This is a genomic window from Flavobacterium notoginsengisoli (genome assembly GCF_042686225.1).
GTDB classification, from domain to species: Bacteria; Bacteroidota; Bacteroidia; order Flavobacteriales; family Flavobacteriaceae; genus Flavobacterium; species Flavobacterium notoginsengisoli.
The window spans coordinates 208760-266430 of record NZ_JBHUOT010000007.1 but is presented as its reverse complement, the minus strand read 5'-3'; the positions used below and the strand labels follow the sequence as shown (position 1 = coordinate 266430).

The window sequence follows — 57671 nt, the reverse complement described above, 5'->3', positions numbered from 1 at the left end:
TCAAGCCTTCTTTAGCATAAGTTCTTCCTATTGTATAATCAGAACTAAAAGTACTGGTTGGTTGTGTAAACAATACATAACGTAAATCATTAGTGTCAAATGAATTTATTAATTCATTACTTAATGATAAAATTTGCGGTGCATATGTTAACGAAGAATATCCGTTCCACTTTGATAAAATTAATTCTCTATCCAGTCTTCTGGTTGGAAAAGCGCTAAACTCGTAATCTTCCAGATTGTTTAATGTACTTTGAATTGCTAATGACTTTTCTGCATTTTCTAAAGCCAAAGGATAATTACGCATATACAGATACGTTCTTGCTAAAAGTGCATAAGCCGACGCTCTCGAAGGAAACGCAACATTGTTCCCCGAATTAATTGGTTTTAACCCTGAATTTACAGCATCGTTTAAATCACTTAAAATAATATCATATGCATTCTGAACAGTACTTCTTCTGATGTTGTCTGAAACTGTTGGAGTTGTAAAAAGTACGATTCCAAGATCTGTTGCAGAAGTTGTGGCATCATAAGCTTTTCCAAAAGCATTTACCAAAGTTAAAAAGATAAAAGCGCGATGTACTTGTGCTTCACCTTTAATGGCTAGTTTTTGAGCTTCTGTTCCTTCCTTACTTTGCATTACTTCATTGATCACGATATTAGCATTGTACAAAGCACTATACATGCTATTCATATTATAATCTAATTCACCATCAAAATAAATTTGATCTGCCCACTTGTATTGATTCACAAAAGGACGATTGTAATCTGAAGCACTTAATGCAGTCGTCTGAGCTTCATTTTGAAAACTTATATCATCTGATGCTACATCTAAAGCTCCATAATTTATGTCAAATGCATATGTATTATTTAATAGATATCTGTAGTTTTCAGTTTCTTCGGGTATTAATCTACCCTCGGTTTTGATATCAACGTAATTATCACAGCTCAAAACAACTGCTCCTAAAGCTATTATCGTGATGTATTTTAAATATTTTTTCATCTTTAAAAAATTAAAAATTAACATTAAAACCAATTGAATACATGGCCATTGCCGGCAATTTCATGTTAGTTCCCGTGTAAGGTAAAAAGTCAGGATCTAAACCGTCTTTGTTTTTTCTCCAGAAGAAACCAAGATTTCTAGCTGTAAAAGTTACCGAAGCACCTGTTATAGAACCTCTGTTGATTAAATCATTTAAATCGTATTTTAGCGAAAGCTCTCTAAAACGAATATGGTCTCCTTCCATAATACGGTTATCTGAAGACAAATACCTCACAAGACTAGTACCAGATGAACCCACAATTCCCGGAACTGATGTAGTAGCCTCATCACCTGGATTTCTCCATCTTAGGTCAATATCCGTATTCAAATCGTATCTGCTAAATCTTCCTGATCTGTCTACATAACCTCCATAAGTTGGTTTAAACATTACGTAATCAAATTTGTAAGTTGCCAAAATGTATAATGACAATTTTTTATACGTGAAGGTGTGACTAAAACTTCCATAATATGAAGGAATATTTGTTCCCATATATTTCAAATCCTCAATGTCTTTTAGAGAAGTAAAAGAGTTGACAATATTACCAGACTTATCGTATACCTGGGTTCTACCGGTTGCATCTAACCCTGCTGATCTAAAAGCAAATATACTGTTCAATGGATAGCCTTCAACTGGTGGTGTTGTCCCTGATCCGTTCAAATACTGACTGTAATTTTGAAAACGGGAATCGGTTACTTCTGTAGTATTATAAGTAACCACAAGACCTGAATTCCAAGAAAAATCTTTTGCTTTAAGAATAGTTGCGTTCAAACTTAAATCAACTCCATTTCCAGATAATGTCGCTGCATTTTGTGTTAACGAGTTATTTTGAACTCCGTAAAATGGAGAAATTGGAAATTCTACGATCAAATCTTTACTATTCTTTTTATAATATTCTACAGTACCGCTCAATCTATTGTTCAAGATAGAGAAATCTACTCCTAAGTTTAAGATTGCCGTTTTTTCCCAACGTAAATTAGGATTTGCCGGCTTACTTATTGAAGCATAAGGTAACTGTGAAAAACTGTCTAAATTATTTAAAGTTATATTTGTAAAAGGAAAGACCTCTAAATTGATATTTCCATTATAACCATAACTGGCTCTTAAACTTAAACTGTTAAATAAGTTACTGTCTTTTAGAAAAGATTCTTCTTTAATATTCCATTTTGCTCCTGTTGACCATAGCGGCGTTCTTCTTAGTTTTTTATCTACTCCAAAATTGTTGTAGTCATCTAAACGCGCACTTCCTGTAAGTGTATATTTATTTTTATAAGTATACCCTGCGTTGGCATAATACGATAAAAATCTTCTTCGAACATCTTTATGATCGTTACCATACCCTAGCGTATAGTTATATCCGTTTACATCAACATAATTTAGCGATGGAAGATCGACAGAAGTTTGCGTTTTTGGATTATATCCAAACAATGTTCTACTATCTCTACTTTCTCTAGTTTCTCTGGCTTCAATACCTGCCATTGCGTTAATCAAATGATCCTGGCCAATAATACCATCGTAATTTAATTGCCCTCTCATCGTGTAACTGCTCGTTCCAAATTCGTTATTTTGATAAATCCCTCCTAATGGAATTGCATTTACTAAATCGCCATTACTGTTTATAGAAGTTGCTGAGTTAATTCTATCACGTGCAAAATAGGTCTTTTCGTTGTACATATTATCATTTGATGTACGAGCATTTTCTATAGAGTATGTACCTACTGCATCTAAACCTTTTAACAAAGGAGCTGTAGCCGAAATGGTAGCACCAACATTTAGTTCGTTTGAAGACTGATCCAAATTATTTAATTCATCAATATAATTGTAAGTCCATGGTAAATATCCAGCTTGCTCCAATGCAATAGTTTGTGCGCTGTAATAACGATGATAATAATTTACTGAATTTCCGTCGTCCCCAACAATTTGATTGTAAGGCAATAACGTATTGGAATCAATCCCTAATGGTCTAAGTCCTAAAGCATTGTCATTATATTTAAAAATCGAACCTCTCAAGCTTGTATTCATTTTTAAATAATTAAAAAGCTTAAAATCCTGATTTGATAACAAAGTAAAACGTTCTCCACTATTTCCTTTTGACTGAGTTTCTTCTTTAGAATAAGATCCCGACATGAAATAAGAATAATCATTTTGTGCACCACTAAACGATAAATTATAATTTTGAGTAGATGAAGCCTGTAGTAAATATTGTTCTGCCTGTCCATAAGTATTACGATTACGCAATACATCCAGACCAGCATTTCTCTGAGCTTCAGAGATAGTACCTCGTTTGTATTGAAACATCAAATCCATTCCCTGACTAATAGGAGGAGCTAGCATATACGTTATACTTGCCGGATCTGTAACCAAATTTTTGTCTACAAATTCTTGCTCTAAATTTAAAACCTGAGCAGAATTCATCAATGGAAGTTTTGATAAAGAAGGCTTATTAGAAAAACCATAATTTTGTGAAAAATTAATTCTAGTTTGCCCTTGTTTACCTTTTTTAGTATCAATTACCATTACTCCGTTTGCCGCTCTTGCTCCATAAATAGAAGCTGAAGCCGCATCTTTTAAGAAAGTGATTTTCTCAATATCATTCGGATTTATAGTTCTAATATCCAACTCAGTAGGCGTACCGTCAAGTACAATTAACGGCATTGCATTAGACCCGGCATTTTCAAAAGTAGATGTTCCTCTAATGGAGGCTTTATAGCTTCCATTTCCCTGAACTGATCCATACGTATTTTTATAAACAAAAGTGTTGTCAGATTCCTCAATATTTAATTGCAAACCAGCAACCTGACCTTCTAATCTGTGAAGTACATTATTTACTGGAACTTTTTCTAAATCTTTGGCTGTAATTGCAACATAAGATCCTGTAGATCGCTCTCTATCAATTTTTTGGTATCCTGTAGAAACGATCTTTACTTCATCAAGCTTACTAACATCTTCCAATAAAACTGGATTGATAATCAAGCTATCCGCAACAGTAATCTCTGTTTTTTTGTATCCTAAATACTCAAAAACAAGAACATCGCCTTTTTTAGCCATGATTTCATAAGAACCATCAAAGTTGGTAATAGCACCATCTTTTGTACCTTTTATCCAGACAGTTGCTCCAATTAAAAATTCTTTTTTTGAATTGGTAACAACTCCTTTAATCTTTATTTTTTCTTCTAATACAGAAGTTTGGTTTGTTTTTACTTTTGGATTTAATGCAATAACAATCAATTTGTTATTCACAAATTCTGCTTTATAATCGTTACCAATTAATTCTTTGATAACAGCCATGACATCGGCTTTATTTGCAGAAATATTTACTCTTCTCTGTGCATCAAAAACATCATCGCTGTAGAAAAATTCAACATTGGTTTTGCGTGTGATAGTCTTTAAAACGGCAGATACAGATTGATTTCTTGCATTTATAGTTACTTTTTGCGCATAGGCAAAAGCGACTATATTAAAAAGAAATATCGATAATATTAGGGATTTCTTCATAAGGTCAAGAAATTTATCCCAAAGCGCGGATTTTACCCCACAATCTTTTGCGGATAGTTTTTTTTTCATACTTTTAAATGTTTTGGTTGGTTAATGGATTTCGAACTCTTTTTTTCGACTGAACAAATACTTGCCGGGAAATGCTGCAACATTTTCCGGTTTTCTTTTTTACTTACTTACGGTTACTTCATACGTCTGGTTTACTTTGGTTATTTTATATTTAACATTGGATGATTTACTTATGATGTCCAGAAAATGATCTACCGGTTCGTCTTTTAAAACAATTCCCGTAAACTTAATCTGCTCTAATGCCTTTTGTTCGAACTTCACATTAAAGTTGTACCATCTTGCCATTTTGGTCAAAATGTTTTTTAGGTTTTCATTTTCAAAATAAAACTTACCGTCTTTCCACGCGGTATACGCCAGAGGATCGACTTCTACAACTCTCAAAGCTTCGTTTTTAACACGTGCCTGTTGTCCTGGTCTCAAAACAACTTCTTCTGTTTGTTTCGATTTACTGATTTCTGAAACTTTTACTTTTCCTTCTGCAAGCGTCGTTTCAAAGTTTTTATCTTCATCATAAGCGCTTACATTAAAATGCGTTCCTAAAACCGTAACATTTCCAGATTTGGTTTTTACTGTAAATGGACTATGCGGATCTTTACTTACTTCAAAGTAAGCTTCTCCTTCAAGGGTTACCGTTCTTTTGTTTCCGCTAAATTCTACAGGATATTTTAAAGAGGATTTGGAGTTCAACCAAACTTTTGTTCCGTCTGAAAGACTTACAGCATAAATACCTCCCACAGGAACAATCAACGTATTGTCTCCAGTCGACGTAACTCCTTTTAGATCTTTGGCATCATAAACCAAAACTTTGTTTACATTGGAAATAACGCCATTTTTAGAAACGATTTTCTCTTTTTTTGGTTCTAAAGAAACCACAGTACCATCAGCCAAAACTAAAGTAGGATTGTTGTATTTTGGTTCAATACTTTTTACCACCACTTTCTGATTCTTTGCGCCTTCTTCATTATTCATATAAAAGAAAACAGAAGTGATTCCCGCAAGAAACACCAAAATAGCGGCATATTGCCATAATCTTTTATAATTGAAAAGAGAAATTACAGGAGCATCTTCAAAACCTAACTTTTCTTTAATTCTCTCGAATGCCGCATCAGTATCGATAGCTTTATAAAATCTTTCTTTTGACTTTAAAGTTTCTAAATCAATAACTTTCTGATAATATTCCAGATTTTCGGGTACAGAAAGCCACTCTTGCAAAAAAGCCTTTTCTTCAATCGATAATTCTCCCGTAAGCAGTTCTTTTCTTATGAGAGTAGCGATTATGATTTCTTTCTTTCCTTGGGACATATTTTTTGATATTAAGTGTCGGTTATTAACAGTTTAAGTAAATGTTATATAACTAAGAGTACGAAATATCAAAAATGGGTGGAAAGATTTTTGATTTTTTTTAAAGAAAAAGCAAAATAAATAAAAGTTCGGAGTGATTTTTAAGTTTTTCCTTCAATAATTCTATGGCGCGGGCGCGTTGCGACTTCACAGTATTCACAGAAATATTAAGCTGATCGGCGATATCTTTGTATTTCATTCCTTCTAAACAGGAAAGTTCAAAAACTTCTTTACATTTTTCCGGCAGCGAATTTAAGGCGTCAATTAAAGTGGAATATAATTCTTCTTCCAGAATATTAAAGTCGAATTCTGCAGTTTCGTCTGAAAGTTTATGGTCTAATTCAACAACTTTTTGTTCTTTTTTTAAAGCCAGTAAAGAACCATTGCGAACCATTGTATATAGATACGATTTGACATCGACTATTTTTTCAAACTTAATACGGTTTTCCCAAAGCTGGAGCATTACGTTTTCTACAACTTCTTCGGCGAGAAAATTGTCTTTTACAAAAGTGAAACTATAGCTCACAAGACGTGGATACAAAGAATAAAATAGTTCTTTGTAATACGCTTCATCAATTCTGATATTTTCTTGTTCCGGGCTAATTTTTGTCTTCCTTTCTTTGCGCAAATATAAATTTTATATCAACAAATCATCATTTTTACTTAATAATTATCACCAAAACCCTTAAAGCACTGCAAAAAAGTAAGAATAAAATGCTGATTTGTATTTTTTATCATTTGCTGTTTAATCATTTCCTCCTAAATAAAATGTATAAACTCATTTACGTAAAAACATATTTTTTAAGTTTTAAGAAAAAAGATAATCTTATTATCACTAGTTTATCTAACTAAAATATTTTTTAGTTTCGAGATAAAAACTAAAATATAAGCTAAAATTGCAAAAGCCAGTAAAACAAACAATCCGTTGGTAATGGCTGTTGGAAACCCCAGTTTTACTGCGTCAATAAAAGGGTAAGGATAAAAATCGGTATAAATACCATGCAGTAACGTATAAATCACATAAATTATGGGATAAACTAACCAGACTATTATAGTTTTAAACGAAATTTTTTCCAGATTGATATAAAAAAGCCAGTATAGAAAAAAAAGTATGGGCACAACAGTATGGAAAATTTCACTAACAACTCTATGGAGTCCTTTTAAATCAACAACCGAACGAAGCAATAAATTAAAAACAAGGCCAACAATTATAATGTAAACTGTTATCGCTGTTATGGTTGTCGTTTTTCTGAAAAAAGTACTTATTTCAAATCTTCCTCCAAACAAAATCAAGGCACTACAGATAAAAACAATAGAATTAGTAAGTATTGTAAAAAAACTAAAAAACCGAACTATCGCACTAAAAAGTGTAAATTCGGATTGATTTATTAATAAATAAAACTGTGTTGGTAATGCATAAAGTTCAAGGGCTAATATAATACCCAGCAGAACTTCATTTCCTATTTTTGTGGTATTTTGCTTTTCCATAATTTACTTTATGTCAGAATACTAAAATAGGAATTTCAATCGAAACTTTTACAGAACTCTCTTTTGATTTTCGCTTTCTTTTATTGTTTTTTCGAGACGCGATTGTCTGGTCTTTTCCTGCTTTGCGCTCATAATCCAATGAATCATTACTTTTTTGTATGAAGGTGCTTGTTTTTGGAAAAATTCCCAAGCCGTTTTGTTGTTTTTAAATTCTTTCTCATAAGTCGGATCGAGAGGAACAGGTTCTTTTTCGTGGGAATAAATTTTGGATTTACTTTCGGTTCTAAAACTAAAGGCTTTTAAACCAGCATCGGTCATTAAACCCGCTTTTGTCAAATCTTCTATCTTCTGAATATTAATCGCACTCCAAATACTAGATGCCTTTCTTGGAGTAAAACGAATCGTATAACTATCCTTGTCAATAGATTTTCTGACACCATCAATCCAGCCAAAACAAAGCGCCTGATCTACAGATTCCGGCCAGGTTATAGAAGGCTTTCCGCTTGTAACTTTATAAAAACCTACCAAAAGTTCTTTTTCGTCTTTGTGGTTTTTCTCAAGCCATTTTCTAAATTCGGATTGATCTGCAAAGAAAGTTGGTGTCATCTATATCTATTTTATTTAATAAACTCTTATAATAATTTTTCTGTTTTAGCTAAGAAATCTTCTGTAACGGTTTCAATATTGATATTCATTCTTTCAGCTAAAACCGTCAGCCACCAAATTGATTCTCCTATTTTATGCTTTAATTCTTCTTCTGTATTTGCTTTTGGCCATCTCCCTTGCTGTGACATTACGTGACGGCCAACCAAACCTGCATCGGTTAGAAAAGCCAAGGCATCTTCTTCAATCGTCCATTCGCTTCCGTGATGTGCTACTTCTAGTTCATGATAACGCTTTCTTATCTCTCCAGAACGTTGTTTTAATTCTTCAAAATTTAATGATGCCATAATTTAGTTTTTAGTAAATAATTCTTTAAATGCAATCGGACTTACATTTGTTTTCTTTTTAAAAAGTTTATTGAACGACTGCGGATGCTCAAAACCTAATTTATAGGCAATTTCAGAGACTGAAAGAGTTCCTTTTGCAATATATTCTTTAGCCTTTTCGATTAATTTGTCATGAATAAACTGCTGAGTATTTTGTCCTGAAATACTGCGCAGTAAATCGCTCAAATATCGGGGTGACAACTGCATTTCATTGGCTACAAATTGTACGGTTAGCAAACCGTTTTCTTCTGGTTTTTCGCTATTAAAATAATCTTCTAATAGTTTTTCCAGTTTAGAAAGCACATCATTATTAACCGCTTTTCTGGTTATAAACTGACGGTTGTAAAAACGATTGCTGTAATTAAGCAAAAGTTCTATCTGCGAAATAATAACATCCTGGCTGAAATTGTCTATTCGTTCATTGAGTTCCTGCTGAATGTTTGTGAAAACACCCAAAATGGTCTCTTTTTCTTTCTCAGAAAGATATAAAGCTTCGGCAGCAGAATAAGAGAAAAACCCATATTTTTTGATAGTAGCATTCAAGGAATAAGGGCGAAAAAAATCGGGGTGAATATTTAATGACATTCCGCTGTAATCCGCTTCTTCATCCTGCATTTTCAGAACTTGTCCCGGAGATACAAACGACATGCCACCTTCTTCAAAATCATAGAATCCATGTCCGTATCTCAGTTTTCCCGTGAAATTAGTTTTGAAAGATATTTTATAAAAATCCAAAACAATTCCGTTTTCAAAGTCTTTGGGATCAAATACAGCTTCTCCATAATTCAGAATACTAATCAGCGGATGCATTGGTTTAGGCTGTCCCATAGCTTTATGCAGCTCTGAAACAGACTGGAATATTCTGGGTTGATTTTTCATTTTTTATGAATTAAATTTTGACTTAAAATGCTCCGCTTTTTACAAATTTACAAAATGTTCAACTGGTGCAATATTCCAGCTCACAGTACTTTGATCAATCATATCGTGTACAGGAGAATCACTAAGTTCTGTCATTAATTTATGCATTGCTTCAGTTCCTTCTTCTACACTGTCCCAAACGAGCATATCATAAACAACGTCTTTTTTCAATTCAAAAATTGTTCGGGAACGAAATCCTTTTTGGCGTTTCAAAAAAGCATCAATTTCAGTATTTGCTTCAATAAATTGTTTGGTTGTAAAACCTTTGAGCTTAAAGGTAGTCAATTCTATAGCTTGATTTTTCATCTGATTTGTAAATTAAAAAGTAAACATTGATTTGATGTTCTGAATCTGAGTTTCAGCTCCCAAACATAATCGTTCGTTATACAATGCATTCGCATCTTTTCCTGCTACATATCGCAGTTGACTTTTATTATCTGTAGCAGCTTCAAAAATGATTTGGGCAACATCTTCAGCATTTGTATAATTGTCCATTTGTTCTGCGCTGTAACCTTTGCTTACTTCTGTAGTTAATTCTTCGTACGCTTCGTGTTGTGCAACTTCCATAGATCGTATGGCAAAATCTGTTTTCATTCCGCCTGGCGCCACTACTTTTACCTGTATCCCAAACTGAATTAATTCTGATGCGAGACTTTCCGAAAATCCGTCTACCGCAAATTTTGTTGCGCTGTAAATAGAGCAAGTTGGAAAACCCATTAATCCGAAAGTAGACGTTATATTAATAAAAGTACCGCTTTTTTTCTCACGGAAATGAGATACAAATGCCTTTGAAACCCTAATCACACCAAATAAATTAGTCACGATCTGGCGTTCAATTTGATGGTTTTCCAGAGATTCCAAAGCGCCTATTAATCCGTAACCTGCATTATTCAGAACCACATCGATAGAATATTTCTCCAAAACACTTTTAATCGTTGAATCAATCTGTTCTGGATTTGTAACATCTAACGAAAGTACAATGACGTTTTCCAGCTGGTTTAATTCTGTTTCTTTTTCAGGATTTCGCATTGTGGCAATGACCTGCCATCCTTTACTTTGAAATAATTTTGCTGTAGATTTTCCTAATCCCGTTGAAGCTCCTGTAATAAAAATTGTCTTTTGCATTTTTAATTGTTTTAAAATTATAATGCAAAGATCAATCGAAGCCTAAGTCTGTTTGTAGTCTATTTGGAAGATGTTGTAGCCAAAATGACGCATACAAAAAAACTCCATTATTGCTAATGGAGTTTTCTAAGTTTTATATTTTTTAATTCACTTTAATTTCAACTGAAGAAACAGGAATTCCATTTCCAGTTTTCGCCTTCAACTGAATATCCTCTTTCTTTCCATTCGACTGAATAATCGCAACACATTTTCCATTAAACAATTTACAGGAATTGGCTTTAAACGATTCCAAATTGGCCTGATAACCATTATCAAGACCAACTAATTTTCCACCGCCAGAAACTTCAAAATTGATTAAATCCATTGCGGTTGGCAATAAGTTTCCGTCTTTATCAACCATTGAAACGGTTACATAAACCAAATCGTAAGTGTCGTTTTTAATAGTAGTTTTTTCTGCATTTAAATCAATTTTAGAAGCATCTCCAGCGGTATGAATTGCTGTCTCTAAAACTACCTTCCCACTCTTTCTTGAAACTGCTTTTAAAGTCCCAGGCTCAAATTTTACACGCCATGAAATATGCAAATCATCATTTTGTTTTGCTTTTTTTCCGAGAGATTTTCCGTTTAAGAATAATTCTACTTCATCGGCATTGTTGTAATATGCCCAAACTTCTACTTCCTGATCTTTTTTCCAGTTCCAATGTGGTAAAATATGCAGAATTGTTTTATTCGACCATTCGCTTTGATACATATAATACACATCTTTTGGAAGTCCCGCTAAATCAACGATTCCGAAATACGAACTTCTTGCAGGAAACGGATACGGATCAGGTTCTCCGATATAATCAAAACCTGTCCAGATAAAAGTTCCTGCCATAAAATCCTGACTTTTAATTGTTTTCCAATTTTCTTCGTGCGTAGCTCCCCAATACGATTTTACCTGATCGTATGCTGAAACAGTCCAATCGGCATTTCCGTCAAACGCAGCGCCGTGTTTTGTTGGCCAAGCTTTAATTCCGTCTGGAAAATCATAATGTCCACGAGTTTCTAAAGCCGAAACACTTTCTGAAGCTAATATTTTCTGCCCTTTAAATTTCGTTGGAAAATCTTTATAATCTTCGTGTTTATAATTGAATCCCAAAAGATCCAAAGCTCCTGACTGATAAATAAAGTTTTTCTCAATTACATTTTCGGTCAAAGCCGAAGTTACTGGACGTGTTGTGTCTAACGATTTTACAATTTTAGCCAATTCTCTGGTAATCGCAATTCCTGTCGAATCAAACTGTTCTCTAATTTCATTACCAATACTCCACATCATAACCGATGGATGATTACGGTCTCTTTTAATAAAATCCTCTAAATCCTGTTTGTGCCAGGCATCCCAATCTTTGTGATAATCATTGGTTACTTTTTTCTTTTTCCAAACGTCAAAAGCTTCATCCTGCACGATAAATCCCATTTCGTCGCACAATTGCATCATTTCCAAAGAATGCGGATTATGTGACATTCTAATAGCGTTGGCTCCCATTTCTTTCATCAAAGTCAGTTTTCGTCTAACAGCATGAATATTTTCAACCGCCCCCAAAGCACCATTATCGTGATGCAGACAAACGCCGTAAATTTTAGTTGGAACACCATTTAAAGAAAATCCTTTTTCTGAATCAAAATTGAAAAATCTAAATCCTAGAGGCGTTTCATAATTATCAACCAATTTCGATTTCTCGTAGACCTTTGTAATAACTTTATACAAATACGGATTCTCTGTACTCCATAATTTCGGCTGATTCAAAACCAAATCATGAATCTTTTTTTCTGATGTTTTAGCACCAATTTTTTCTGTAGAAGAATAATTAACAACTTCTTTATTTTCAGAATTTACGACCGAACTAACCAGTTTAAATTCTTTCATCGAAGCATTATCATTATCAATAGTAACTTCTATATGTATTTTTGATTTTTCTGATGAAACTTCTGGCGTTGTTACGAAAGTTCCCCATTTTCCAACGTGCAGTTTTTCACTGGCAACCAAACGTACATTCCTATAAATCCCCGAACCCGTGTACCATCTTGAATTCGGCTGAGAATCGTTATCAACTTTTACCGCAATCGTATTTGATTTTCCAAAGTTTAAATATTGCGTCAAGTCATATCCAAAAGAAATATACCCATTTGGACGAACTCCTAATGATTTTCCATTTATGAAAACTTCACTGTTTTTAAAAACACCATCAAATTCAATCGAAACTGTTTTGTTTTTCCAATTTGCAGGAATAGTAAACGCTTTGCGATACCAGCCTTTTCCTGCTGGTAAAAACCCCTGTGCTTGCTTCGTTTTGCTGTCTTTGTCAAAAGCGCCTTCAATACTCCAATCGTGCGGTAATTGAAGTGTTCTCCAATCAGAAGCATTGAAATTGGCATTTATTGCTTCGGGATAATCTCCTAATTTGAAGTTCCAGTTTTTATTGAAATCTTCGACAATTCTGGCTTGTTTTTGTGCAAAAACTGATACTGAAAACAATAAGGCAATTGTAATTTTTTTTAAAATCATATTCTTTAGTTTTCTCTCGCAATCCCGATAGCTATCGGGAGCAAAAATGCAAAGTTTTTTTCTGAACCATATAAGTAATGTAAGTTCATTTAAAGCAAAACTTAAATTATTTTATATTGCTTACATGGTTTAATTTTCTTTGCGACTCTGCGTCTTTGCGAGATTAATTTTCTATTTTATTGAAACTCGAAATTATCCAACATTAATCCCTTCAAATCATCACCTTCCAATGTAATTTTATACGTTCCTGCATTAATATAACCACCAGAAGTCGTATTCAAAATCTTCCATTTTTCTGTCGAAGAAGGAAACTCAATCATATCATTTCGCATTAAAATTCCGTATGCATCTTCCATTTTGAATTTCACTTTCATCGGAGTTTCATTTCTATTCATAAAACGGAAACGCATTAAATAAATTCCTGCAACTCCCGGTTTTACTTCAAACTCGATGCTGTTATTGGTCTTTTTAGTGAATTCAATAAAATCGGCTTTTTTGAAATTTCCTTTTTCGATTCCAGTTCCCGTTGTTTTTGTTTTTTCAGCTTCAATAATTACAACTGGTCTAGAATCGTCTTTTTCACCCATGTCGTAAGTTGGAACTACTGCAATTGTGTTTATGTTTTCTGAATTATCAAAAAGAATCTTCTCGCCTTTCTTTATTTTTTTAGTGAAAACATCAAATGAAATTCCATTGCTGTTTTTCGATTTTTCTTCTAATTTTTTATATTCAGAAAATCGCTCTAAATTCAATTTTTTATTATCTATAAAAAAATATAATTCCGAATCTTCTTTAGCAGTAAACGAACCTTTATTTTTAGAATTAACTGAAAACTGTAAATAATCTGCACCAAAAACTTCCGAAGGCAATTCAGTAAAAACAACATCAGAATCTGAATATTGTTTTGAATTAATATCCAGCCATGAAGCTATTCTGTTGATTTTATCATAAGAATCTAAAACCAAATTCTGAATGTTTTTTGAAGATTCTGAAGCTGGTCTTGCATGAATATCTTTTGTCGCAATCGCAATCGCAGAAATAATCGCCTGCGAAGCTTTTACATTCGGGAATGAAATCACAATTTTTCCGTTTGTGCTTTTTACTTTGAATGTTTTCTTCAAAGCGTTATCATGACCGGCTTCTGCCCAAATATCAAAATCTTTTAAAACTACATTATCATTAATTGCTACATCAAACAAACGCCAGCCTTTGCAGTCTAAGCCTCCGCCAGTTCCATACCATGGTTCTGTGAAATATAATTCTACTAAATATTCGCCGTCTGGAGCTGGAAATTCATAGCGTAGTTTATCAACGCCGTATCTAAAACTTTGAAATAACTCAGAATCTTTTGTTCCGTTTATTGGATCGAAAGTAGTTCTTTGACTGGCAAAAAAATCAGGGAGTTTTTCAAAATTATCTGTCCACGATAACGAACCCCAAGTATTTTGTCCGTTTTTATGTGTATCGGTAAACCAAGTATTTCCATCAGAATCTGTTAGTTCTGAACCTCCGCAATTTACTCTGTAAATATAATTGTAACCGGTTTTGGCTTTTGTAATATCTGCTTTATTGGTGGCTAAAGCATCGAAATTAGATGCTTTTGGAAAATTATTTAAGACAATATAATCTTTCGCAACCGCTTTCCCATTTACATAACCAACGGCATATAAAACATTGTATTTAATATTGACATTATTAAACTGAAAATGCTGTCCGATTCCTGGATTTTTTAGTTTTCCAAGTGAAGCTTTATTGACATCATTAAACAATTCTACTTCATCACAATTCGAATAAATATCAATTCCGTTTTTGATTCCCGGCTTTTCCCAACGACTTGGCCAAGTATGCGAAACGATATACACCATTGGATTGGTTTTGTTCGAAACATAATTCGCTCGGTACATATAAAATGCATCCAAAGGTTCGCCCCAAATGGTAAAAAGTCCTTTGTAATTGACTGGTCCGACTTTATCAATATCTCTAAACCCTTCACCATTTTGTACTCTTCCCGGATTCTCGTGTGAAGCAAAAAGCCAGTTAAATTGTCCCGCAATTTTATCTCTTACCGATTCGGCTTCTCTAACTTTAATTTCCATTAATTGAGAGAATCTGTTTTCGCTTAAAGTTCCTTTCTGGTCAAACTCGCCTTCGGTATGTAAATCGGCAGAACGCCATGCGCCGTATTCTCCGTTTAATAACTGAGTGGTCATTTCCAGATGGTATTTTAACGGATCTCCGCCATATGTTCCCGACCAGTTTTGTACGACATTCCAATCTGTTCCTTCTCCACCGTTACAAGTTGTTACGATTCTTTGAGAAGCTGATAACGGATCCATTTCACGGATAATCTGCGTGCATTCTTCAGCAAATTCTTTCGGAATCGTGCTTTCATTCTGCAATCCCCACATTACTACAGATGGACTGTTTCTTCGTTCCTTTATCCATTCTCGTAATAAGGTTTTGAAGTTTTCCTTAAATTCTGGCGTATCGTACCAAATATGTGCCGAAAACTGACTCCAAAACAGAATTCCGTTTTCGTCCAGTTCTTTTTGATATAATAAGTTATGAGGCTGATGCGCTTCTCTAAAAGCGTTAAATCCGCCTGCTTTGATTTGTTCGATTCGGGAATGAATCATTTCGTCTGAAAACGAATGACTTTTTCCAATCAAATGTTCGTATTCGCAAACACCGTTTATAAAAACCGGTTCATCATTGATGAAAAAACGATTGTCTTTTCCGTCACGACTTACCGGCCAGCTTACCCAGCGAATTCCATATGGTGTTGTTAACTGATCGACTATTTTTCCGTTTTCATAAACTGAAGTAACCAATTTATACAAATACGGATTGGATGGCGACCATAATTTCGGATTCTGAATCTCAGGAAGCGTTTGTGCTATTTCTTTTGTTTCTCCCGAATTGATTTTATTATCGCTTTTATTGATAGCAACTTTCTTTCCTGAAGCATCCAGAAGAATATTTTCGATAGTTAAATTTCGTTGTGAAGTGCCGTAATTCTTGATTTCAGTTGTAGTCTGAAGGATCGCTTTTTGCTTAGAAACCGATTTATCATTCCAAACATGAACACCAAACGGCTGAATTCTAACATTGTTTGTAATTACCAAAGAAACTGGCCTAAAAATTCCCATTGGCTGAGAACCTTCAGAAAATCCCCATTCTCCTGAACAGCCTCCGCAAACCCAAGGAAGATCTGCAATAAAAGAAGGATGTGATGCTTTTACTAAAATGATATTTTCTTTGTCGAAAGAAACCGCTTTGGAAATGTCTAAAGTAAAAGTGGTTCTTCCGCCTTTGTGCTCTCCTACTTTTTTACCATTTACCCAAACAGTCGCATACGAACTTACGCCTTCGAAATAAAGAAAATGCTGTTTTGAACTGTCTTTTTTATCCAGTTTAAGCGTTTTTTTGTACCAAGCAGTACCATGCAAATTTCCATGTTTTGTTCTTCTGAAACCATAATACTGATCCCAATTGTGAGGCACACTAACCTTCTGCCAATTGGAACCAGTTTCTGGATGGTCTACAAACCTCTCTTCTTGTGCGGGAAGATTATCCAAGATTACGGTTTCCCAAGATGAATTCAGCGAAATTTCTTTACGAAACTTCCCCGAATCTTTGCTCTGACTCCAAACAAAGCAAAGACTTGAAAAAAAACAAAAAATAAAAAAAACTATTCTATTCATATTTTATAAACCATATAAGTGATTATAAGGTTGTTTTTAAGTTATCTTGATAACAGACCTAACAGGTTTTTAAAACCTGTTAGGTCTAATCACGTTTACTTCGAGCAAACCTGACGGGTTTTTAAAACCCGTCAGGTTTAAACGTTTGCTTGCGTGAGGGATGGCAGTGGAGCTCTTTTTTGAGGCGATTTTTCTTCGCCTCAAAAAAAGCGGGAACGTACAGCCCGACCCGAAGGGACACGCCCAAATTATTCTTTTAATTTTAAACTTTATTATATACCTATAAGGTTTCGAAAACCTTCCAGGAAAGTAGATTAATAAAACAACCAGTCAATAGCTGCTTTTTCCCCTGCATCTATATATCCAACATCACGTGGTGTTATAGTCTGGTCTGCGTCTATAAAGCCTAAAATCAATACTTTTCCTTTTCCTAAATCTAATTTATTCTCGCCCGGCTGGAAAGTATAGGTATGAATGTTTACACGAGGCAACTCTTTTAAATTCATCGCACTTGCCAGAATTACTTCGGCCTGACCGTGCGCATTTCCTGCTGCATCTGTTTCTAAACTTGGCGGTAATAAAAATCGCTTCTGATCTGAATTGAAATAACCAACTACTAATTTAACCGCTTTTGTGTTTCTAAACTTCAAATGTGTTCCTTTTTCGTTTTGATCGTTTTCTACGAATGAGAATCCTTTAAGGTTTTGAAGCTCTGGAGCAATTTTAGTTAACTCAGAAATATCTGTTCCGTAAACTTTTGTTCCGGTTTTTACTAAATAACTTCCTGGTTTTTCGTCAATGAAAGTTACTTCTGCAGATTTCCAAGGTTTTCCTTCTTTGGTTTCAATTTTACCATCTTTTGATGCTTTTAGCTTTTCTAAATTTCTTTTAAAATTAGCCAATTCACGTTCGTAATGTGGTAACAATTCAGCCCAAGTTTTGTTGTTTCCGTCGTCTCCTCCAATTGGGATTCGGCGTTGAGCAGTTTGCATACTGTTGGCATAGAAATATGTATCTTTTGTCAGTTTTACCAATAATTCATAGTACTCGATGCTTTTCTCTAAATGAGGCATTGCTTTGTCTAAATCGGTAATATCGTTTGAATAACTGTATCTTAAAACCAATAAAGCGGCTTTTACTTTTTCTGAAAAGAAATCGGCGAAAGCCTTATAAGCATGAATATCATTTTTAAGACGTTCAAATTCTTCTTTGTCTTTGGTTACACTGGCTTCGGCTTTGTCGATGGCTTCAACGGCTAATCTTCCGTGTTCTGTAATTTCAGCAATAATCTGAGTTGGAAGTTCACCAGAATGCGGTTCTTTATTCCACTCTTTTTTAGCATATTCCAAAAGTAATTCGCCCGCAGGCCCGCAAGATTCATGGAATCCCGGATATACTCTCCATTTTGACGGATTAACCAATTGGCTTTCAAACATTCCTAATAATAAAGTCTGACGGTTTCCTTCTGTAATTCCGAAACGTCTTAATGTTTTTGGAGCAATTTCTCCCGTTTCTTCGTAGGCTTTTAAAATGTTGTTTGCAGCTTCTTGACTCGTTCCGAATTTCGTTGCTAAATCATTATCCCAGAATTTAACTTCTTCGCTACGGTCTCTTTTGCTGTCCCAAGCATATCTTGCCCAAGCTTTGTACCAAATCCAGTCACGATCCATTTCTAATAAACGCTCGCCACTTTTTGTTTTATCTGCCGAATAGGGCCAATCCCAATAAGAAGCCTGCGGATATAAATGTAGCGCATTTGCACCATGAACGCTATGCATCGCTTTTACCGTTTTCTGGATAAAGTCTGGCGAACCATATCTGAAAGGTTCTAGATTTGCCAAAATATGAACGTTCTCAATATGAATTGATTTTAAAGCGCTTAATTGTTTGTGCGTTTCTCCCCAAGGACCTCCCGGCGTATAAGTCGTCAACGATTCTCCTGTATATTTACTTTCTGTATATAAGTTTTTATATAACGGAAGTGATTTTTCCATTACCAAAGGTCCGTCTGTATCGTGAGAACGAAGAATAATTGGCGGTTCTTCTGTTTTTCCTAATGCCTGTAAACCATCACGAACACCTGGGATAATCGTTTTGGTAAACCATTCGACATCATCATCAACGGTATTGATTGCTTCTCCCAAGCAAACCATTAAGCCAACGTTTGGATATTTTTCGATAAAAGCCGCAATAGATTTTCGCGTATAATCAGATAACAAAGGCGTAATAGGTCTTGAACGATCTTGTGTTTTAATGTTGTAATGCTCTGCAAAAGGCTTAGAAACAATAATATTGTAAAACATCTGAATTACCCAGATTCCACGTTTATTCGCTTCAACGGTTAAGAACTTATAAATTTCTTCATTTTTCTTGAAATCTTCATCGCTGACTTCTACTGCAAACGGATATTCTTTTAATTTTACTAAAGAAGCAAACGGATGACCGTTCCATAAATACAAAGAATTCATACGGTTTTCTACCAGCATGTCTAAATATTTCACCCATAAAGCTTTATCATAAAACCAAGGGAAAGTTTCTGGAGTGTATGGATATTCGTAAACGTCACGTCCTGGAAGATAAACTGGTTTCTGCATTCCAATGCAGGCTCCTCGCAAAACCATTTCGGGACTGTCATCAATATTAATTTCTGAAGGAAGTTTTCCTAAAGCTTTAATTTTATCTGTTAATTCTAAAGCGCCATACAAAGCTCCTGAAGCATCTGTTCCTTCAATATAAATGACATTATTTTGAGTTCGAATCTGAAAACCCTCTTTTTTCGATAATTTGCTGTCGTCGATTTTAGCGCTTTTAGCATTTTGTTTCCAGAAATCGGTTCCTTTTTCTCCAATTACAATTACTTTATCTTTTGATTTTTTGAATTTAGCTGAAGATGTTACGCTGAATCCTTTTGCTGAAAGAGTTTCTGATAATTTATCTGCTCCAAATTTTGCTCTCGGCGAATTGGCATCACTAACAACTGTAATGTTCTGCGCAGTTGCGAAAGAGACGTAAAGACCTAAAAAAAGTAATTGTAAATATTTCATTATGTTTTATTTTTTGACCACAAATTGCACAAATTTTCGCAAATTATAATCGTGATTTATCTGCTGAATCTGCAAAATCTGCGAGCAAAATTTCTCACGCAGATTTAGCAGATTAGGCAGATTTTTATTTTTTTTACTCCCGATAGCTATCGGGATAAAAGATTTCCACAGATTTAAAAAATCATTTTAATCCTTTTAATCTGTGGCTATAAATTAATTTTGGAAAATCTTTTTCAAATAAGCCACATTTGCTCCGTAATTGGCTTTTACATTGTGAACTTGAGTTACATCACGAGAACGTTCTACAATAAGCCATCCACTCCATTTCATTTCGTCCAAAGTTTGTTTGATTTTTGGCATGTCGATCGCTTTGTCATTTTCTAACCAAAACTGATCGGTATTTGAAGCGTGAATTTGCGCTACATATTTCTTTCCTAAGATTTTCAATTCGGATGAAATGTCTCTGCCATTATCAACTGCATTGGCAAAATTGAAAGAACTTTTAATGTATTTTGAACCGACTTCGTCCAAAAGTTTTTTCTCCTCTGTCGCATCCAAAGAGGTTTCAATTGCAATTACTCCACCTATTTTACCAACTTCTTTTCCTGCCCATTGAAGTCTTTTAATTACTTCTGGACGTAACTCCGGATTTTTAACTAAATCCGTTTGTGTTCCTAATGGAAGATAAGCCACTTTTACTTTCATGTTTTTCATGGCCTGAATGCAATCCGTAATCATGGGTGTGATTTCTCTTGTAGCAAAAGACTGTGCATAAAATCCAGACATCGCAATCGAACTTATTCCGACACCAGTTTCTTTCGATTTATCTAAGAATTTTTGTCTTTCTACAGGATCGCCTAGTTTGCTGTCAAAAGTCGGTCTATTTCCTAAACCTCCCATGTCCAGTTCGATTCCGTCAGCTTTTATTTCAGCTGCTAAAGCAAAAGCACCTAATTTTTGTCTTTTTAAAATCATCCAGTCGCAAACCGCAACTTTATATTTTTGCTTTTTGTTTGAAGACTGAGCCGTTGCACAGCTGTTGAATGTTGCTGACATCACAACAAGCATTGCTATAAATAAATTTCTTTTAGATTTCATGCTTATATATTTTTTGTCACAGATTAAAAGGATTAAAAAGGATTAAAATGATTTTTTCTAATTAATCTCCAAAATCTGCCAAATCTGCGAGAGTATTTTTTTTCACGCAGATTTAGCGAATCTAGCAGATTTTTCAATCCTCTCCAATCCTTTTAATCTGTGGCTAAATCTTTATTATTCTTCCTCTGCTTTTACTGCCGTTACCACTTTTCCTTCCTCTCCTGGCCAGACTCCGTTTTTGATTGGAAGTGCTACCAATTTACTTGGGTCGATTTTCACATATTTCAGTTTTTCTCTTCTCCAAGTATATACAATATGCACCATTCCGTCTGAACTTTGAATCATCGAAGGATAAGAATATTGACTGATTTTTGAATCTTCTAAAACCAAAGCAGCATTCCAATTGATTCCGTCTTTTGAAACGGAAACGTTTAAAGGTGTTCTTGGTCCTTTTGCTTCTGTTCCCGGAGGTAAAACGTGGTTGTAAACCAATAAATGTCTTCCGTCTTTAAGTGTTACGGCATCAGTTCCTGAGTTGTTATTTGGAAGTCCAATTAACTCAACATCCGACCAAGTTTTTCCGTTATCCTTTGAGAATGTGCTGAAAATCGCTCTGTTTCTGGTTCTTCCGATAGCCTGAATACTTCCGTCTTTATGAAATAAAATACTTGGCTGAATCGCATTGATTTTTTGTTTTCCTCTTGGAAGTGTGTCGCCCATTACCCAAGTTTTCCCGAAATCTGGAGTAGATTCCATACGAAGTCTCCAACCGTCGCCTTCGATACTTGACGGACATAATAATGTTCCGTTACTTAATAATACAGGTTTGTTTTTGATTGGTCCTAAGAAACCATCTGGCATTTTTTGAGCCTCAGACCAAGTTTTTCCCCCATCAGATGAAGTTCTGATTACGCCCCACCATTCAGATGGTTTTGGCCCAATTTTGTAGAAAAGCATTAAATCGCCACCTGGGATTTGATATAAAACCGGATTCCAAGTTGGTAATCTCGGTCCGTCTTTCATTACACCATCGGCAACTTTTACACCTTCGTTCCAAGTGTCGCTTCCTTTTGGTTTAATGGCTACGTAGATACAAACATCAGGATTTCTTTCGTGAGTTCCGCCAAACCAAGAAGCAACTAAATCACCATTTGTAGCTTCGACGATTGTAATCGCATGACAAGACGGATAAGGCGCTTTATCGTAAACAAATTGATCTACTAAAATTCCTTCTTTCCAAGTCTTTTTCTCTAAAGCCGATTTACAACTTCCTAAAAGGAAAAGTCCAAACAAGACAAATGCTAATTTTGTTATCTTCATTCTTAATTAAATTATGAATTATTTTTTCTGACTATAAATACATACCCAACATTTTTTTAGGTAAAAATATTTAATAAGTGTAAAAATAACACCAAAAAATTAACAATGTATCCTGTACTGTCCCGAATTATTAAAAATGCAAATTATTTAACGTTTATCGTATAATTTCCTGACGAAAGTGTCACAACTGTTTGATTTTTTTCTAGTGAATGAGCATAAGAAGTTTTATCCAACTTTTGTTTATTAATCGAGATTGCAGAAACATCAATAGCAGGAAGATATACTACAGCCGTTGTATTAGCAGGAATAGTAATATTCCAAACCAAAGCTTTTTTATCCTTTTTCCAGTCACTTTTAATCATTCCGTAAATTGATTCGTAAGCCGCATTTACATAAGTCAATCCCGCATTAAAATCTGGTTTCATAATAATTTGTTTGAAACCTGGAGTTTCAGGATTGCTTTTGATTCCGGCCATATTTTCGTAATACCAAATCAATAAATCACCTAATAGCATCACGTGGTTCTGCGAATTCATTGCAGGATCCGCCGTGTTTCCGTTCCAAAGTTCCCAGATTGTTGTAGCGCCATTTTCGACCATATAACCCCAGCTTGGATAGGTTTTATTTGATGCCAGTTTGAAAGCCAAATCACCACGACCAAAATTGGTTAATGTTCGCATTAAAAATTGTGTTCCGATAACTCCAGTGCTTACGTGACCGTTTTTTGTCACTTCCACTTCATGTACCAGATTTTCAAATACTTTTTGCTGTAATTCTTCCTGAACCATTCCGAAAGTTAAAGGCAGTAAATTGGCTGTTACGGTGTTATTGGCGTAGCTGTTCTTTTCTTTATTGAAATATTTAGCGTTGAATGCTTTTTTAATTCTTGAAGCCAATTCGTCATAATGTTTTATATCATTTTGTGCATTGGCAATCACAGCAAACTTTTTCATGATATTTAAAAGCTGATAATAAAACGCACTTGAGATTAATTCGCCATCTGTTAAACGAGAAGGGTCTTTCGAACGAATTAATTCTAAAGATTCTGGCGGAACACACCAATCACCGTATTTATCTTTGGTCATAATATCGTCAACCAAATAGTTTTCTTCCATATAATCCATCCATTTTTTCATGTATGGATATTGTTTTTCTACCACTTTTGTATCTCCAAATTGCTGATACAGCATATCGGCAACCGTGATATAAGTTCCAGGCCAGGTCACATTATCTCCGTAATAACGCCAGAAAGCTGGTGCTACATCCGGAATTCCACCATCGATAGTCTGTGAGTTTTTAATATCATCTAACCATTTTGCGTACAAAGTCTGATTGTCGAATAAAAAGCTTTCTCCGTAAGCTCCCGTTGTTCTATCTCCCAACCAAGGCTGACGCTCGTTTCTTTGCGGACAATCAATCGGCATTCCTTTATAATTACCGCTGATTCCCCACCAGGCATTCTTAAAAATCTGATTCATAATTTGGTTCGAAGAATCGAAAGTTCCCGTAGTCTGAATATCATCATAAACCACTTTTCCAACAAAATTTTCTAAAGCTGGCTTGGTTTTAAATCCTGAAATCTCTACAAATCGAAATCCGTGATAAACAAAACGTGGCTCCCAAACTTCTTCGCCCTCGCCTTTCAATGTATAAATATCAGTCGTTTTCGCATCACGGAGATTCGCAATGTATAAAGAACCATCTGATTGTAATGATTCGGCAAACTTCATCGTGATTTTATCGCCTGCATTTCCTTTCACTTTCAGCTGAAGCCAGCCCACCATATTTTGTCCCATATCCAAGATATAAGTTCCTTTTGATGTTAATTTGATTGAAATTGGTTTCACTTCACGTTTTACCTTCATATTCGCCGACATCTGTCCTTCGTAGAATCCGCCCGGCTCCTGAACGTATCTCGCATTTACCCAGTTTTTATCGTCAAAATTAACCGTGTTCCAGCCTTTCATTTCTTTGCGGGCATCGTATTCTTCGCCGTCGTATTCGTTGTTGGCCAAAATCGGGCCGTCGGTCGTTAGTTTCCAAGTGTCGTCAGTTCGGATAACGTCCTTGCTTCCGTCTGTATATTCTACAAACAACTGCAGAGCCATTTTTGGCAAACCAAATGACTTGATTTTATAGGGTTTATAATCCTGACGCATAGCAAAAAAACGTCCGTTTCCTAAAATCGTTCCCAGCATATTTTTACCTTCTTTCAATTGAGAAGTGACGTCAAAAACATTGTATTTTATATTTTTGGTATAGTCCGTAGGGACAGGTGCTAAAACTTGGTCGCCAATTTTATTTCCGTTAATGTATAACTCGTACAAGCCCATTCCCATAATGTAAACTTTGGCGCTTTTGACTTGTTTTTTCAGGTTGATTTCTTTTCGTAGATAACGCGCTGACAATTTTGAATACTGCGAAATGCTGTCATCTTTTGACAATTTTTCGTAACCAATCCATCGTGTCGATTTCCAATCTGCATACGTTAAAATCCCAATGCTAAAATGTGCTGTTTCTTTTGATTGAACTTCTCCTTTATTGGTAAAAACCGTTACTTTCCAATAAGCGTCTTGTCGATCTTTTAGTTTTTTTCCATTATAAATTACATTTATAGATTCGTCGCTTTGTACCTTTCCGCTGTCCCATAAATCTGCGTTTCCGGCATTTAGTTTTTCTAAAGACGAAGAAGCTAAAATTTGATAATGAGTTTGTTTTACATCGTTTACGCTTGCTTTAATTTTCCAGCTCAATCTTGGTTGTAAAACATCAATTCCTTCAGGATTGGTTAGCATTTCACATTTTAAATCACTTACAATGATTTTGGTTTGGGCTTTCGCCGAAATTGTGAAAAGTGAAATGATTAATGTAAGATGTAAAAAAAACTTTTTCATGATTTTATTTTCAGTCCCAGAGGGACGATATATTTATAGATTTTATAATAACAAGTTCAATAAGCTCCAGCGGAGCGACATAATTTTCTATAGGTATCGCTCCGCTGGAGCTTTTTATCATTTGGATATGTATTTTGCTATAAATATTATGCTTCTCCGAAGCTTCATTCTTAAATCAAACCTTAAACCAATTACGGATTAATAAACCTTCGTAATTTATCCAGCGTACTTAAGCTTTCAAAAGCAATTTTATAGTGTTCTAACAATTTACTTGCTTTCCAGCGCATTTTCCACTCTGGATCTTTCAGTTTTTGTCTCAGCTTAGATACTACAATTGAATTACTCTTTAAAACTTCTTCATCAATCCAATCTTGAAGAAATTCTAAAGCCTTTAAACGGGTTTCTAAATCCTTATGATCTAATCCTTTTAGCAATATCTGTCTAACTTGTCCCGCATTATACGAACTTATATCTTCTACTAAAATCTCATATAAAACTGGAGTTAGTTCTTTTATTTTATTCTGATTTAACGCAATCTGAAAAACTCTGCTAAACTCATCAGAAAGAAAACCCGCCCATTTATCAATATCCTCATCTTCACTCAGCGAATAATAAATAAAACTGACTTTATCAGGTTGCACAAAGAGTTGATTTTCACAAAAACGTTTTATTCCATCTAAATCTTTCACAGCTAATTTCTGAACATCTTTTATTGCTTCTTCAGAATCCTCATGTTCAAGGTCATAATATTGTTCTAAAGTGATGATTTGGTCAAAATCATATATTGGTTCATAAACTGTTTTATTCTCGCTCATAGTGCTTGGTGTAAACTTTGGAGTATATTTTTTTATAAGTTCCTTAATTTCATTTTCAGAAACATCATAATCATCTATTTTTATTTCGATGGTTTTCTGCTTATAAACAAAAGTGAGGTAAAACTCTTTATAGGACAAATTGTACTTTGCCGTGTGTTCTGTTTTGGCAATAACTCTTGGAAATATAATGTCTTTCCATTCATAAAAAATCTCATTAAGTTCTAATCCTTCTTGAGAGAATATTATTTTTTTATGAAAATTAAAAAGAGTCATCACTGCTTTTTTTCCATAAACGATGATAAACAACACAGCAACAATCGGTAAAACCAAATCACCAAATTTAAATCTAATCTTTTCAACATTTATGATTGATAAAAAGTAAATCCCTAAAACCACAAATACCATATTCCATACAATATGAAATACACCGCCTTTGATTGAATAATTTAATACTGTTTTCTCCAAATTTTATTCTTAACTAAATCAACTTTATCGGTTTAAAATTATTCAGAAACTAACTTCTCCAATCTCTCAGAAACCGCAATTTCTTTTCCGTTTTTAAAGATTCTAAAACCTTTTCCTTTTTTATATTTTTCTCCCGTTTTATCCCAAAGAATGGTAATGATATTGCCGTGATATAAAACATTATCCAGACAAAACCAATCCCATTTTTCTTGCGGAATCAACGGATTCACTTCAATTTTTTCATCTGCTCTCGGACGCAAACCAACCAATCCCGTAATCACTAAATCATTAAAAGTCGAATGATTATAATAACGGCTTCTTTCTCTATCGCCCATTAACCAATAACCCGTTGTTTCGTCTAAATACTCACCAATATAAGGTTTTCCTCTGTAATACTGCGACTGAACGTACAATTCCATCTGTTTAAAATAATCAGGTTTTGCTACAAAATTCTGATTGTAATTATTCAAAACATTCGCCAAGGCCGTTAACGTCTGCGAACTGGCAAATGGCCAGATAGCGCCGTCCCATTCGCAGGTCCCTGTTCCGTGTGTTCTAAATCTCGGACTTCTTCTTTCTGCTGTTGTTAATCCAAACGGAGCCGAAAATCCCTTTTCATCTTTAATTTGTTCCCAAGCTTTTTCAAAACCTTTGTTTTGCTCCGGCAGATTAAAATACCACGGAATAAATCCGATTGCTTCTCGAACTTGAGCCAAAGTATCTTTTTCAGTCAAAGTTTCAAAAAACTCACTTTTTGAATTCCACAATTTCGTTTGTATTGATTGTCGCAGAACAGAAGCTAAAGCTTTATATACTGTTTCCGCAACCTTATCGCCTTTCATCTCAGCCATTTTAGAAATCGCTACGGCATTTCCATACATATAACTGTTAATCGTTGGTCTTGCATTTTGCACTTTTCGTCCGCCACTTAAGGATTCTTCCATTCCATCTTTTACATCATGTTGCCAAAACAATCCATCTTTACGCTGACGGTCATTTACCCAAACAGTATAATCAGCAACCATGTCGGGGTATAAATCTAATAAGAATTTTTCGTCTTTATTCACCAAATAACGATTGTACAAAGCATCGGCTGTCCAACTGCTGAATTTATACAATTTGTTCATCGGTCTGCCATCATTTCCTCGATACCAGATTTTCACGTCCTGCTCTATATATTTCGGATCATGAACCCATCTAAATTCGTTGATATGATGTCCTAAAGCACAGCTGATCATATTGTATTTATCAGCATACGAACGGTCTACCAAAAACTCGGTAATCGCAAATCCTTGCGGAGTATTCTTAATATGTTTACGAACGCTCCACCATCTGAAATAATAAATCTCCTCAAAATTCTGCTGAGGACATTCAAACAACGGAATATTCTTTTCCATCCACGCCCACGCACTGTCATTGGGAATTGCAAACTTCAAATTTTCATCTTCCATCGTGTTGAAATAATCCACATAATGTTTGAAGTTTTTTTCTTTTAAAACAACTGATTTTCCTTTTTGAGAATGGTCTGCACCAGATTTACAACTGCTGTTTAAACATGCAATTGCTATTGAAAGTGTTATTATTTTATATTTGAAATGTTGTAACATATTCTAATTATTATTTTAAATCTAATTCTTTGGGCGTGCCCCTTCGGGTCGTGCTGTCCGTTCCCGCTTTTTTTGTTCGGCAGAAAAAGCCTCATAAAAAAGAGCTCCACTTCCATCACTCACGCAAGAGAACTTTTCGTTTTCAATCTCCTGCAAAGTTTCTACTCCTGCAAGGTTTCCAAAACCTTGTAGGTGTTTTATTTTATTTTTTCAACACAATCTTGTCATTTCGACGAAGGAGAAATCTTCGTTAGAAACTCGACAAAGATTGGCGATTCACTTTACGGAGTTACTTGTGGAGATTTCTCCTTCGTCGAAATGACAAACTGTGCGTAAAACTATAAATACCTAACAGGTTTTGAAAACCTGTTAGGATATAAAATTAATTAATTCCCAGTAAAAGTATAAGTCTGTCCCGCTTTCGTATCTACATCGTAAATATTATAATTTGGCAATTGTACTTTAGGCAATTTTGCTTCATTAGAAATAATCGGATTCTTCACTTCCACATCATAAAATAACAGATTTGAATTTTTCCCTTTTGCTTTTTTGATTGAAGAACCACTTAATGTATTCTCTACCTTCAATCGGCAGTTTCCTCCAATTTTCGAATAGATTTTAAGCGTTGAAACCTTATTATTTTTCCAAGTCATATCGATTACGAAACCGCCTCTTGCTACTAAGCCTTTTATACTTCCATCTTTCCAAACGGTTGGTAAAGCAGGCAATAACTGAATCGCATCTTCCTGACTCTGCATCAACATTTCGGCAAAACCGGCCGTGCATCCAAAATTTCCATCAATTTGAAACGGCTGATGTGCGTCTAACATATTCGGATACGTTCCGCCACCTTTTCTTTGATCTGCTGTTACTAAATGTAATTGATCCTGAATCAATTTATACGCATGATTCCCGTCTAATAATCTTGCCCATAAATTCACTTTCCAGCCCATTGACCAGCCTGTAGATTCGTCTGTTCTGTAAATCAAGGATTGTTTTGCTGCTTCAAATAATTCTGGTGTTTTTATTGCCGAAATCTGATTACTCGGATACAAGCCATACAAATGCGAAACGTGTCTATGATTGTCTTTTGGATTGTCCCAATCGTCCTGCCATTCCTGCAATTGACTGTGTTTTCCCACTTTCATTGGAGGCATTTTTGCCAAAGCATCGCTAACTTTTTTTGTATAAGTAACATCTGGTGAAACTAAAGCTGAAGCTTCAATAACGTGCGTAAACAAGTCAAAAACCAACTGATTATCCATTGTGGTTCCCGATGCAATTGTTGCTTTTCCAGTTCCGCCTGCATGTGTATTTTCAGGCGAACTTGATGGAACAACCACTAAATATTTTGTATTAGGATCAATTACCATAAAATCCAAAAAGAAATCGGCTGCACCTTTCATGATTGGATAAATTTCTGCTAAATACTTTTTATCTCCCGTGTATAAATATCTTTCCCATAAATCCTGACAAACCCACGCACCGCCAGTAGGCCACATTCCCGAAGCAGCTGAATCGACTGGAGCAGTTACACGCCAGATGTCGGTATTGTGGTGTAAAACCCAGCCATTTGCATTGTACATTATTTTTGCCGTTTCTGCACCAGTAACAGCCAATTCTTTTGCCATTTGTACAAATGGTTCATGCATTTCCTGCAAATTGGTTACTTGTGCCGGCCAGTAATTCATTTCGGCATTGATGTTGGTTGTGTATTTACTGTCCCAAGGTGGTGTTACCATATCGTTCCAAATTCCTTGTAGATTAGCTGGTTGTCCGCCTGGCTGTGAACTCGAAATTAAAAGATAACGTCCAAACTGGAAATATAAAGCAGCCAATTGCGGATCAAACTGTTTCGAGAAATCTCGGATTCTTTCGTTTGTTGTTTTTTTAACCAAATCATTTGAGCCTAAATCTAAAGAAACTCTGTTGAAGAATTTTTGATAATAATCAACATGGGCTTTCTTAATCGTTTCAAAATCTTTGTTTTCAGCTTTCGCTAAATAGTCTTTGCTTTTTGCAATTTCATCTCCTGAAATATCCTGATAGTTTTTGAAGTTGGTTGCAATCGAAATGTACAAAGTCACTTCATCGGCTTTGCTGATGCTTAAAACGCCGTTGCTGGCATCGATTTGGCCACCTTTATTTTTAGCGGTTAATCGGCCTTGAAATTTTACTTTTCCTTTTACGCCTTCAAAGTTAGTCCCAACTCCCGAAAGTACAATCTGGTTTCCTTCTGTCGAAGCTACCGTTTTATCAATGGGACTGTTCATGAAAACGTTACAAGTAATCTGTCCTGGCTGACTCGCAGTAAGTTTTACCACAATAACCTGATCTGAAAATGCGGTTAGAATTTCTCTTGTAAATTCAACACCGTTTACTTTGTATTTTACCTTCGCCGTCGCATTGCTGATGTCTAAATCACGGTAATAATCGGTATATTTTTGATGTCCTGCGAATGAAATATAAACGCTTCCAAAAGTCTGATACGGCATTCCGTCGTTGGTCTGCGACATAATATCCTGCGTCGCCAAATCCTGCGCTTCATCAAATTTTCCGTCAAAAATTAACTGACGAACAATTGGCAATGCTTTTATCGATTTAGTATGTGCATTGCTGTTTGGCGAACCTGCCCAAATGGTTTCTTCGTTTAATTGTAAACGTTCTACAGCTGGATCGCCAAAAACCATTGCACCCAAACGTCCGTTGCCCAAAGGCAAGGCTTCGTTCCAGATGGACGCAGGTTTATCATACCATAATTTTAGGTCGTTACTTGACTGAGCAATGATATTCTGACCTGCTAAAATCAGTAAAATTCCAAAACCTAATTGCTGTATTTTAACTCTTATCTTCATAAATATTTTTTTTCGCCACGAATTCACGAATTTTCTCTAATTATTCTTTGCGTATAATTTCTCTAATTTATTTGCCACAGATTAAAGGATTTTCACTGATTAAAAATCTGGCAGATAAAAAATCCTAATAATCATTTTAATCTGTGGCAGAAAAAAATAATTCGTGAATTCGTGGCTATCTTTTTTACTTCTTAACCTCGTAAACTTTCAGATTTTTTTCTCCGAACATTTCATATAATTTGTTGATGTCTTTTAATGCATTTTTCGGTAGTTTTTCTCCTTTATCTCCAAAAACTAACAACTTTTCTTTTGGTTCAATTACACACATCGATTCGTCGATTTCTCCCTTTTCGTTTTTTACTTTATTCAAATCTAGGTTTAAATATTTCGCCATAAACGGATACAAAGCCATACGTTTCGAGATTCCGAAATCATGTCCTTCTTTTGCAAAATGAGCATTTTCGACTAAATCTTTCTTTCCATACAATTCATATGTTCTTTGAATAAAAGGGAATTCCAATTCTGGAACTGCCAATGTCCAGTCTTTTCCATCAGAAACAATTAATTGCGGTTTTGGAGCCATCATCGCTGAAATTTCAGCGTTATTGGTTCCGTTTCCACATAAGTGAATTCCACGTCCGCTTTCGCATGGACAACCGCCTGAAAAGTGAGACGAAACCATTACAACCGGAGCTGAAACTTTCACTCTGTCATCAATCGCCGATAAAAACATGGTGTGCGATCCTCCGCCAGAACCTCCAGTAACACCAACTCTAGACATATCGGCATTTTTCACGGTTGATAAATAATCCAGTAAACGAATTCCTGTCAATAATTGTACAGTCGATGCAATGCTGTTTCTGTGCGTTTCTTCTGGAAATTGCAATAAAGATTCTCCCCATGCAAATAAATCGTAACCTACTACAATTGCTCCCATTTTGGCCATCATGGCACAACGGTACTGTTCGTCTTTTCTATATCTTCCGTCTCCAAAATGCCCGTCAGGTGTAATAATTACAGCCGACTTTTTATTGAACGGATACGGTTTGTAAATCGATCCTGTGGCATAAACTCCAGGCAGGATTTCTAAAGCAATATTTTCTACACTGTAGTCTTTGTAAATTCTTTTTGGAGTTAAAAGTGGTTTAGACTTGGGCATTGGGGGTGCCTTTTCTAATCCAAATGATGCAATCATACAAGCTTTTAACTCCGTTTTGCGTTTCTCCCATTGTTCTTTGGTCGAATAAAGACTTTCTAAGTAAAACAAGCGTTCTTTTCCTTTATCTACCGAAACTTTATGGTTTTCATACTTGCGTATGATGTAGTTTCCATCGGGTTGTTTGAAATACATCAATTCAAACGGCGCTAAAATATTAGTCAGCGAAAGCGCTAAATTTCCGGGTTCAATTCTCCAATCTGCATAGTCCAGTTCTTTTCCTTTCAGTAATCCTCTGTCGTCGTTGATGGTTACGTTAAAAGTAGTCTCGATTTTTTTAAGCGTTTCTGATACTGGCTTTCTAAAATTAGTATCAGAAGTACTTTGCGCATTAGCAAATGTCAAAGCAAAAATAGAAACTAAGAAGATGTATTTTAAATTTCTCATTTTATATTGTTGTGTTTTGGTACGCTGATGAAACAGATTTACTTCGTAAAGACGCGGATAAAAACGGATTTTCTTTTTCCTAAAACAAATAAAAAAATCCGTGTCAATCAGCGTTTTCGCGATAGCGAATCCTTGTCATCCGCGTTCCATTATATTGTGCATTCTATTGTATAAATTCCAGATCCTAACTCTAAAATAGGCTTTTTCGCTTTTTCATCGAAACCTGCCTTAAATCTTTTACCATCCATTTTTATTTCAGAATTTTTAGCAACTGGCAATTTTATTGTTGCAGTTGTATTTACCGGAATCTGAACGGTCAAAATAAATTTGCCGTCTTTCTTTTCCCACGAAGAAGCAATTTTTCCGTAAACCGATTGATAGTCCGCTTTCGCGAAAGTCATATCGCCTACCACTTCTGGCTGAATAAAGAAATGTTTGAATCCTGGTTTTTCAGGATCGGACATAATTCCGGCTAAACTTTGATAAAACCATTCTTCAATTTGTCCTAACATAAAATGATTCCACGAATTTCCTTTTCTTGGATCCCATTGCTCCGTTAAAGTGGTCAAGCCAAATTTAATCTGAAAACCATAACCCGGCGCATCGTAATGATTGTGCATTCTGTACATGGTTTCATTTTCGCCGTTTCTTGCCAATGTTTGAAATAAGTAACGATTTCCAACATCTCCCGTTGTCAAACGATCGCCTTTTTCTTTGATGTCAGCTAGTAAATTCTGCATTACTGCCTCTTTATATTGCGTTTCTACGATATCCATAAAAATCGGAACGGCATTGCTAAACTGACTACTTGTTCCGTACTGTTTGATTTCTTCGTTGAAAAATTCTCTGTTGAAAGCCGTTTTAATCTCAGAAGCCAACGTATTGTATTTCTCAAAATCTTCGGTTTTTCCTAATAATTTTGATGCTTTTGCAACTAAATAAGCGCCATAGTAGTAATGAGAAGTCGCAGAAAGCGCAATCGGACTATTTTTAGAATATCCCGCAGGATGCGTTCCGTAATCGTACCAATCGCCCAATCCGTGCGAAACGATATGGTTTGTTGCTTTTGTTCCTAAATAATCCACATAATTCTTCATTACAGGAAAATATTTCTCTAACAATGAAGCGTCTCCGTAATATTCATAATACATCCAAGGCAGAATTACGCCTGTAACTCCCCATTCTGGAGAATCGGTAAAATCGCCTCCAAAGATTACATATTCAGGAACAATTGTCGGAATTAAACCGTTATCACGTTGTGAATCAGAAATATTCTGCATGGTTGCAGGAATGAAAGTCTGAAGATTATAATTGAACATCAAACCGGGACCATTCAACTGAATTTCTTCCAGCCATCCTAACTTTTCACGTTGCGGGCAATCGGTAAAAACACTTTGAAAATTACTTTTTATCGAGTTATTGATTAGCTCGTGTGTTTTGTTGAAAATTTCATTCGAACAAGCAAAACTTCCCGCTTCTCCAGCCGAATTGTAAATGAAATTCGATTTTAAATCGACCAAAGTTGGAAACTCTTTATTCTTATCTTCTTTATAATTAATGTTTTCAATCTGAACATATTGATAACCGTAAAAACTGAATTTTGGCGTCCATTCTTCAACTCCATCGCCTTTTAAAGTGTAATCATAATAATAAGGTTTTCCAGATCTTCCTTGTGCAATTGTTCCTTCTTCATTTAGTCCTTCCGCAACCCAAACACGAATCGTTTGTCCTCTTTTTCCTTTTACTTTGATGGTTGGAAATCCCGAAAGATTTTGTCCCATATCAAAAACATAGAAATTTGGTTTCAATTCTTTTACGGTTTTCACTTCGTATTGCTTCTGAATCGTAACTGGCGGTGCTGTCTGCGCTCTTAAAATTCCTTTTGGCGCTTCCTGAATGACAACTTTTTTCCAATCTCTATCTTTAAAACCTTTTTTATTCCAGCCTTTTTGTTCTAAACTGGCATTGTAATCTTCTCCTCCAAAAATACTGTTATAGGTAATCGGACTTTTGCTGTATTTCCAAGTTCTATCTGATTTTATAATTTCTTCTGAACCGTCATTATACTTGATTTTCATTTTAAAGAACAAAGTCGGTGGACCAAAACTCACAAAGAATTTGGTATATCGTTCAGCCAATGTATTGTACATTCCGTTTCCTAAAAGAACGCCAATTACGTTATCGCCTTTTTGAAATTCTTTTGCACTTAATTCGTAAACATTGTAGTTAACTGTTTTATCATAATCTGTCCAAAGTGGCGCAAATTGGCTGTTACCCACTTTTTTCCCGTTGATAGTTAATTCGTAATGTCCTAAACCAGAAATATAAACTACGGCTTCTTTGACTGCTTTTTCAACTTCAAAAGGTTTACGCAACATAATACTTCTGCGCGCCAAAGAATCAGAAGCATTGATAAAGGACATCTTTTTTTCTCTGTTGAAAGTGGCTGTATGATATGTTCTACCTTCGGGCAAATGACTGTCAGCTTTGGTAATGGCACCAATCCAAGTTGGATTTAAATCTGATTCTAATGAAGCTGTTCTGAAAGCAGCCGTTTTGCTCCATTTAGAAACTTTTCCTTCTTGATTCCAAACTTTAACTTTCCAGAAGTATTTGGTTTCGTTTTTTAATGGTTTTCCGCTATAAACAATATGCAGATTTTTATCGGTATTAACTCTTCCGCTGTTCCAAATATCGCCATCGTCCATTTTTAGTTTTTCTTCAGAAGAAGCTACTAAAATCAAATAAGCGACTTGCGATGCATCAGGTTCTTTTGAAATTAATTTCCAACTCAATCTCGGCTGATTCTCGACAACTGCTAACGGGTTTTCAGCCATTTCTGTTGTTAAACGTACAGGTAAAATTTGTCCATTTGAAATGAACGTGATTAAAAAGCTAAGTCCTAATAATATGTTTTTGAAATTCTTCATTCTAACTTTTAAAATTGAACGCTGATAAAACGGATTTACTTCGTAAAGACGCGGATAAAAACGGATTTTTTTATTTACTCTAAAATATAAAATCTGTGTTAATCTGCGTCTTCGCGGTAGCGAATCCGTTTCATCCGCGTTCCATAATTTTTACAACTTTTTAGTTATCAAAGATTCGATATTGAATACTGCTTCTGGGATTAATTTTCCGGTTTGAGGCAGGTCGTCGTAATCGTCGGTGTCTGGCGCTGTGTCCGGATCTGGCGAATGTCTTTGTTCTCCTGTGCGGAACATAATTCGTTCGAAACCATCTGTTGGCGCATAAAATATCTTTGTTGACTCTTTTCCATCGTTTACTTTTATAGTGTACTGACGGTTTTTAGCATCTAATTTAACTGTGATTGTATATGATTTGTTTGCTTCGTATTTTGTAACCGAACTCAAACGCGCACCATTTTTCACTTTTAATTCTCCATCCGAATCAAAAATCAATCTTACTGATGGCAAACCTTGTTTATTTTGAAACTCAACCTGCAATAAACCGTGATTATTTTGCTCTGGTTTAACTGTGAAAACAGCTTCCATTTTTGATGCAAAAGGAATCACTCTTTCAGCACGAGAATAATCAAAATAATCCTGATCTCTTAACGTCAGCCATTTTTTACCATCGGCTTTCTTTTCGATTTTTGTTGATGCCCAAGAAAGGTCGTAGGTATTCCATAGTTTTAATTCTTGTCCGTCTGGAAGAGTATTAAAAACGTCATTTACATTTTCTTTTACAACAGAAGTAACGGGAACCGGAATCGATGCTACCCAAATATCTTCTTTGTTCATACTGTAACCTACCCAAATTTTTCCGTCTGGTGGAGTTCCATTTTTTTCTGTGATTCCGCGAACGTATTGAGGACCTGCAGATTTGTAATTTCCACCATAACGCATCGGACTTACTTCTCCGTGAACCAACAATAAATCTTTATAATTTAAACCGTCGTCACTTGTTGAAATAGCCAAAGGCCAGCGATATTCTGACGGATTATAAAGTGTTGCATAACGATTGTCTGATGTTTTTTGTCCCCAGATTTTAGCATTGCTGTTTACGAATCCTGGCGCGCGTAATGGCATATAATCCCAAGATTTTCCGCCGTCTCTGCTGATAGATGTTAAAGCATGTTTCCATAAACCTACTACATTTCCGTTTGGTAAATGGTAATAACTAAATGCTTTGTAAGGTTTCTGTAGCGGAATCAATTCATCGTCACGATCGGCTTCTTCTACCCATTGCTGTAAAACCAAAGGTTCTGATAAAATTTCTTCACAGGCCTTTTTCAAACCTTTATCTTTTGATGTGGTATAAAATGGGAATTTCGATTTCGATTTATCCCATGTTTTGTTATATCTGATGAAATAGATTTCGCCAAAACTTCCGTCTTTCTTGATTTCACGAATCACACGTCCAATTCCTTTTCCGTCATTTGGATCGTCTTTTTCATCCATTGCGATTCCGTAATAAGCCAAAGCAAAAAGTCTATTGTCTTTTGACGTATAAAAGCCCATTCTCTGGTGCATAATGGCATCGAGATTTTTGGCAACGCCTTCTACGCCTTCTTTTTTCCATCCGTCAGGAATGCGGTAAATTGGGAAAATTACTTCGGGTTTTGTCCAGATTGTTCCGTCTTTGGAAGTCATTAATAAAGTCTGGCTCGGTGGAATATGTTCGCCTGATGGGTCGCTCAAATAATGGAGATAAAAGGTATTGTTCCAATACGCCATCATCGGCTGGTGGTTGTATGTCCATCCAAATCCATCTGCTTTTTCGGGATGTTCACGGCTGGCACGCATGATTTGTGTAGCGTGAACTCCAACAGCGGGACTCAGCTGTCCGTGATGGTAATCAATGTTTGAAAGTGTTTTGCCAACATAACGCACGGTGTCGTTTTGTGCGTTTACAGCTGTACAAGCCAAAAGGATTGTGGCTGTGATGATGTTGGTTTTTATGTTTTGGAAAGTAGTCATTTTATATTTTTTTAATTCTGTTTAAACCCGACAGGTTTCAAAAACCTGTCGGGTTTGCGTTGAATTTATTTTTTATCAATTAATCCTTTTAAAACGTCTGCAGAGATTGTTGTAATCGTTCCGTGTTTGTGTCCTTCGGGAAGGCTTATTTTGGTGGAAACATCTTCAAAATGAACAAAATCTGTTGTACTTAACGCTTTATAATTTTTTGAACCGTAATTGTCATAATACAACAACCAGTTTTTACCGACTTTCACTACCGTTGGACCTTCTGATAAATATTCTGTCAAAGGTGCTGAACTTTTCTGAAACGGACCTAAAGGCGATTTCCCGAAAGCTACTTTTATATTTCGCATGGGTCTTGTATTGTCTTTCAAAACCAAAACATAATCTTTCTTTCCTTTTTTGACAATCACACAATCAATTACGCTGAAACCTGGATCGTAATATAATTTTGTGTCCGAAAACGTTTTGAAATCTTTAGTCGTTACATAATACATTCTGTGATTATTTTTCTCTTCTTCCACTCCTTTTGGAAATCGAAACGGAATTGTCGATGCCCAGATAATTATGTATTCTTTTTTTACATCATCATAAAAAATTTCCGGAGCCCAAACGTTTACCACTTCTGGTTCGTTTTTCATCACCGGAATATATTGTTGTTCTGACCAATGAATCAAGTCTTTTGAACTTGCGTAGCCAAATCCGTTTCCGCCTTTCCAGTCGGTTGTCCAAACCATATGATAGGTTCCGTCTGCTCCTTTTGTGATGGACGGATCACGCATGATTTTACTGGCTCCGATTTCTGGCTTTAAAAATGAGCCTTCTAATCCTTTCCAATTGTAACCGTCTTCGCTGTAAGCCAAATATAAACCTTCTGTTGCAGGTTCTCTAAACGATGTAAAAAGATATAAATCTTTCTTTTTCTGCGAATAACTCACAGCAAAAAGCGAAAGAGTTAGTATGATGAATATTTTTTTCATTTCTTGTTTTCTTTTCCTGCGAGGTTTCCAAAACCTTGTAGGTATATTTTATGTTTATTTCAGAATCCTACTGATTGCAAAAAAGCCTAATCTTTCTCTTTAGCCCCGATTGCAGTGGAAATCCTTTTGTACTGGGGTTCAGTACAAAAGATTGCAACGAAAAGCGGGACGATGCTTCCAAAAATGCCTAATGTTTCTGCTTCTAATTATTATTAATACCTAACAGGTTTTAAAAACCTGTTAGGATACGACTAAACAATTATTCTGTAATTGCTTTTTTATCTAAATCTTTTCCTTTTTTAACCGCTGTGGTAACATTGGTAAAAACATTGTTTTTCAGGAAAATATTTTTGGTATCTTTTCCATTTGCTTCGATAAAAATATCGGTTGGATTGAATGGAAAATTATTGTTAATCAACGCATTCGAAACATTATCTAGTTTGATAACCGGAACTGCTTTGATGGCTGTTGAAGATCCAACGTTGTCTAAAATAATGTTTTTTGAATCTGATATTTTGAAAGATGAACCAACAGTTGCATTCACTTTTACATCATGAAATTCAACATCTGTCGCCGTACTTACTGTAAAACCTTCTTTTCCGTCCATATTGATGTTAGAGAAAGTGATGTTTTGAATTGGCATTTCGGTAATTCCTAAAATTTGTCCGGCTTTGTTTACGTTTGAAGCCGTAATATTGCTCATGTGGATATTTCTGAAAATCGGAGTTTTCTCGGTTACAGGTTCAACCTGTGTTCCTTTATCGTAGAAAAGGCTCAAAACGATGGCTTCTTCTTTGATGTTTTTCATGACGATATTATCGACGCGAATATCTTCTACAACGCCACCTCTTCCACGTGCCGATTTGATACGGATTCCACGATCTGTTCCGTCAAAAACACAATTGGATATTGTGATTTTTTTAATTCCTCCCGACATTTCGCTTCCAATAACCACTCCACCGTGACCGCTTAACATGGTGCAGTTTGTAATGGTTACATTTTCTGTTGCTTTTCCATATTTACGTCCGTCCCCGTCTCTTCCTGATTTGATTGTGATACAATCGTCTCCAACGCTGATATGGCAGTTTGAAATATGAACATTGGTACAAGAAGAAGGATTGATTCCGTCTGTATTTGGCGAATGCGGATTGAAAATCGAAATTCCGGTAACAGTCACATTATCACAAAATTCAGGATTGATTGTCCAGAAAGGCGAGTTTTGAAATGTTACACCTTCGATTAAAATATTCTTGCAGTTGTAAGCCTGAAAGAAAGATGGTCTGAAAAACTTTTTATCAACTGTTCTTTTGTAATAAGGTTCTGTGTAAAGGCCTTTATTTTGCTCTTCCCACATAGTTTGGTATTTTGTTGGAGGGAGTGGTTCTTTGGCTGTTTCAATTCGGTACACTTCGTTCCACCACGCTTTTCCTTGTCCGTCGATTACGCCTCGTCCTGTAATGGTAATATTCTCTACGTCTTTGGCATAAAATAAGGGTTGGAAGCTTTTCATTACAATTCCTTCGTAACGCATTTCTACATAAGGAAGAAAATCATCAAAGTTTTCTGAGAACTTTAAAAGTGCTCCAGAATCCAAGTGAATCGTGATGTTGCTTTTTAATGTTAAGGCTCCAGTTAAGTATTCTCCTGCAGGGAAAAAGATGGTACCTCCGCCGTTTTTAGATGCTTTTTCGATAGCATTCTGAATGGCTTGGGTACATTTTATTCCTTTGTTGTTTCCGCCTTCTTTTAGGATGTTTAGCCAGCCGTCGTTTGCGAAAGTGGTATTTAATCCGAGAATGAAGCAGAGTGTTATTAGTATATTTTTCATAGTTGTGTTTTTTGGATAATCGTACTTTTTGTCATTCCGAGGAACGAGGAATCTCACTAGAAATTCCGTAAAATAATTCGCCAATCTTTGTCGAGTTTCTTGTGTGATTTCTCCTTTCAGTCGAAATGGCAAGATTGTGGTTACTGTGACCAGACCTAACAGGTTTCAGAAACCTGTTAGGTCTCTCGTTCCTAAATAGATCTCAAAATCAAAACCCAGTCATTACCATCTTCTTTTTTACCAGCGGGTTGAAAATTCTGAGTTCCTTTATTATCAAATGTTCCGATTTTGGTTTTCTTCCCATTTTTTGGATTGTACCAAGTCGCTTCGAATTTATCGCCAGCAATTTTTCCTAGTTTTACTTCTATTATTCTTCCGTTGTAGGTGTATAATAAAGCGTATTTTTCTCCTCTTATGGCCGGAATATAATCGTATTTTTCTCCTTGATTCACCACTAAAGAAACATCTGGAACTCCTTCTAAAAATGGCACTTCTTCCATTAATTTCTTAATGTAAACCATTTGTTTTGCTCCAGGTGCATTGATGGCTGATGTCCATAATTCTTTGTTTCCGTATGCTGGTTTATCGCCTTTTCTGAACATTTGCATTACAGCGTTGTGTCCATATGTATAACCTGCACCGCCAGATAAAACTGACCAATATCCGTAACGGCGAACATCATTTGCGGTCCATTTTGGCTGTAAAGTGTCGTGCAAACCGTGTGGAATTCCTTCGTAAGATGGTTCTCCGTCAAGTGTTGGTTTTGTTGGTTTTAATTCGAAATCTCTTAGGACAAATTTGTAATTGTCTTCTTTGAAATTCGTTTTTACAGAATCCTGATCGTATCTTCTGTGTCCTGATTGGAACATATTGAAATCTAACCATTTTGCATTATGATAATCATCTGAAGAATCGGTTCTTCCGAATGGGTGGAAAGTCACTAACTGATTTGGGTTGTTGGTTTTTAAAGTGTTTCCAATGGCATTCCAGATATCTTGAAATTCGTTTCCGTGTGTATCTCCACCGTTTAACCAGATTATGTTTGTTCTGTTTTTATATCTTTTAGCCAAGAAATCAGCATAAACTATTGCTTGTTCTTTGCTTACTTTATTTCCTTTTGAAACGTTGGTTCCCCAAACTGGGACCATTGCTACGTAGATTCCGTTTTTTTGAGCTACATCTAAAGTGTAATCTACGTGATCCCAATAGTCGTATTGTTTTGCATCTTTAAAATCATTTCCTGCCGTAATCAACGGTTTGGAAACATCTTCGTTTATCAAAGCGGCATCACCATAAACGTTAACAGCATTGATGTTATGCAAAACCATTACCTGAACTACATTAAATCCTTTGTCTTTTCTGTCTTTGAAATATTTCTCAATTCCTGCCCTGTCCAGTTTTCCGAATGCCAGCCAGCCTGTGTCGCCCAGCCAGAAAAATGGTTTTTCGTTTTCGGTAACAAAATAATGCTGATTTTTAGATACTTTGATTTCAGGTAGAGATGCTTTTGTTTTGGCAGATTGCGAAAAACCGCTTTGTGCTGTAAACATAAAGCTTATACTTAGTGCGAATAAAGATTTAATTTTCAGATTCATTTTGGTTTGTTTTTGAATTTATGTTTTTTGGGTTTGGTTGCCACGAATTCACGAATTATTTTTTTATAATCTTTTTGTTTTATCTCACGCTTCCGATAGCTATCGGGACTGCTGATTTTGGCAGATTTACGCAGATTAAAATTTAAAAAATCTGCTAAATCCGCTTAAATCTTTTTTAAATCTGCGTGAAATTTTTCTCTCACAGATTTGAGCAATTAAACAGAATTAATTCTTTCCGATTAATTCGTGAATTCGTGGCTATCAAAACCTTTTATTTTTTCACTACAAAAAGCACTTTTTCTTTTATCTCAGCTTGTGAAACCGTTATTTGCTTTCCTCCGCTGATATTTGCTTTTTTGGTTATAGTTCCTGTTGAAGCATTGATTGCAAAGACTTCAAATGTTCCTTTTTCGTTTGCTAAATCGATGGTGATATCTTGGTCGTTTTTCAAATAGAAAAGATAACTTTTTCCTTTGTTTTCTAATTTCCAAAGATTGTCTGAAAACGTATTTCCTTCAACTAATTTCATTTCGCTTAAAGCGGAATAAAACTGAGGCAATTCGATTTTCGGAATGTTTGGCAATGAAGCTCCCGCCATTAAAGCCGGCCATCCAAATCTTGAAGAACCGTCTGTTGAATATAATATCACTTTTTCAGGATATTTTTCTCGGTATTCTCTAACTGCACGATAAACCTGATTGTCTGTTTCCTTTCCAGTTTTTAGTTTTCTAGCGTGCTGTCTTGGCGCTAAATTTACACCTCCCTGAGGTGCGTAAGCTGAACCGTCTTCTTTGTAATACCAATAACGAATATCAATTACATCAACTGTTTTTACTCTTTTGGCATCGTTTAAAATAGCATCCTGAACGTCTTTCGTAGCACTTAAACCTATTAAGCCTTTTTTACCTGTTTCGTCTTTCCATTTTTGGGCTTGGTCCAACCAAAATTCCATAAAGTGTAATGGCCCTGTATATTCGGCACTTGTCAGCTGAATTACGTTGCTGTTTTCCTGAAAGTTTTCAAATGATTTTCTGATGAAACCTTCGTGTAATTTTCTTCTTTGAGCATTCGTAATATCGTAAAACTGCTCTGCCATAAAAATACGTTTGTCTCCTGCATAAGGCGGTGGTTCAGGAAATCCTGTGCTGTTGATATTGTTTGCTGAACGCCAAGGCGAACTTGCCCAGTGTGCTCCAGCCTCTAAAATATTATGCTGGAAATATTGCTGATTGATTAACAATTGTCCGTTTGGTTCTGCTAATGTTGCAAACTGAGCTAAACGGCTCCAGTACCAATCGTTGAATTTTGTTAAATCGTATTTACTTAAATGGTCCCAAGCGAGATCTTGTCCGCTTCTGGCGAAAGGCTGTTCGTAAAACGGCGGCCAAACATCGTCATCAATTCGACGTACACGTTCATGGTCGTCCATTCTTCTATCGTACCATAAACCGTAATTGTGTTCTAAGGCAACGATATTATTTTTAGTCAAATAATCTACTGTTTCCTGCACTTTGTCTGTCAATCCGTTTCCTGTTCTTCCAGGAACAAAACGAGTGATATGCGGTGTTGATTTGTTTACGAAATCATCGGTTAAATCGCCTCTCCACCAAGCAACGTTGGTTTGTTTTCCTGCAATTACTTTTCCTTCAAAAGTCAACCAGCCATTTTCTGTTGTTATTTTTGAAGTTGATTTATCTGTTTTATTTGAAGCAGCTTTTAAATCGTTTGCATTTTTTAAACCTTTACTGTCTGTATTAATCGGATTTGCTTTTGAAGCTTCTACAATCAATTCTTGTAAACTTTTTGCCGTTGTAGCAGAGTTTTTAGTCAATTCTGAAGCAACTTCTACGCTCGGACTTGAAGAAGCTTCTGAACCTAAATCATAGATAAAAGGCTGAACTGGAAGTTTTCCTAATCTGGCTTCTAGTTGTGTGTAGAATAAACTTCTTGGACTGATATGTTCGTTTACATTTTTCCAATGTCCGTTTCCTCCAAATTGTCCCCAAACTCCAAAGGCCCAGTTTTGTGCTGTTGGCGGACTATAACATTCTACTTTTGATGCTGATGATTCCCAAATTACAGAATTAGCTGCTGTCCATCCTGCTCCTCTTCCTCCTTGTTCTCTATTGTTGTAACTTAATGCTTTTCCATCAATATTGGCAATGTCAAATAAAACTCCTGTTGCCCAGCTTCCAATTGCACCACTGTTTTCGAATGGTAAATGTGATTCGCATTGTACGAACACATTTGGTCCAGTTGTTCCAAATCCGCCAACAGCGAAATCATGATATCCAAATTCTGAATAACAGCGTTGGAAAAGTGTCTGTTGACCTTCTGTATAAAAAGTATGTCTTCTAAAAGATGCGATTTCAGAAATTGGTTCTGTTGCAATACAATCTTCAACCGTAATTTGCTGACTTGTTTTTAAAATCGTAACGGCTCCGCCCGCAAAGTGTTTGAAATTTACTTGTTTTACCCAAGCATTTCTAGCATTTTCGATACTAACTGCCTGCCATCTATGTTCTTCATCTTTTAAGTTTGATGAATTATATGTTGATTTTATTAAAATATTTTCAATTCCAGTATTTTCAATTCTTCCCTCCCAAGAATAAACAGTTACTTTTGAAGTTCCGAAAACATCATCTAATGACATTGTAATTGGAGCATTTACCGTTACTTCGTTACCGTTGATTTTGGTTACGACACGATTCCAAGTTGTAATCCAGTCGCCTTTTTTCCAGCCAATCCAAGAAGTTTCTCCACCGAAATCCTGCATGTTTACTTCTTTAATGAAATTATCCGTTAGAGGTTTTCTGATTTCTATTTCATCTCCAACTTTTAATTTTGGTGTGTTTTTTAACTGGATTTTCTGAGTCCCAAGTGGTGTATAAGCATTTGCGAATTCAAATGAATCTTTATACACTTTATCATTTACACCTAAAATCCTAATTAAAGCTTCTCTTTCTAAACCTGTTCCTAAAAGTACAGTTCCATTTTCAGAATTTCCGCTTCCTCTTAAAACTACTCCTGATTTTCTGATATATAATGTTCCGCTGATTTTGAAAGTTCCTTTGTCTAACAAAACTACTCCACGAAATCCTGATTTATCTGGTTTTAATGCACTTACATAATCAATTGCATTTTGGATTTTCTGTGTTGCATCTTCTTCTTGTTTCGAAACAAAAATTTTGTTGTCTAGATTCGGAATGGCAACTTCGGAGTTTCTATATCCTGCAAAAGAAAAATCAGGGATTTGATTTCCTTGACTATCTGTAGTGAAAGAAAGTTTTCCTTCTTTGGTTTTGATGATATCTGGGAAATTGTTTTGGGCTGTTCCAATATTTGTTGCTAAAAACAAAACGGAGCAAAACAAAAATAGATTCTTATTTTGAAGAGAAATTATATTTTTTAGCTGATTGAAGTTCACTTTAAAATATTTTTTGTTGTGATTTATCCTAACAGGTTTTAAAAACCTGCTAGGTATTATTTTTTAGATCTTACATCTTCGAAATTAAGTGTAATCTAAATTTCTTAAAAATACCTAACAGGTTTTGGAAACCTGTTAGGATACGTGAAATTATATTCTATAGGCAATAAATTTAGGACTTTATTGTAACAATCCTTTCAACTTAGCCAATGTATCCGTATTATTTTCAATTTTCGTCCAGTCTGTTTTGCTGTTTGGATCTATACCGTTAAAATATTTTTCGATGTTGGTGTATCCGTCTCCGTTTGCATCTTTATTAGCATCTGAAGCATCGTTTGGATTTAAACCGTATTTTTTCTCCCAAGCATCTGGAATTCCATCATTATCTGAATCTTTATAGGCTTTTCCTTTGTAAGTTGGATATCCGCCAACTTGGTCAGGATGTGTAATGATTCCTTTTTTATAAGAGTCAGCTGGTAATCTTCTTTTGATGTATTCTTTTCCAATTGCATTCTCTAAACCGTCTTTCACTTCGATTTTTCCTGTACGGACTTGTTTGATGATTCTTTCGTCAACGGCATCTCTTTTTGGTAAAGTTGCTCCAACATTCGTCAAAACAAATTCATAAGCTTCTTCTGCTTTCATTATAGGAAATTTAGGCATAGAAAAAGGTTTTGGCTGTTTGATTGCTGCTAAAAATTCTTTGGTTTCAGCTTCTGGAAGGTTGTTTTCCAATTGCACACCGCCATTCCAGTTGTCTGCTGTGACTTCTGGAGAACCAACGATAAAGTTTCCTGAAACATATGCTCTTCCGTATTGTTTTGGCTCAATATATCCAGATTCAGGTTTTACAATTCTATAAGAAATTGGTTCATTTGCTGGTGTGATTGGTCCTGGTTTAAAGTAGTTGTTGATGATGTTCAACATCGAACGATAATCTCCACCATCCAGCGTACGATTCCACCAATTAAATACTACGTTATTCACAAAATTAAAGTCGCCATACATTCCGATAGAAGCATTTCTTGAAATGTTGTCAGCCCATAAATTACGCATAAAAGTACTATTTAATCCGCCGATTGTACTTCCGAAAGCATGATTGTACGTATCTAAACCTTCTGATGAAATCGTGTTTTGAATCGTGATATTACAAGCTGGTAATTTCTCCAGTTTTGATTTTGCATTAGCTGCAAACTGATGTCTATACAAAGAAATATTTTCATCTAATCCCCAACTTACAGAGCAGTGGTCAACGATGATATTTCCCATCGGATTTCCTCCAAGAGCATCGTCTCTTCGAGTAACATCTGTAGCGCCACGACGGAAACGCATGTGTCTAATAATAACGTCATGTGTATCGATTTCTAAAGTTTCTCCCGCAATACAGATTCCGTCACCCGGAGCGGTTTGTCCAGCAATGGTTACGTAAGGCGCACGCATGCTGATTCTTTTTTTCAGTTGAATGATTCCTGAAACATTAAAAACGATTGTTCTTGCTCCCACAGCTTCACAAGCTTCGCGGAAAGTTCCTTTTCCACTGTCTTCTAAACTTGTCACTACAAATATTTTTCCGCCACGTCCACCTTGTGTATAAGCTCCTCCTCCTTCAGCACCCGGAAAAGCAGGAATGTCAGCAAAAACAAAATCTTTTGGATAGGATGCCCAAGGTAAATACGGTTTTCCTTGTTTTGCTTCTTCTTTGATTATATGAAGATTAGCATTCCAGATTTCGCTCAGCCTTTTTTCTTCGTCAGCTAAAATAGCATCGGCTTTTTCCTGAACAGGTTTTGGAATTACGGGATATTGGGCATACGCCGATGATACAAGAGAACAAAATGACAACGCTATAAATGTTCTTTTTAAAGTATGGTTTGGAAAAATATTTTGCATTGAATTGTGTGTGGTTGTAGTTAATAGTTGTAATAGAAAGTTTTAAAAGAGTAAATTATTCTTTTGCAGTAGAATCTTTTACTTTATTCTTCTCTCTTTGCTCAACACGTTCGTGCCAGTCTTTACTTTCTTTATTTAAATCGTAACCTTGTTTTGATAAATAGTTGTTGATTCTTCCTTTGTATTTACCAAACCATCCGTGTTTTTCCTTAGAAGAACCAGCATCCATTGCATGTTCTCTGGCTTCGACTAAAGCTTTGTAGATATAATCTTTTTGTTCTGCCGTTAAGTTTGGAAGCATGTCGTTGTAACCTGCAACCGTGATTGGAAGCACACCATAAGTCATTCCATCTTTAACCTCAGTGATTTTATCTTCTGATAATTCTTTACTTAATTTTTTGATGTACGATTTGTGCAGTTTTGCAATTGACTTATCTGCTTTTGATTTCAGTTTATCAACCTTTTCATTCTGTTTTTCTTTAGCCAAAGAAGTATCTTCTTTTACTTTTTTGATTTCAGCATCTCTTCCATCCTGAATTTCAGTTAAATCTCTGAATTGCTGCGCAATGATATTTGAAACTGCTTTTTCTTTTGCTTCGTTTTTCAAATCTAATTTGGTAACGATTTTTGCAGCTCTTTCGTTAGTAACTTTTACATATTCAGGATCTAAATGCTGTTGCGCATTTAAAGTTGAAAATGCAAAAACCAGCGATAATAAACCCGCATTTAATTTATTTAGTGCCATTGTCTTTCTTTTTTAGTTATTTTTTTAACTCAACCATAAGGCCAATGGCCTTTAAGCAATACCATAAGATAAAATCCTATGAATTACAAATCATATGGAAAAGCCCTGAAAGGGCACAAGCCTTTGTCCATATTTCATTAATTGCTTTCGCCCTTTCAGGGCTTTTTCGCTTCCATTCTATTGTCAAAGGACGTTGTCCTTTGTTGTTGCTTTGAGCCTTTCAGGCTCTTTTCAAAAACATTCTTGTTTACTCTGAAACAAGAATGTTTTCAAAAATTGTTCCTTATTTTAAGTCCAATAAAGGTCTAACTAATGTTTCTTTGTTATTAGCCAAATCTTTCCAGTCTACTTTTATTGCAGGATTTACACCGTTAATGTAATCTTCAATATTAGTATATCCATCTCCGTTTAAATCTCCTTGTGCATCTGATGGATCATTCGGATTTAAACCGTATTTTTTCTCCCATGCATCAGGCATTCCGTCTTTGTCTGTATCAACATAAGGTTTTCCTTTGTATTCCGGGTATCCTCCAACTTGAGAAATATCAGTGATGATACCTTTTTTATAAGAATCCATCGGTAAACGTCTGTGCTCGAATTGGTAGAAAGTCTTTTTCTCTAATCCTTTTGCATATTCCGGAACTCCGGTTTTTACTGTTCTTACGATTCTTTCATCAACTTTATCTCTAATTGGTAAAGTAGCTCCAACATTTTTAAGAACAAATTCATAAGACTCTTCAGCAGTCATAAATTTATTAAACCAAGGCATTGGGAAAGGTTTAGCTGCTTTCATTTTAGCGAAATATTCTTTTGCTTCATCATAAGTCATCAACTCTCCTTTTTTATTTTCTAGCTGAATTCCGCCATCCCAGTTGTCTTTAGTTACTTTTTCGTTTCCATTAACGACGTTTCCGTTTACATACGCTCTACCAAAAACCATATAAGGTAATTTACTTCTTCCTGATTCTGGTTTTAAGATTCTATAGCTTATTGGCTGAGTCAAATCGGTTACAGGACCTGGTTTATAAAAGTTGTTGATGATATTGTAGTTTGCAGTATAATCTCCACCATCTGTAGATCTGTTGTACCAGTTGAAAACTACGTTATTTACGAAATTGAAAATTCCGTTCCATCCAATTGATGGGTTTCTTCCTGCATTATTAGCCCACATATTTCTCATGAAAGAACAGTTTTCTCCACCTAAAGTACTTCCAAAAGCATGGTTGTAAGTATCTAAAGCTTCTCCGAATAAACTGTTTTGGATGGTAATATTTACCGTTCCAACTTTAATATCCGGGTAACCTGGTCCCGGGTTGTACATATGTCTGTAGATTGACATGTTTTCGTCTAATCCCCAAGTTGCAGAAACGTGGTCAATCATAATATTTCCAACAGGATTTCCTCCGATAGCATCATCACGACGACCTACGAAAGTTTCTCCACGACGGAAACGTACATGTCTGATAATTACGTCATGCGTATCAATCCAAGTTGATTCCCCTGCAATACAAATACCATCACCGGGAGCAGTCTGTCCTGCAATCGTAATGTAAGGCGCACGAATAATCAACGGACTTTTCAATCTGATAATTCCGGCAACATTAAATACAATAATTCTCGCTCCTCCTTGTTCGCAGGCTTCGCGCAAGGTTCCTGGGCCACGGTCTTCTAAACTTGTCACGGTGTACACTTTTCCGCCACGTCCACCAAAAGTGTACATTCCTCCACCTTCAGCACCTGGAAAAGCAGGGATTTCTGCCTGTGGTAAATCAGTTGGTCTTGCTGCCCATGGAATATAAGGTTTTCCATGTTTTGCTTCTTCTTCAATAACTACTAAAGCTTTTGTCCAGGCTTCATCAGAAAGTCTTTGAGCTTCTTCTTTAATTGCTTTTTCCTGTGCCTGAACTTCCGGACTTATCTTCGGATATTGGGCAAAACACTTTGCACTTCCTAAAAAAAGCAGAGATGATGCGATAAATAATGCGGAATTTTTCATATTAATTTTTAGTTGTGGTAATTCTTTTTAAACAAATCACCTGTATCTTTTGACGAATACAGGTGAAAAGCTTTATATACTATTTTTTGAAATCTAAATTTATTCTTGGTAATTAAACGTTCCCGCTCCACCAAAATTATCGTTCCAACCGATAGTTTGTAACAACCAAGGATTTGACGTTAAAGCTGTAGTATTTAAACCATTAATATAATAGTTCGGATTAAACTTAATATTTACAGCAGCTCCGTTAAAATTATCCATAGGTGTAACTAAATTTGTACGAATAAAGTTCGTGTTATAGAATGTGGCCAATGTTGCTAATTGAGCAGTAAAATTTGTTGCGTCCGGATCTGCAATAACACTTGCACGAGCTGTTGCCAAAGGATCTGTTGTTGCAGATGTTGTTGCTACTCTGTATTGTAAGAAGTTACCCGTACGTTTTGTTCCATTAATTGGAGTTAAACCTAATTTACTTACAGTACCTCCAGTAACTCCAGGCAAAACTTCATTATCATATAGCATCCATCTTTGTACATCCCAATAACGTTTTCCTTCGTAAGCTAATTCTACTCTACGTTCGTATAAAACAGCCTCTATCGCTTTGTACTTATCTGTTAATGTACCGATACCGTAATTATTACTCCCCTGAGGAATACCAACACGATTTCTAATTCTTCCTAAATAGCTCAAAGTATTGCTTGTTTGACCTAAAGCAGCATAACATTCAGCGATATTCAATAATAATTCAGCATAACGATATTCAAAAATATCAGTTCCTGAGTATTGGAAGTTAGTTTCTTTACTAGCAGCAGTATTTGACATTTTTCTAATGAAAGCCGGACTAGATATAGCGGTGTTTCCATCTGAAAAACCTGCTTTATTTGAGCCATCTACCCAGCGGTATGCCCAAAGAACGCTATTAGGAGTTTCTTTGCTTCCCCATTTCACTCCAGAAAAAGCAAATGTTCTGTAGAATCTCGGATCTCTGTTAAGGAAGAAAGTAAAATCGTTGTAACCATTTGCTGCAGTTGGTCTACTACCATCTGCCATTGGAAATAAATCAATCATTTCTTTTGGAGCTGCAACTCCTCCCCCTGTTCCACCTAAACTTAATAAACGAATACCTTTTTCCCAGGAATTATTGATTGCTTGTGATGTAACCCCAACTCCACAAAGTTGTACTGTTATAGCTTCTGAACAAAATGAATTATCAATTAAAAACATCTGCTCCCATTGTTTTGCAGTGCTTCCATATAATCCATATCCGTCAGCAGTCAATTGAGCTTCTGCTTCAAGTCCAGCTTTTAAAGCCGCTTCCCAACGCTCGTTTGAACCATCCCAGCTTTTATTAAATAAAGGACTTGCAAATGTTAAAAGTACTCTGGATTTTTGTGCCAAAGCTGCACCTCTTGTAAAACGACCATAAGCACCAGAACCCCAGTTTCCAGGTAATAAACTTGCTGCCATATCCAGATCTTTTACAATTTGTGCTACAACTTCAGAAGGTTTCGCTCTTGGAACCTGAATAGATGGATCATTAGCTGAAGCAGCCTGAACAGTCGTAACAATAGGAACTCCTCCATAAACACGCATCAAATCAAAATATTGCATGGCACGCATATAATACATTTGCCCTTTTGCCTGATCACGAAATGTCTTATCCAGATTTGAACCTTTTACATCAATATCTTCTAAGAAAGCATTACATTCTCTAATTCTATTATAAGGATGATTATTAATGCTTGTACCTAATTTTGCTCCATAATAACCACTTGCATCTTGTGAATTTATAATGGTTTTATTAGGGTTTATAAAATCTTGTGTTCCACCTAGTTCTTCTGTCAATCTTGAATTGGCATCTGTAAAAGAACCAATAATTGTTGAAGTTGGCGACTTGTAAGCATTATAAAAATCGTAATACTGATTATCTACATACGCTTGTGCACGCTCCTGAGTCTGGTAGAATGTATCATCGTAAAAACCATAACCTTTCTTATCCTTTAGAAAATCATCACTACAAGAAGCAGCACCTGCAGCAAGTAATAGCGATAGTGTTATATATTTAAATGGTGTTTTCATAGTTTCTTTTTAATTTGATTAGAATGATACGTTAAAATTAAGCGACCAAGTTCTAAGTGTAGGATAATTCACAGAAGAGTTATCATACATATTTCTATAATGATCCGGATAAGGATTATATAAATCCCAAAGATTATTACCTGTAATACCTAACGTTATTGCAGCAATTTTTGTGTCTGCAAAAACTTTCTTAGGAATATCATAATTAAGACTTAAGTTTCTAACAAAACAACGGAAAGTATTTAGCTGCCAAAAATCTGATGGGCTAGACATATAAGTCCATTGTGCAACGTTAGGATATTTACCATTTGGATTATCCTCACTGTACATATCTCTCCAGAAACTCTCACGAGACCACATATTGTGCGCAGATGATGTACCTTGATTTACTAAGTCAACAAAATTGGCTCCTCCCCAAGAAGTTGATATTTGCGTTCTCAAAGAAAATGCTTCATATTTGAAACCTAAGTTTGCTATAATATTATAAGTTCTACTGCTGTTTGCTAATTTCACATAATCATTTTCTTTGATAATTTGCCCATCAGCTCCTGACATTGATCCATCAGGGTTAAGCTGACCTGCCACATCCTGATAAGCCAAAGATCCTTTTCTCATACCGGCAGCAGAATTGATATCAAAATATCTTGGTACTCCTCCAACTGCAGTAGCACGCTCTGTTAAATAGGCCCAGTAATTTGCAATATCTGCATCTGTACGTAAAATACCATCTCCTGTTGATGTTCCTTTCCAAACTGCAAATCCCCATACTGGATTAAATGTGGAATAACTCTCTCTTTTAGTTTGGTTAGATGGAACCATATTTCCCTGATCAGGATACAATTTGATTTCATTATTGTTATAGCTAAAGTTTAATCCAACATTATAGCTCATATTACTTTTTATCTTATCACTCCAATTAAGGCTAATTTCATGTCCCCATGCATCAATTTGACCATAGTTTTGTTCAGCATAAGCTCCTCCTACAGAAATTGGCACACCTACAGCACTACTCATGTCTGTTAACATTTCTTTATTTTTATCGTAATAAAAATCATATGTCAGACTTAATCTGTTTTTCAACAAAGTAATATCAACCCCTACGTTGTTTTTTATAGTAGTATCCCAGGTTACATTTCTATTTGGATTTACTCTAGGAGTCAAACCATTACCATTCCATCCTCCACCACTAGTAGGTGTACCGGGACCGAATTGAAAACCTTTATCTACGATAAGATCATAATATTGCTCCCATCTCCATGGCATAATATTGTCTTTACCCGTTTTCCCGATAGAGTAGCGAATTTTAAAGAAGTCAACCCATGGCACACTTTTTTCAAACCAATTTTCTTTAGACATTACCCAACCCAATTGAACAGATGGGAAAGTTCCCCAGTAATTTTCAGGAGCAAATTTTGTCGAAGCATCACTACGCAAAATAAATTGGAACAAATATTTTTGTTTAAAACTATAATTCAAACGTCCAAAATAAGACAGTGTACCTCCTTCTACTTTTGTTGCCTGACTATTAGACTGACTTAATGTACCAGCTGTACGATAATCTCCTAAATAGTCTTTTCCAGTTTGTTCGTATGCCAAACGTGTAAATGTACTATATACTTCTGAAGCTTCGCCACCTACCATAGCTCCAATTTGGTGATCTCCAAAAGTCCTGTCATAATTAATCAAGAAATCCCCCTGAGTACTTTTACCATCTGTATTATTATAATATACTCTTGAATTTCTTACGTTTGTCTCCAGTACATAGCTACCTGTCGGATTAGTCGTTGCATTATAAAAACTAGGATTAGCCGCACTTGCTAAGTGTTTGTCCTGAAGTTGATAATCTCTAATTCTAACTAAATCATATGGTAATTGAATTTGCTCATTATAAGTTGAACTTTGATTTCTTGAATAACTTACTTTGAAAGACAATCCTTTAACTGCTGCTACCTTATAATTCAATGAAGCATTGACATTAAATGTATTATCATCAGTAGTCTGATGTGAACCATTATTTAAATTTGCAAAATAATTCCAACCCGCTATATTATTATTTGCATTTGCACTACCAAAATTTTTGTTTGAATTAGGAAATGGAGATACATAATATTGTTTGCCATCATTTAAATTAACTTGCCAAGGCACATGTTGTGGCATATGTAACAAGAATCCATAATCAGCTTGTTCTCCACCAGCAGCAGAACCATAACTACCGTCACTAATATTAGATGAAGCTTTAGTAAACGATTTATCGATAAATCCAACATTTCCAGAAACAGAAGCAGAAAAATCTAAATTCTTAGCAATTTTTGCATTAATTCCCGTACGAAAATTCCACTTCTCATATTTTTGATATCCTAAATTAGCATCTTGTGTTAGATAAGTTGCACCAGCAAAATAAGTAATATCTTCGTTACCACCACTCACGTTGAAAGAGTGTTTTTGTTGAATAGCTGGCTTCCAGGCTTCTTTTAACCAGTTATAATTTAAACCTTTCATTTGCTCCAATTCTGCATCTGAATATATGGTAGCCGGATCAATTACAGCCGGAGCTGCTACTCTTGATTTAAAATATCTATTACTAAAAACACCAAACTCGTAAGCGTTCAATACTTTACTATGACTAACTGCATCATTTATAGCAAATTGACTATTGTATGAAAATTTCGCTTTACCGGCTTTACCACGCTTCGTTTTAACAACAATTGCACCTTGTGAAGCACGAGAACCGTAAATTGCTGCAGAACCATCTTTTAAAACAGTCATGCTTTCGATCTCCGAAGGATCTAATCTATTAAACTGTTCCAAGGTAGGTTTACCATTAGATGGATCTATCTGGATCATATCATCAATAATTATTAAAGGAATACTAAAACCTCCATCTTTAGATAAACTGAATGTTTGACGAATTTCAAGACTCGCTGACTCTCCCGGACGTCCAGATCCTTCTATAACCTTAAGATTGGGAACTAATCCCTTTAATGCATCAGATAAATTAGTTACTGGCAAATCCATTAAATCATCTGCCTTAATTGTAGCAATAGCTCCGGTAAGTTCTTTTTTCTTCTGACTACCATAACCAACTACAACAATGTTTTCTAATTGATTAAAATCGTCTTCCATTTTTGCATTAACGATAGAACGATTATTAAGAGGAATTTCGATCTTTTTCATTCCGATGAAAGAAAAAACTAATGTTCCTCCACTTTTAACTTTAATCTGGTATTTTCCATTGTAATCTGTCGTGACTGAATTCTTGGTAGATTTTTCAGTTACGTTAACGCCAGGTAATAGTCCACCTAAATTATCGGTGACAGTTCCTGTAACTGTAACTGTATTACTTGAGTTTTGAGCAAAACTCAGCACACTCATCAGTGTAAACAAAAGAAAACTACATCTTTTTATAAGTGCTTGTTTCATAAATGTTTTTTTTGGTTAGGTTATTAATTGTTAGTTAGTCATGTTAAATATGTCTCAAATCATAATCAAAAATTAACTTAAAGAAATCTTAAATAATTTTATTAAATGTTTAAAACACATTTATTTTTTTGTCTTCCAAAAATATAACGATGCTACATTAGAACCGTCCTGCTCTATCCTGTTTTAATCATGTATTCTCAAAAAAAAAGACACAAAAAAAACAATATTAATAAAAATTGCATAAAAAAAATAAATGGAATAGAATATTCGAGACAAATGTTTGCTTAAAATAAAATTTACAATCCTATTTTGACTAAAAAACAATAAGATTTTTATCAAAAATAAACATCTATTATTTATTCTGCAAAACTCAATACATCACAACTGATTCATAAGTTCTTACAAAAAAGCCATTTTTAACGAAAACGTTAGAGTTAATTAGCAAAAACAAATATATTTTACACTAAAAAGCCTACAAAACAAATACAGGATAGTGAAAAGTAAAGCAAAAAAAATAATTCTAAAAAAAGAAAAATTTAAAAGTAAATTCTGATTAATCAAAATTAAATGTCCTTAAAGAGACTTTTAAAAAAATTGAAACAATAAAAAAAACCTGCCAAAAGACAGGTTTGCACACTATTAACAATGTTTTCTTTGAAATATTATTTGTTCTATATTTAGTTAAAAATAGAAATCACTCTTTTTCAGTAGGATTCCATCTGTTCAAAACTAAATCTCTGCTATATTTTTTGATATCGTTTTTCGTTAATTGATGCGACCATGACACTCGTTGTGAAATATTTTTTGTACTTGCACCTTTACTTCCAAATTCTGCATAATAGGCTGTTTTGTCTTTGTCCGGAAATCGAGTATCAATCCACGCATTCCAGCCTTCAGGTATAATGTGCGAACCTAAATCAGTATTGATAAAAACGGTTTGCGCATAAGGTCTCCATGGTCTTCCCAGAAATACTTTATCTACTGATTTGTCTGTTTCAGTAAGCTTACAATCAACAAAAACAAAACCGTAAGTCTGTCCCTGTGGAGTTGATGCTGCCGTGATATATGAGTTCGTTAAACTTTCGATAGTGCATTTATAGAAATAAGCCGTTGCAGCTCCAAAGATAAAATCGGTTGTACCATTGATAAAACAGTTTTCGAAATAAGTTCGAGTATTTCCTTCAGATAGATAAAGTGTATCCTGATTTCCTAGAAGATTGCAGTTTTTCACGATAACTCTATCGCTTTTAATATGCAATGCTACAGCCTGACCTACTCTTCCAGCTGTATTTTCAACAGTTAGGTTTTCCAGCGTACAATCATTTCCTTTAATTAAAAAAGAATAAGAAGTTCCTGTTCCAAATTCTTTTTTGCCTGACGGATCTGGTTCACGAAGCGGTTTACCGGAATAATCGTCAAATGAAATAATGGTTTTATTTCGGTCTGTTCCTTTCAAAGTAATAAAGGATTTCGAAACTGGAATTTCTAATTTCTCTACATACTTTCCTAACCTTATAGTAATTACAACTCGTTTCTCTGAATTATCTTTTACATTATTTACTGCCTCCTGAATAGTTTTAAAATCTCCCGAACCATCTTGCGCAACGGTTAATGCTAACTTATTATCAAGCGTTTGGGCTGATAGAGAAAGTGTTGTTATTAAAAATAGAGTTAGGATATATTTCATATGTTTTTATTTTTTCAGTTTGTTTTGTCATCTTGACGAAGGAAAGATCACACTAGAAACTCTGCAATCTGAATCGCCAATCTTTGTCGAGTTACGTGTGTGATTCCTCGTTCCTCGGAATGACAAACTCTAGTCGTAAAATCTCATAAAAAATTAAAAATCAGTCTTAATCCACGTCTTTACGAAGTAAATCCATTTCATCAGCGTACCAAATCTAATGCGACATCCAAACCGTCATTTCTCCTTTTCCTTTATTTCCCCATGCAAAATACGGAATCAATTTTACTTGTACTGTATTTTCATTTTTAGCAGAAAGCGGTTTGTACAATGTTTTTTCCCATGAATTATTAGAATTTATAACAGCTTCCGCATCAATACTCACTAAGTTTCTATTGTTCAATGTAAAAGGATTCGTTTTAAATTTTGAGTTCAATTTTAAAGCCACATCATTCACACTAATTTTGGCAGGCAATTGATCTGATTCTAAACAATACACTAATGGTCCTCTTTTTACAGCAACCTGATTTTTAACTTCTTCCACTAACGGATTGGCTTCCATCAACTCAACTGGCATTGGCAAGTTCAATTCGATAACATCCCCTTTTTTCCATTTTTGATTCACTTCGAAATAAGTGCCTGAAAAGATTTTACCAATAATCTGTG

At 35.3% G+C, this 57671-nt stretch carries 33 protein-coding genes (2 of these 33 running past the window's edge); all 33 read right to left on the bottom strand.

The window, feature by feature from the left end; all coding sequences use genetic code 11:
* Positions 1 to 1000, bottom strand: partial view of a RagB/SusD family nutrient uptake outer membrane protein gene (locus ACFS3A_RS17015; protein ID WP_379826761.1) — the 5' portion only. Its footprint begins 398 nt before the window's first position; the window shows 1000 of its 1398 coding nt (coding positions 1–1000); it begins with the start codon at positions 998 to 1000; its stop codon lies off the left edge, out of view.
* A gap of 10 nt (positions 1001 to 1010) precedes the next feature.
* Positions 1011 to 4601 (bottom strand): SusC/RagA family TonB-linked outer membrane protein, encoded by a 3591-nt coding sequence (locus ACFS3A_RS17010; RefSeq protein ID WP_379826760.1) that lies wholly within the window; start codon positions 4599 to 4601, stop codon positions 1011 to 1013.
* Positions 4602 to 4700: 99 nt separating this feature from the next.
* Positions 4701 to 5903, bottom strand: coding sequence for a FecR family protein (locus ACFS3A_RS17005; protein WP_379826759.1), 1203 nt, complete (start codon positions 5901 to 5903; stop codon positions 4701 to 4703).
* Between the two features lie 100 nt (positions 5904 to 6003).
* Complete coding sequence (locus ACFS3A_RS17000; RefSeq protein ID WP_379826758.1) at positions 6004 to 6570, bottom strand: RNA polymerase sigma-70 factor; 567 nt, start codon at positions 6568 to 6570, stop codon at positions 6004 to 6006.
* 212 nt (positions 6571 to 6782) lie between these two features.
* Entirely contained in the window at positions 6783 to 7430 is a 648-nt protein-coding gene (locus tag ACFS3A_RS16995) for a Pr6Pr family membrane protein (RefSeq protein WP_379826757.1), read from the bottom strand.
* A 48-nt stretch (positions 7431 to 7478) separates the two neighbouring features.
* The gene (locus ACFS3A_RS16990) at positions 7479 to 8036 is read right to left on the bottom strand and encodes a YdeI/OmpD-associated family protein (RefSeq protein ID WP_379826756.1); all 558 of its coding nucleotides are present in this window, start codon (positions 8034 to 8036) and stop codon (positions 7479 to 7481) included.
* 26 nt (positions 8037 to 8062) lie between these two features.
* Positions 8063 to 8380, bottom strand: coding sequence for a MazG-like protein (locus ACFS3A_RS16985; protein WP_379826755.1), 318 nt, complete (start codon positions 8378 to 8380; stop codon positions 8063 to 8065).
* Positions 8381 to 8383: 3 nt separating this feature from the next.
* Positions 8384 to 9298, bottom strand: coding sequence for a helix-turn-helix domain-containing protein (locus ACFS3A_RS16980; protein ID WP_379826754.1), 915 nt, complete (start codon positions 9296 to 9298; stop codon positions 8384 to 8386).
* A 39-nt stretch (positions 9299 to 9337) separates the two neighbouring features.
* Entirely contained in the window at positions 9338 to 9643 is a 306-nt protein-coding gene (locus tag ACFS3A_RS16975; RefSeq protein WP_289660578.1) for a hypothetical protein, read from the bottom strand.
* 12 nt (positions 9644 to 9655) lie between these two features.
* Entirely contained in the window at positions 9656 to 10462 is an 807-nt protein-coding gene (locus tag ACFS3A_RS16970) for an SDR family oxidoreductase (protein ID WP_379826753.1), read from the bottom strand.
* A gap of 142 nt (positions 10463 to 10604) precedes the next feature.
* Positions 10605 to 13010, bottom strand: a complete 2406-nt coding sequence (locus ACFS3A_RS16965; RefSeq protein WP_379826752.1) for a sugar-binding domain-containing protein — start codon at positions 13008 to 13010, stop codon at positions 10605 to 10607.
* Between the two features lie 176 nt (positions 13011 to 13186).
* Positions 13187 to 16714 (bottom strand): malectin domain-containing carbohydrate-binding protein, encoded by a 3528-nt coding sequence (locus ACFS3A_RS16960; RefSeq protein WP_379826751.1) that lies wholly within the window; start codon positions 16712 to 16714, stop codon positions 13187 to 13189.
* Positions 16715 to 17028: 314 nt separating this feature from the next.
* Positions 17029 to 19758 carry an alpha-d-galacturonidase gene (locus tag ACFS3A_RS16955; protein WP_379826750.1) on the bottom strand — a complete coding sequence of 910 codons (2730 nt, stop codon included), beginning with the start codon at positions 19756 to 19758 and terminating at the stop codon, positions 17029 to 17031.
* Positions 19759 to 19971: 213 nt separating this feature from the next.
* Entirely contained in the window at positions 19972 to 20856 is an 885-nt protein-coding gene (locus ACFS3A_RS16950; protein WP_379826749.1) for a sugar phosphate isomerase/epimerase family protein, read from the bottom strand.
* A 174-nt stretch (positions 20857 to 21030) separates the two neighbouring features.
* A complete protein-coding gene (locus ACFS3A_RS16945; protein WP_379826748.1) occupies positions 21031 to 22176 on the bottom strand; it encodes a sialidase family protein in 1146 nt (381 codons plus the stop codon).
* Positions 22177 to 22319: 143 nt separating this feature from the next.
* The gene (locus ACFS3A_RS16940) at positions 22320 to 25070 is read right to left on the bottom strand and encodes a glycoside hydrolase family 78 protein (RefSeq protein WP_379826747.1); all 2751 of its coding nucleotides are present in this window, start codon (positions 25068 to 25070) and stop codon (positions 22320 to 22322) included.
* A gap of 191 nt (positions 25071 to 25261) precedes the next feature.
* Positions 25262 to 26281 carry a hypothetical protein gene (locus ACFS3A_RS16935; RefSeq protein ID WP_379826746.1) on the bottom strand — a complete coding sequence of 340 codons (1020 nt, stop codon included), beginning with the start codon at positions 26279 to 26281 and terminating at the stop codon, positions 25262 to 25264.
* Between the two features lie 107 nt (positions 26282 to 26388).
* A complete protein-coding gene (locus ACFS3A_RS16930) occupies positions 26389 to 27957 on the bottom strand; it encodes an MGH1-like glycoside hydrolase domain-containing protein (protein WP_379826745.1) in 1569 nt (522 codons plus the stop codon).
* Between the two features lie 386 nt (positions 27958 to 28343).
* Positions 28344 to 30812, bottom strand: a complete 2469-nt coding sequence (locus ACFS3A_RS16925; protein ID WP_379826744.1) for a glycoside hydrolase family 95 protein — start codon at positions 30810 to 30812, stop codon at positions 28344 to 28346.
* A 184-nt stretch (positions 30813 to 30996) separates the two neighbouring features.
* Positions 30997 to 32415, bottom strand: a complete 1419-nt coding sequence (locus ACFS3A_RS16920) for an acetylxylan esterase (protein WP_379826743.1) — start codon at positions 32413 to 32415, stop codon at positions 30997 to 30999.
* Positions 32416 to 32564: 149 nt separating this feature from the next.
* Complete coding sequence (locus ACFS3A_RS16915) at positions 32565 to 35345, bottom strand: glycoside hydrolase family 78 protein (RefSeq protein ID WP_379826742.1); 2781 nt, start codon at positions 35343 to 35345, stop codon at positions 32565 to 32567.
* Positions 35346 to 35495: 150 nt separating this feature from the next.
* Positions 35496 to 37358, bottom strand: coding sequence for a six-hairpin glycosidase (locus tag ACFS3A_RS16910; RefSeq protein WP_379826741.1), 1863 nt, complete (start codon positions 37356 to 37358; stop codon positions 35496 to 35498).
* Between the two features lie 65 nt (positions 37359 to 37423).
* Positions 37424 to 38341 (bottom strand): glycoside hydrolase family 43 protein, encoded by a 918-nt coding sequence (locus ACFS3A_RS16905; RefSeq protein WP_379826740.1) that lies wholly within the window; start codon positions 38339 to 38341, stop codon positions 37424 to 37426.
* A 259-nt stretch (positions 38342 to 38600) separates the two neighbouring features.
* Positions 38601 to 40169, bottom strand: a complete 1569-nt coding sequence (locus tag ACFS3A_RS16900; RefSeq protein ID WP_379826739.1) for a glycoside hydrolase family 28 protein — start codon at positions 40167 to 40169, stop codon at positions 38601 to 38603.
* 191 nt (positions 40170 to 40360) lie between these two features.
* The gene (locus ACFS3A_RS16895; protein ID WP_379826738.1) at positions 40361 to 41764 is read right to left on the bottom strand and encodes a glycoside hydrolase family 140 protein; all 1404 of its coding nucleotides are present in this window, start codon (positions 41762 to 41764) and stop codon (positions 40361 to 40363) included.
* A gap of 271 nt (positions 41765 to 42035) precedes the next feature.
* Complete coding sequence (locus tag ACFS3A_RS16890; protein WP_379826737.1) at positions 42036 to 45191, bottom strand: DUF6298 domain-containing protein; 3156 nt, start codon at positions 45189 to 45191, stop codon at positions 42036 to 42038.
* A gap of 180 nt (positions 45192 to 45371) precedes the next feature.
* A complete protein-coding gene (locus tag ACFS3A_RS16885) occupies positions 45372 to 47081 on the bottom strand; it encodes a polysaccharide lyase (protein WP_379826736.1) in 1710 nt (569 codons plus the stop codon).
* 55 nt (positions 47082 to 47136) lie between these two features.
* Positions 47137 to 47826: a DUF3826 domain-containing protein gene (locus ACFS3A_RS16880; protein WP_379826735.1), complete on the bottom strand. Its 690-nt coding sequence runs from the start codon at positions 47824 to 47826 to the stop codon at positions 47137 to 47139.
* A 283-nt stretch (positions 47827 to 48109) separates the two neighbouring features.
* Positions 48110 to 49822: a polysaccharide lyase gene (locus ACFS3A_RS16875; RefSeq protein WP_379826734.1), complete on the bottom strand. Its 1713-nt coding sequence runs from the start codon at positions 49820 to 49822 to the stop codon at positions 48110 to 48112.
* A 99-nt stretch (positions 49823 to 49921) separates the two neighbouring features.
* Positions 49922 to 51901 (bottom strand): RagB/SusD family nutrient uptake outer membrane protein, encoded by a 1980-nt coding sequence (locus ACFS3A_RS16870; RefSeq protein ID WP_379826733.1) that lies wholly within the window; start codon positions 51899 to 51901, stop codon positions 49922 to 49924.
* Positions 51902 to 51919: 18 nt separating this feature from the next.
* On the bottom strand, positions 51920 to 55321 hold the full coding sequence (locus ACFS3A_RS16865; RefSeq protein WP_379826732.1) for a SusC/RagA family TonB-linked outer membrane protein: 3402 nt from the start codon (positions 55319 to 55321) through the stop codon (positions 51920 to 51922).
* Positions 55322 to 56015: 694 nt separating this feature from the next.
* Positions 56016 to 57008, bottom strand: coding sequence for a pectinesterase family protein (locus tag ACFS3A_RS16860; RefSeq protein WP_379826731.1), 993 nt, complete (start codon positions 57006 to 57008; stop codon positions 56016 to 56018).
* 214 nt (positions 57009 to 57222) lie between these two features.
* Positions 57223 to 57671, bottom strand: partial view of an aceric acid hydrolase gene (locus ACFS3A_RS16855; protein ID WP_379826730.1) — the 3' end only. 1576 nt of this gene lie beyond the right edge of the window; the window shows 449 of its 2025 coding nt (coding positions 1577–2025); its start codon lies off the right edge, out of view — the gene reads right to left on this strand; it ends in the stop codon at positions 57223 to 57225.

Excerpts from the sequence above, each read along its gene's own strand:
- ACFS3A_RS16980 (WP_379826754.1), bottom strand. The coding sequence starts at position 9,298 with ATGAAAAATCAACCCAGAATATTCCAGTCTGTTTCAGAGCTGCATAAA.
- ACFS3A_RS16875 (WP_379826734.1), bottom strand. The coding sequence starts at position 49,822 with ATGAAAAATTCCGCATTATTTATCGCATCATCTCTGCTTTTTTTAGGA.
- ACFS3A_RS16885 (WP_379826736.1), bottom strand. The coding sequence starts at position 47,081 with ATGCAAAATATTTTTCCAAACCATACTTTAAAAAGAACATTTATAGCG.
- ACFS3A_RS16950 (WP_379826749.1), bottom strand. The coding sequence starts at position 20,856 with ATGAAATCTAAAAGAAATTTATTTATAGCAATGCTTGTTGTGATGTCA.
- ACFS3A_RS16925 (WP_379826744.1), bottom strand. The coding sequence starts at position 30,812 with ATGAAGATAAGAGTTAAAATACAGCAATTAGGTTTTGGAATTTTACTG.
- ACFS3A_RS16905 (WP_379826740.1), bottom strand. The coding sequence starts at position 38,341 with ATGAAAAAAATATTCATCATACTAACTCTTTCGCTTTTTGCTGTGAGT.
- ACFS3A_RS16895 (WP_379826738.1), bottom strand. The coding sequence starts at position 41,764 with ATGAATCTGAAAATTAAATCTTTATTCGCACTAAGTATAAGCTTTATG.
- ACFS3A_RS16860 (WP_379826731.1), bottom strand. The coding sequence starts at position 57,008 with ATGAAATATATCCTAACTCTATTTTTAATAACAACACTTTCTCTATCA.
- ACFS3A_RS16940 (WP_379826747.1), bottom strand. The coding sequence starts at position 25,070 with ATGAAAAAGTTTTTTTTACATCTTACATTAATCATTTCACTTTTCACA.
- ACFS3A_RS16930 (WP_379826745.1), bottom strand. The coding sequence starts at position 27,957 with ATGTTACAACATTTCAAATATAAAATAATAACACTTTCAATAGCAATT.
- ACFS3A_RS16870 (WP_379826733.1), bottom strand. The coding sequence starts at position 51,901 with ATGAAAACACCATTTAAATATATAACACTATCGCTATTACTTGCTGCA.
- ACFS3A_RS16955 (WP_379826750.1), bottom strand. The coding sequence starts at position 19,758 with ATGAAATATTTACAATTACTTTTTTTAGGTCTTTACGTCTCTTTCGCA.
- ACFS3A_RS16990 (WP_379826756.1), bottom strand. The coding sequence starts at position 8,036 with ATGACACCAACTTTCTTTGCAGATCAATCCGAATTTAGAAAATGGCTT.
- ACFS3A_RS17010 (WP_379826760.1), bottom strand. The coding sequence starts at position 4,601 with ATGAAAAAAAAACTATCCGCAAAAGATTGTGGGGTAAAATCCGCGCTT.
- ACFS3A_RS16915 (WP_379826742.1), bottom strand. The coding sequence starts at position 35,345 with ATGAAGAATTTCAAAAACATATTATTAGGACTTAGCTTTTTAATCACG.
- ACFS3A_RS16900 (WP_379826739.1), bottom strand. The coding sequence starts at position 40,169 with ATGAAAAATATACTAATAACACTCTGCTTCATTCTCGGATTAAATACC.
- ACFS3A_RS17005 (WP_379826759.1), bottom strand. The coding sequence starts at position 5,903 with ATGTCCCAAGGAAAGAAAGAAATCATAATCGCTACTCTCATAAGAAAA.
- ACFS3A_RS16970 (WP_379826753.1), bottom strand. The coding sequence starts at position 10,462 with ATGCAAAAGACAATTTTTATTACAGGAGCTTCAACGGGATTAGGAAAA.
- ACFS3A_RS16960 (WP_379826751.1), bottom strand. The coding sequence starts at position 16,714 with ATGAATAGAATAGTTTTTTTTATTTTTTGTTTTTTTTCAAGTCTTTGC.
- ACFS3A_RS16920 (WP_379826743.1), bottom strand. The coding sequence starts at position 32,415 with ATGAGAAATTTAAAATACATCTTCTTAGTTTCTATTTTTGCTTTGACA.
- ACFS3A_RS16995 (WP_379826757.1), bottom strand. The coding sequence starts at position 7,430 with ATGGAAAAGCAAAATACCACAAAAATAGGAAATGAAGTTCTGCTGGGT.
- ACFS3A_RS16880 (WP_379826735.1), bottom strand. The coding sequence starts at position 47,826 with ATGGCACTAAATAAATTAAATGCGGGTTTATTATCGCTGGTTTTTGCA.
- ACFS3A_RS16945 (WP_379826748.1), bottom strand. The coding sequence starts at position 22,176 with ATGAAGATAACAAAATTAGCATTTGTCTTGTTTGGACTTTTCCTTTTA.
- ACFS3A_RS16985 (WP_379826755.1), bottom strand. The coding sequence starts at position 8,380 with ATGGCATCATTAAATTTTGAAGAATTAAAACAACGTTCTGGAGAGATA.
- ACFS3A_RS16865 (WP_379826732.1), bottom strand. The coding sequence starts at position 55,321 with ATGAAACAAGCACTTATAAAAAGATGTAGTTTTCTTTTGTTTACACTG.
- ACFS3A_RS16965 (WP_379826752.1), bottom strand. The coding sequence starts at position 13,010 with ATGATTTTAAAAAAAATTACAATTGCCTTATTGTTTTCAGTATCAGTT.
- ACFS3A_RS16910 (WP_379826741.1), bottom strand. The coding sequence starts at position 37,358 with ATGACTACTTTCCAAAACATAAAAACCAACATCATCACAGCCACAATC.
- ACFS3A_RS16975 (WP_289660578.1), bottom strand. The coding sequence starts at position 9,643 with ATGAAAAATCAAGCTATAGAATTGACTACCTTTAAGCTCAAAGGTTTT.